This window comes from Halopseudomonas xinjiangensis (assembly GCF_900104945.1).
Lineage (GTDB): Bacteria > Pseudomonadota > Gammaproteobacteria > Pseudomonadales > Pseudomonadaceae > Halopseudomonas > Halopseudomonas xinjiangensis.
On record NZ_LT629736.1, the window covers coordinates 2518094 to 2575764 of the forward strand.

At 61.4% G+C, this 57671-nt stretch carries 54 protein-coding genes (2 of these 54 running past the window's edge); 26 read left to right on the forward strand and 28 right to left on the reverse strand.

Annotation, left to right across the window (positions count from 1 at the left end; translation table 11 throughout):
- The 7 genes from BLT85_RS11655 to bioB all read right to left on the reverse strand — a co-directional run.
- A protein-coding gene (locus BLT85_RS11655) for a phenylacyl-CoA dehydrogenase (protein WP_093394895.1) crosses the window boundary here: on the reverse strand, positions 1-1332 show its 5' portion. 474 nt of this gene lie to the left of the window's left edge; only the first 1332 of its 1806 coding nucleotides appear in the window; its start codon is at positions 1330-1332; its stop codon lies off the left edge, out of view.
- A 293-nt stretch (positions 1333-1625) separates the two neighbouring features.
- Positions 1626-1934 (reverse strand): hypothetical protein, encoded by a 309-nt coding sequence (locus tag BLT85_RS11660; RefSeq protein WP_093394898.1) that lies wholly within the window; start codon positions 1932-1934, stop codon positions 1626-1628.
- Positions 1935-1998: 64 nt separating this feature from the next.
- On the reverse strand, positions 1999-2679 hold the full coding sequence (gene bioD, locus BLT85_RS11665) for a dethiobiotin synthase (RefSeq protein ID WP_093394901.1): 681 nt from the start codon (positions 2677-2679) through the stop codon (positions 1999-2001).
- 19 nt (positions 2680-2698) lie between these two features.
- A complete protein-coding gene (gene bioC, locus BLT85_RS11670) occupies positions 2699-3490 on the reverse strand; it encodes a malonyl-ACP O-methyltransferase BioC (protein WP_093394904.1) in 792 nt (263 codons plus the stop codon).
- Positions 3483-4199 (reverse strand): alpha/beta fold hydrolase, encoded by a 717-nt coding sequence (locus BLT85_RS11675; protein ID WP_093394907.1) that lies wholly within the window; start codon positions 4197-4199, stop codon positions 3483-3485. The genes bioC and BLT85_RS11675 overlap by 8 nt, the downstream gene beginning before the upstream one ends.
- On the reverse strand, positions 4192-5364 hold the full coding sequence (gene bioF, locus BLT85_RS11680) for an 8-amino-7-oxononanoate synthase (RefSeq protein ID WP_093394910.1): 1173 nt from the start codon (positions 5362-5364) through the stop codon (positions 4192-4194). Before bioF ends, BLT85_RS11675 begins: the two co-directional genes overlap by 8 nt.
- Positions 5365-5488: 124 nt before the next feature.
- Positions 5489-6535, reverse strand: coding sequence for a biotin synthase BioB (gene bioB / locus BLT85_RS11685; RefSeq protein ID WP_093394913.1), 1047 nt, complete (start codon positions 6533-6535; stop codon positions 5489-5491).
- A gap of 87 nt (positions 6536-6622) precedes the next feature.
- Here bioB and BLT85_RS11690 point away from each other — a divergent pair, with 87 nt between their 5' ends.
- The 10 genes from BLT85_RS11690 to yaaA all read left to right on the forward strand — a co-directional run bounded on the left by BLT85_RS11690 (position 6623) and on the right by yaaA (position 19928).
- Complete coding sequence (locus BLT85_RS11690; protein WP_093394916.1) at positions 6623-7333, forward strand: ComF family protein; 711 nt, start codon at positions 6623-6625, stop codon at positions 7331-7333.
- A gap of 105 nt (positions 7334-7438) precedes the next feature.
- A complete protein-coding gene (locus BLT85_RS11695) occupies positions 7439-8419 on the forward strand; it encodes a serine/threonine protein kinase (protein ID WP_093394919.1) in 981 nt (326 codons plus the stop codon).
- An 87-nt stretch (positions 8420-8506) separates the two neighbouring features.
- The gene (locus BLT85_RS11700) at positions 8507-10309 is read left to right on the forward strand and encodes an acyl-CoA dehydrogenase (RefSeq protein WP_093394922.1); all 1803 of its coding nucleotides are present in this window, start codon (positions 8507-8509) and stop codon (positions 10307-10309) included.
- Between the two features lie 143 nt (positions 10310-10452).
- The gene (gene mscK / locus BLT85_RS11705) at positions 10453-13788 is read left to right on the forward strand and encodes a mechanosensitive channel MscK (protein WP_093394925.1); all 3336 of its coding nucleotides are present in this window, start codon (positions 10453-10455) and stop codon (positions 13786-13788) included.
- 86 nt (positions 13789-13874) lie between these two features.
- Complete coding sequence (gene efpL / locus BLT85_RS11710) at positions 13875-14441, forward strand: elongation factor P-like protein EfpL (RefSeq protein ID WP_093394928.1); 567 nt, start codon at positions 13875-13877, stop codon at positions 14439-14441.
- Positions 14442-14455: 14 nt separating this feature from the next.
- Positions 14456-15121, forward strand: coding sequence for an alpha/beta hydrolase (locus BLT85_RS11715; protein WP_093394931.1), 666 nt, complete (start codon positions 14456-14458; stop codon positions 15119-15121).
- An 84-nt stretch (positions 15122-15205) separates the two neighbouring features.
- Complete coding sequence (gene rhlB / locus BLT85_RS11720; protein WP_093394934.1) at positions 15206-16744, forward strand: ATP-dependent RNA helicase RhlB; 1539 nt, start codon at positions 15206-15208, stop codon at positions 16742-16744.
- 128 nt (positions 16745-16872) lie between these two features.
- Positions 16873-17223: a hypothetical protein gene (locus BLT85_RS11725; protein ID WP_093394937.1), complete on the forward strand. Its 351-nt coding sequence runs from the start codon at positions 16873-16875 to the stop codon at positions 17221-17223.
- Positions 17224-17508: 285 nt separating this feature from the next.
- Positions 17509-18891: a PhoH family protein gene (locus BLT85_RS11730; protein ID WP_093394940.1), complete on the forward strand. Its 1383-nt coding sequence runs from the start codon at positions 17509-17511 to the stop codon at positions 18889-18891.
- A 260-nt stretch (positions 18892-19151) separates the two neighbouring features.
- Positions 19152-19928: a peroxide stress protein YaaA gene (yaaA, locus tag BLT85_RS11735; RefSeq protein ID WP_093394943.1), complete on the forward strand. Its 777-nt coding sequence runs from the start codon at positions 19152-19154 to the stop codon at positions 19926-19928.
- 65 nt (positions 19929-19993) lie between these two features.
- On the opposite strand, the gene BLT85_RS11740 is transcribed toward yaaA, so the two are convergent.
- On the reverse strand, positions 19994-20767 hold the full coding sequence (locus BLT85_RS11740) for a class II aldolase/adducin family protein (protein WP_093394946.1): 774 nt from the start codon (positions 20765-20767) through the stop codon (positions 19994-19996).
- A 128-nt stretch (positions 20768-20895) separates the two neighbouring features.
- On the opposite strand from BLT85_RS11740, the gene BLT85_RS11745 reads away from it, so the two are divergent.
- A complete protein-coding gene (locus BLT85_RS11745; protein WP_093394949.1) occupies positions 20896-21624 on the forward strand; it encodes a Crp/Fnr family transcriptional regulator in 729 nt (242 codons plus the stop codon).
- Here BLT85_RS11745 and BLT85_RS11750 read toward each other — a convergent pair.
- On the reverse strand, positions 21621-22079 hold the full coding sequence (locus BLT85_RS11750) for a flavodoxin domain-containing protein (RefSeq protein WP_093394952.1): 459 nt from the start codon (positions 22077-22079) through the stop codon (positions 21621-21623). The two genes, BLT85_RS11745 and BLT85_RS11750, sit on opposite strands and share 4 nt — an antisense overlap.
- Positions 22080-22196: 117 nt before the next feature.
- Here BLT85_RS11750 and BLT85_RS11755 point away from each other — a divergent pair, with 117 nt between their 5' ends.
- Positions 22197-22640 (forward strand): PAS domain S-box protein, encoded by a 444-nt coding sequence (locus tag BLT85_RS11755; protein ID WP_093394954.1) that lies wholly within the window; start codon positions 22197-22199, stop codon positions 22638-22640.
- 6 nt (positions 22641-22646) lie between these two features.
- On the opposite strand, the gene BLT85_RS11760 is transcribed toward BLT85_RS11755, so the two are convergent.
- Entirely contained in the window at positions 22647-23915 is a 1269-nt protein-coding gene (locus BLT85_RS11760; RefSeq protein ID WP_093394957.1) for an HD-GYP domain-containing protein, read from the reverse strand.
- A gap of 334 nt (positions 23916-24249) precedes the next feature.
- Positions 24250-25221 carry a MerR family transcriptional regulator gene (locus tag BLT85_RS11765; protein ID WP_157718175.1) on the reverse strand — a complete coding sequence of 324 codons (972 nt, stop codon included), beginning with the start codon at positions 25219-25221 and terminating at the stop codon, positions 24250-24252.
- Between the two features lie 435 nt (positions 25222-25656).
- On the opposite strand from BLT85_RS11765, the gene folM reads away from it, so the two are divergent.
- From folM to BLT85_RS11795, 6 genes are all read left to right on the forward strand, one after another.
- Positions 25657-26358: a dihydromonapterin reductase gene (gene folM / locus BLT85_RS11770; protein ID WP_093394963.1), complete on the forward strand. Its 702-nt coding sequence runs from the start codon at positions 25657-25659 to the stop codon at positions 26356-26358.
- Between the two features lie 16 nt (positions 26359-26374).
- Positions 26375-26932, forward strand: coding sequence for a GTP cyclohydrolase I FolE (folE, locus tag BLT85_RS11775; RefSeq protein WP_093394966.1), 558 nt, complete (start codon positions 26375-26377; stop codon positions 26930-26932).
- Positions 26929-27303: a dihydroneopterin triphosphate 2'-epimerase gene (gene folX / locus BLT85_RS11780; RefSeq protein WP_093394969.1), complete on the forward strand. Its 375-nt coding sequence runs from the start codon at positions 26929-26931 to the stop codon at positions 27301-27303. Before folE ends, folX begins: the two co-directional genes overlap by 4 nt.
- A gap of 102 nt (positions 27304-27405) precedes the next feature.
- Positions 27406-27708 (forward strand): DUF1244 domain-containing protein, encoded by a 303-nt coding sequence (locus tag BLT85_RS11785; RefSeq protein ID WP_093394972.1) that lies wholly within the window; start codon positions 27406-27408, stop codon positions 27706-27708.
- Entirely contained in the window at positions 27705-28040 is a 336-nt protein-coding gene (locus tag BLT85_RS11790; protein ID WP_093394975.1) for a HopJ type III effector protein, read from the forward strand. Before BLT85_RS11785 ends, BLT85_RS11790 begins: the two co-directional genes overlap by 4 nt.
- Before the next feature lie 28 nt (positions 28041-28068).
- The gene (locus BLT85_RS11795) at positions 28069-28566 is read left to right on the forward strand and encodes an RDD family protein (protein WP_093394978.1); all 498 of its coding nucleotides are present in this window, start codon (positions 28069-28071) and stop codon (positions 28564-28566) included.
- Here BLT85_RS11795 and lptG read toward each other — a convergent pair.
- Positions 28563-29624 carry an LPS export ABC transporter permease LptG gene (gene lptG / locus BLT85_RS11800; protein ID WP_093394981.1) on the reverse strand — a complete coding sequence of 354 codons (1062 nt, stop codon included), beginning with the start codon at positions 29622-29624 and terminating at the stop codon, positions 28563-28565. The two genes, BLT85_RS11795 and lptG, sit on opposite strands and share 4 nt — an antisense overlap.
- On the reverse strand, positions 29611-30717 hold the full coding sequence (gene lptF, locus BLT85_RS11805) for an LPS export ABC transporter permease LptF (protein ID WP_093394983.1): 1107 nt from the start codon (positions 30715-30717) through the stop codon (positions 29611-29613). The genes lptG and lptF overlap by 14 nt, the downstream gene beginning before the upstream one ends.
- Positions 30718-30871: 154 nt before the next feature.
- Between lptF and BLT85_RS11810 the strand changes: the two genes are divergently transcribed.
- The 7 genes from BLT85_RS11810 (at position 30872) to BLT85_RS11840 (ending at position 40355) form a co-directional block, all read left to right on the forward strand.
- Positions 30872-32362, forward strand: a complete 1491-nt coding sequence (locus tag BLT85_RS11810; protein ID WP_093394986.1) for a leucyl aminopeptidase — start codon at positions 30872-30874, stop codon at positions 32360-32362.
- Positions 32363-32443: 81 nt separating this feature from the next.
- Positions 32444-32875, forward strand: coding sequence for a DNA polymerase III subunit chi (locus tag BLT85_RS11815; protein WP_093394990.1), 432 nt, complete (start codon positions 32444-32446; stop codon positions 32873-32875).
- Positions 32876-32878: 3 nt separating this feature from the next.
- Complete coding sequence (locus BLT85_RS11820; RefSeq protein ID WP_093394993.1) at positions 32879-33361, forward strand: hypothetical protein; 483 nt, start codon at positions 32879-32881, stop codon at positions 33359-33361.
- Positions 33362-33484: 123 nt separating this feature from the next.
- Positions 33485-36334, forward strand: a complete 2850-nt coding sequence (locus BLT85_RS11825) for a valine--tRNA ligase (protein ID WP_093397700.1) — start codon at positions 33485-33487, stop codon at positions 36332-36334.
- Between the two features lie 76 nt (positions 36335-36410).
- Positions 36411-37418 carry a nucleoid-associated protein YejK gene (gene yejK / locus BLT85_RS11830; protein WP_093394996.1) on the forward strand — a complete coding sequence of 336 codons (1008 nt, stop codon included), beginning with the start codon at positions 36411-36413 and terminating at the stop codon, positions 37416-37418.
- Between the two features lie 124 nt (positions 37419-37542).
- A complete protein-coding gene (locus BLT85_RS11835; RefSeq protein WP_093394999.1) occupies positions 37543-38538 on the forward strand; it encodes an SDR family oxidoreductase in 996 nt (331 codons plus the stop codon).
- A gap of 17 nt (positions 38539-38555) precedes the next feature.
- Positions 38556-40355, forward strand: a complete 1800-nt coding sequence (locus BLT85_RS11840) for a glycoside hydrolase family 15 protein (protein WP_093395002.1) — start codon at positions 38556-38558, stop codon at positions 40353-40355.
- 80 nt (positions 40356-40435) lie between these two features.
- Here BLT85_RS11840 and BLT85_RS11845 read toward each other — a convergent pair whose 3' ends face one another.
- The 7 genes from BLT85_RS11845 to BLT85_RS11875 all read right to left on the reverse strand — a co-directional run bounded on the left by BLT85_RS11845 (position 40436) and on the right by BLT85_RS11875 (position 46486).
- Positions 40436-41797, reverse strand: coding sequence for an erythromycin esterase family protein (locus tag BLT85_RS11845; protein ID WP_093395005.1), 1362 nt, complete (start codon positions 41795-41797; stop codon positions 40436-40438).
- Positions 41794-42444 carry a phosphoribosyltransferase gene (locus BLT85_RS11850; protein ID WP_093395008.1) on the reverse strand — a complete coding sequence of 217 codons (651 nt, stop codon included), beginning with the start codon at positions 42442-42444 and terminating at the stop codon, positions 41794-41796. Before BLT85_RS11850 ends, BLT85_RS11845 begins: the two co-directional genes overlap by 4 nt.
- 96 nt (positions 42445-42540) lie before the next feature.
- A complete protein-coding gene (locus BLT85_RS11855; RefSeq protein WP_093395011.1) occupies positions 42541-43302 on the reverse strand; it encodes an ABC transporter permease in 762 nt (253 codons plus the stop codon).
- Positions 43299-44252, reverse strand: a complete 954-nt coding sequence (locus BLT85_RS11860; RefSeq protein ID WP_093395014.1) for an ABC transporter ATP-binding protein — start codon at positions 44250-44252, stop codon at positions 43299-43301. Before BLT85_RS11860 ends, BLT85_RS11855 begins: the two co-directional genes overlap by 4 nt.
- Before the next feature lie 57 nt (positions 44253-44309).
- A complete protein-coding gene (locus tag BLT85_RS11865; RefSeq protein WP_093395017.1) occupies positions 44310-45059 on the reverse strand; it encodes a TerC family protein in 750 nt (249 codons plus the stop codon).
- 121 nt (positions 45060-45180) lie between these two features.
- The gene (locus BLT85_RS11870; protein ID WP_093395020.1) at positions 45181-46116 is read right to left on the reverse strand and encodes a glutathione S-transferase family protein; all 936 of its coding nucleotides are present in this window, start codon (positions 46114-46116) and stop codon (positions 45181-45183) included.
- Positions 46109-46486 carry a GIY-YIG nuclease family protein gene (locus BLT85_RS11875; protein WP_093395023.1) on the reverse strand — a complete coding sequence of 126 codons (378 nt, stop codon included), beginning with the start codon at positions 46484-46486 and terminating at the stop codon, positions 46109-46111. Before BLT85_RS11875 ends, BLT85_RS11870 begins: the two co-directional genes overlap by 8 nt.
- A gap of 33 nt (positions 46487-46519) precedes the next feature.
- Here BLT85_RS11875 and BLT85_RS11880 point away from each other — a divergent pair, with 33 nt between their 5' ends.
- Positions 46520-47002, forward strand: coding sequence for an asparaginase domain-containing protein (locus BLT85_RS11880; RefSeq protein ID WP_093395026.1), 483 nt, complete (start codon positions 46520-46522; stop codon positions 47000-47002).
- A 74-nt stretch (positions 47003-47076) separates the two neighbouring features.
- Here the strand turns inward: BLT85_RS11880 and tldD are convergent, their stop codons facing one another.
- From tldD to mreB, 8 genes are all read right to left on the reverse strand, one after another.
- Entirely contained in the window at positions 47077-48519 is a 1443-nt protein-coding gene (gene tldD, locus BLT85_RS11885; protein ID WP_093395029.1) for a metalloprotease TldD, read from the reverse strand.
- A gap of 4 nt (positions 48520-48523) precedes the next feature.
- Positions 48524-49372, reverse strand: a complete 849-nt coding sequence (locus tag BLT85_RS11890) for a carbon-nitrogen hydrolase family protein (RefSeq protein ID WP_093395032.1) — start codon at positions 49370-49372, stop codon at positions 48524-48526.
- Complete coding sequence (locus BLT85_RS11895; RefSeq protein ID WP_093395035.1) at positions 49369-53253, reverse strand: YhdP family protein; 3885 nt, start codon at positions 53251-53253, stop codon at positions 49369-49371. Before BLT85_RS11895 ends, BLT85_RS11890 begins: the two co-directional genes overlap by 4 nt.
- 15 nt (positions 53254-53268) lie before the next feature.
- Positions 53269-54726: a ribonuclease G gene (gene rng, locus BLT85_RS11900; protein ID WP_093395038.1), complete on the reverse strand. Its 1458-nt coding sequence runs from the start codon at positions 54724-54726 to the stop codon at positions 53269-53271.
- Complete coding sequence (locus BLT85_RS11905) at positions 54723-55340, reverse strand: Maf family protein (protein WP_093397703.1); 618 nt, start codon at positions 55338-55340, stop codon at positions 54723-54725. Before BLT85_RS11905 ends, rng begins: the two co-directional genes overlap by 4 nt.
- 3 nt (positions 55341-55343) lie before the next feature.
- On the reverse strand, positions 55344-55817 hold the full coding sequence (mreD, locus tag BLT85_RS11910; RefSeq protein ID WP_093395042.1) for a rod shape-determining protein MreD: 474 nt from the start codon (positions 55815-55817) through the stop codon (positions 55344-55346).
- Positions 55807-56733 (reverse strand): rod shape-determining protein MreC, encoded by a 927-nt coding sequence (gene mreC, locus BLT85_RS11915; RefSeq protein ID WP_231701600.1) that lies wholly within the window; start codon positions 56731-56733, stop codon positions 55807-55809. Before mreC ends, mreD begins: the two co-directional genes overlap by 11 nt.
- A gap of 162 nt (positions 56734-56895) precedes the next feature.
- A protein-coding gene (mreB, locus tag BLT85_RS11920) for a rod shape-determining protein MreB (protein WP_093395045.1) crosses the window boundary here: on the reverse strand, positions 56896-57671 show its 3' portion. 262 nt of this gene lie beyond the right edge of the window; only the last 776 of its 1038 coding nucleotides appear in the window; its start codon lies beyond the right edge, outside the window — the gene reads right to left on this strand; the stop codon is at positions 56896-56898.

Below are 57671 nucleotides of genomic sequence, written 5' to 3' on the forward strand. Positions count from 1 at the left end.
GGTGGTGCCTTCGTACAGCATGGCGATACGCGCGTCACGCACGTTCTGCTCCATGCCCCACTCGGAGATAAAGCCATGGCCACCATAGATCTGTACGCCGTGGTTGGCTGCTTCGAAGCCAACTTCGGTCATGAACGCCTTGGCGATCGGAGTGAGGAAAGCCAACAGAGCATCAGCCTGCTTGCGCTGTTCTTCGTCCTGGCTACGGCTGACGATGTCGACCTGCTTGGCCGTGAAGTACACCATCGCCCGGTTACCCTCGGCGAAAGCCTTCATGGTCAGCAGCATACGACGTACGTCAGGATGCACGATGATCGGGTCAGCCGGCTTGTCTGGCGCCTTCGGGCCAGTCAGCGCACGCATCTGCAGACGCTCACGAGCGTACTTGATGCCGCCCTGGAAGCCGATTTCAGCGTGAGCCAGACCCTGCAGAGCAGTACCCAGACGGGCCGTGTTCATGAAGGTAAACATGCAGTTCAGGCCCTTGTTCGGCGGCCCGATCAGGAACCCGGTCGCGCCGTCGAAGTTCATCACGCAGGTAGCGTTGCCGTGGATACCCATCTTGTGTTCGAGCGAACCGCAGTTGACTGTGTTGCGCTCGCCCTTGTTGCCCTCGGCATCGACCAGGAACTTCGGCACGATGAACAGCGAAATGCCCTTGGTACCGGCCGGAGCGTCCGGCAGACGTGCTAGAACGATATGCACGATATTGTCCGACAGGTCATGCTCGCCGGAAGAAATGAAGATCTTGGTGCCGGAGACCTTGTAGCTGCCATCGGCCTGCGGCTCGGCCTTGGTGCGCAGCATGCCCAGGTCAGTACCGCAATGCGGCTCGGTCAGACACATGGTGCCTGTCCACTCGCCGGATACCAGCTTCGGCAGATAGGCGTGCTTCTGCTCGTCGGTACCGTGCGCTTCGATGGTGTTCATGCAACCGTGGGAAAGGCCCGGATACATGCCGAAAGACCAGTTGGCCTGACCGACCATTTCGCTCATGGCCAGGCCCAGCGACTCCGGCAAACCCTGACCGCCATGATCCGGGCTGTGGGTCATGCTCGGCCAGCCACCTTCCACGAACTGCTTGTAGGCTTCCTTGAAGCCGGTCGGCGTCGTTACGCCCTCGGGTGACCAGGTGCAGCCTTCGATATCGCCGACACGGTTCAGCGGGGCAATGACCTGTTCGCAGAACTTGGCACCTTCTTCCAGGATGGCGTTGACCATGTCAGGAGTCGCGTCTTCGCAGCCTGGCAGGCTGTTGTAGTGCTCTTCGTAACCCAGCAATTCGTCGCGTACAAAACGGATGTCACGCAAAGGAGCCTTGTAGTCTGGCATGGTGCTCGACCTCAACTAATCAGGAATTTTCTAGTGCAGCCGGCGGCTACACGATTTGCTGCGGCGCAGCGAATTCAAACAGACGTTTGAAACTTACGTTTGCAGCAGGCGAATGTCAAGCCCTGGTGAATGACTCGTCATAACGAAGACCGTAGCTGCGGACGATTGGCCCGGATGCGAGCGCGCACCGATCCGAGCATGCACGGCACCGTTCAGCATTCGACAGGATAGAGGAAGTACGAAAGGATTAACTCGAGAGGGAATACCACCGCCCCGCCGAAACGGGGCGCTGGTCAGGCATTGACGTCGAGGAGCGTGCCGAGCACTTCGCTTGCGGTATCAATGACCGCGGCACCGGCCTCGACTTCCTGGCGGCTCTGCTGCAGCGCAACGAGATTGTCCACCAGATTGACTGGACGATTACTGTCGACCTGCGTCGACGAGGCAGCCTGGCCAGTAGCCGGCTGGACCGGAACCGATGGTTTCGCCGCCGGATCAGCGGGAACGCCTGCACGGCCTATTTCCGCGGCAGCGGTGTTGGCGCGGTATTGGCCCTGGCGGACCGTGTTCAAGCCGGAGGACATCAGATCAAGGGTAGCCATGGTGCTTGCCTCGGTAGTGATCGCCTTTATCTAAGCATACAAAATGGCGAAGCGCCATCACCCGTCAGATTAGCGGCGTCAAATCAAGATGATCGGCAACCCGCTCAGCAGAAGGTGATTCGAGCCAGGGCACCACGCCCAGACACGGCGCTTTGATCAGACGTTGCAGTGTCGCGAGGTTTTCCTCCGGCCGGCTCATGTCAGGGTCGACCCGATTGGCAACCCAGCCCGCCAGTTGCAAGCCGTCCGCGGCGATCGCTTCGGCGGTGAGCAACGCATGATTGATACAGCCCAGACGCATCCCCACCACCATGATGACCGGCAGGCGCAGGGCTGCGGCCAGATCAGCCAGCGTTTCGCTGTCATTGAGCGGGACGCGCCAGCCTCCGGCGCCTTCGACCAGCGTCAAATCGCGGCCGAGCTCGAACACGCGCTGACAACCCTTCACGAGGGTGTCGCGGGTCAGAACGGTCCCCTCTTCCACCGCTGCGATGTGCGGCGCGATCGCCGCTTCGAGGGTGATGGGGTTGATCAGTCCGTATTCGAGTCGCGGCTCGCACTGTGCCTGCAACGCAAGCGCATCTTCATTGCGCAGGCCTTCGCCGGTACGTTCGCAGCCTGCCGCGACCGGCTTAGCCGCTGCGGTGGTCATACCGCTCAGCCGTGCCTTGTGTAGCAGCCCGGCGGAAATGGTGGTTTTGCCGATTTCGGTATCGGTTCCGGTTACGAAATAGATATTGCTCATGGTACGTATCGTCTTCCCGTCAGCGGGTGGGGCCTTTGCGCAGTATCACCTGCGCTACATCGTATGTGGCAGGCAAACCCTGCCCGGTTCTGAATGCTTCGTAGGCTTCGGTCAGTGCGCGCAGGCGTGAGCGGCCCGTAAGCCCGCCTGGCCGTCCTGCATTGACGTTATGCGCGCCGATTGCCTTGAGCTCTCGCGTCAGGTCGGACAACTGCTCATAGCAGAGCACGTGGCGCTCGACTTCGCAGTGCCAGAAGGTGAAACCCGCCTGGCAGAGGTGGGCTTGCAGTGTTTCGAGCGTCATGAATCGATTCACGTGGACGAACCCGTCGACGGTGGTCCAGGCATCTCTCAGCTCGTGCAACGAAGCATCGAGTAGCGTGTTGAAAGCCAGATAGCCGCCTGGGCGCAGGGCGCGCCATGTCTCGTGCAGAGCCTGCTGGAGATCAGAGCACCACTGCAAAGCGAGGCTGGAGAAGATTAGGTCCTGCGAGGCATCACGCAGCGGCAGACGCTCGGCATCAGCGGCGACCCAGCGGGTATGGTCGCTTTGCCGGCAAGCGTAGCGCAGCATGCCTTCGGCGAGATCCAGCCCGCAAACCGAAGCGCCATAGCGCGTTTCCAAAAGCCGGGTAAAGTGGCCGGTGCCGCATCCCAGATCCACGACATCGGCCGGAACGAACCGGTCGGGCAGTCGATGCATGAGATTGCGACCTACCGTTCGCTGGAAGGCAGCGGCCTGATCGTAGGTCGCGGCAGCGCGGCCGAACGAATCGGCGATCCGCCGCTTGTCCAGAATGGCCTCAGACATCACGCGCCTCGACGAACTCGGCGATCCGCTCGGCAAGCCACATCGGCTGCTCTAGCGGCAAGGCATGACTGGCGTCCGGATGTACGGCCAGCTCGGCTGTGGCATTGCAAGCCTCCAGCCGCGTGGCCGCGGTTACCGGGACCAGGGCGTCGCGCGCACCCAGGCAATGCATGACCGGCCCACTGGCGTCACGCAACAGCACCCGGTTATCCAGAATGCCGAGAACCGCCAGCATATGCAGCCTCTGCTCAGGATCACGATCATCCCAGACCAAGGAGCGTGCCAGCGTGCGTCGCTGCTCGCTACCCTGAGTCACCAACAGACCAAACCGCTTGTGAGCTTTCTCTGACTCGTACCGATATTCGTTGTAGAAGTTTCTGAATGTCTCGCGCGACATCGCTTCCGGCCAGTCCTCGCGGGTCACGAAACACGCGTTGCTGCAGACGGTTATCACCGCGGCAAAGCGATCCGGGAAGCGCCGCATGAGCTGCAGCGCCAACATACCGCCAAGTGACCAGCCGACCAGAATTCCGGGCGGCGTCGACTCGGCCAGCGCGGCCAGATCCTGCTCCAAAGTGCCGAGAGTCATTACCGGCAACTTCTTCGCGCTAACACGCGCCTGCGGCATACGCTCCAACAGTGCCGAACGCAGCGGATCGAGCGAGGCGGCAGCGAGCGACCATCCCGGTAATAACGTCATGTCAGTCATGGGACTCCGGCAGGCTGGCTACGGCCTGTTGCAGGGCTTCGAGCAGCCGGTCGATATCGGCGTGGGAATGTTCAGCACACAAGGTGACACGCAAACGCGAAGTTCCGCGGGGCACTGTCGGCGGACGGATTGCAGTGACCAGGATGCCGCGCTCACGCAGGGCCGCAGACAGCGCCAGCGCTCGCGCGCTGCTGCCGACCACGATCGGCTGGATCGGCGTGGAGCTGTCCATCAGCTGTAGCCCGATGGCTGACACGCCCTGGCGGAAGCGAGCGATGAGGCTGCCCAGGTGCTCCCGGCGCCAGCCTTCTTCGCGCAGTAATTGCAAACTGCGCAGCGTCGCGCAGGCCACCGCTGGCGGCTGGCTGGTGGTGTAGATATAGGGACGGGCAAACTGGATAAGCGACTCGACGAGATCGTCACTACCAGCGACGAATGCGCCAGCGGTGCCGAACGCCTTGCCCAGCGTGCCGATCAGCACCGGCACGTCATTCAGCCCGAGCCCGAAGTGCTCGACGATTCCGCCACCAGTCTTGCCCAGACAGCCGAATCCGTGCGCATCATCGACCATGACCCAGGCGCCGTGCGTACGCGCTGTGTCGCAGATGGCCGGCAACTCGGCGAGGTCGCCATCCATACTGAACACACCATCGGTGACCACCAGCGTATCGCCTTCGGCCTTGGCAAGACGACTTTGCAGACTGGCGACGTCATTGTGCAGGTAGCGGGAAAAACGCGCGCCGCTAAGCAGACCGGCGTCGAGTAGCGAAGCGTGGTTCAAACGATCCTCAAGCACCGTGCCGCCCTGCCCGACGAGCGCCGTGACAGTGCCGAGATTGGCCATGTAACCGCTGGACAGCAACAGCGCACGGGGCCGCCCGGTGAATTCTGCCAGCGCCTCTTCAAGCTCATGGTGCGGAGTGCTGTGGCCGACCACAAGGTGCGATGCGCCACCACCTGCGCCCCAGCGCCGCGCGCCCTCGGCAAACGCCTCGGTGACCTGAGGGTGATTGGCCAGGCCGAGATAATCGTTGCTGCAAAAAGCCAGCAACGGCTCGCCATCGACCATAACGTTCACGCCCTGCGGTGTTTCCAGCAGGGGACGCTGACGGTAAAGGTGAGCGGCGCGGCGTTCAGCCAGGCGGGAGGACAGATCGAAAGACATAGCACTCACACAGCGGCAAGCTCCAAGCGGCAAGCTGGCCGTGCACTATCAGGTTGCTCGGACGGGCAGACTCGACACGGCAGCAGGGCCGCTTGTAGCTTGCCGCTAATGGCTTGCAGCGGCGTTACACCGCCGCGTTCACGAACATCTTGCTGTCACGCTGCTCGACCAGTGCCTGCTCGATGGCAGCCTGATGAATCTCGTCATCATGTTCCTGCCGCTCTTCCGGCTTGATACCCAGGCGATCGAACAGACGCATGTCTTTTTCGGCTTGCGGATTGCTGGTGGTCAGCAGACGGTCACCATAGAAAATCGAGTTGGCGCCAGCGAAAAACGCCAGAGCCTGGGTCTGCTCGTTCATCTGCTCGCGCCCGGCGGAGAGACGCACATGTGATTTGGGCATCAGGATGCGCGCAACGGCCAGGGTGCGGATGAAATCGAAGGGATCGACGTCTTCCTCGTTCTCCAGCGGAGTACCCTTGACCTTGACCAGCATGTTGATCGGCACGCTTTCCGGATGCTCCGGCAGGTTGGCCAACTGGATCAACAGGCCGGCGCGATCTTCCAGGCTTTCGCCCATGCCGAGGATGCCACCAGAGCAGATCTTCATCCCCGCATCGCGCACGTAGGACAACGTCTGCAGCCGGTCGCCATAGGTGCGTGTGGTGATGATGTTGCCGTAGAACTCAGGCGAGGTATCGAGGTTGTGGTTGTAGTAGTCCAGCCCGGCCTCGGCGAGCGCTGAAGTCTGCTCCTTGGTCAGCTTACCGAGCGTCATGCAGGTTTCCAGACCCAGTTTGCGCACTCCACGGACCATCTCCAGCACGTAGGGCATGTCTTTCTCGGACGGGTGCTTCCAGGCAGCGCCCATACAGAAACGAGTCGCGCCGATGGCCTTGGCCGCTGCTGCCTCGTCCAGGACTTTCTGTACTTCGAGCAGCTTTTCCTTGTCCAGCCCGGTGTTGTAGTGCCCCGACTGCGGACAGTACTTGCAGTCTTCCGGACAGGCGCCGGTCTTGATCGACAACAGCGTGGACACCTGTACCCGGTTGGCATCGAAGTGCTGGCGGTGGACGGTCTGTGCTTGAAACATCAGATCGTTGAACGGTTGGCGGAAAAGAGCCAGCACTTCGGCCGGAGTCCAGTCGTGGCGGGTCACGGAAGCGGTCATCGATGAATCCTTGCGGTTTACTTGGGAACCGGTTTCGGTTCAGGCTATGGCCAGAGATAATAACGACGGCACGGAGGCTGTCAACCAATGAAGACGCGCGCGGTTTACAACTGGCTATTAAACATCCAATCGAAGCGCTGCATGCTGTGTCTCGCTAGCGCCGATACCGGACGCGAGCTGTGCCATGCGTGCCATCTGGATCTGCCATGGCTAGGCCCGCACTGCCGGGTCTGCGCGCTGCCGCTGCCTAACGAAGGGCAGCTTTGCGGGCAGTGCCAGACCAGCCCGCCAGGCTTCGCTCGCGTCATCGCTCCGTTTCGCTATGCATTTCCTCTCGATAGCCTTATCCCCGCATTCAAATATCATCAGCAGTTCGCGTTCGGCCGCCTGATGGCCGAGCTTCTGGCCGAAGCAATAGCGGCTGAGTACGACGATGCTGGTCCCGTCGAATGCCTGGTCCCGCTTCCACTGCATCATCGCCGGCAGGCCCGTCGTGGGTTCAACCAGGCAACCGAATTGGCCCGACCAATCGCCGGTGCATTGGGGCTGCCCCTGCTTCCGAAAGCCTTGCAGCGGGTGAAAGCCAGTGAAAGTCAGCTGGGGCTCGCAGCAGCGGATCGTCGCCGTAACCTGCATGACGCATTCCGCTGTCCGGCTGCCCCTCTGATCGAAGGCCGCCATGTCGCGCTACTCGATGACGTGGTCACCACCGGCGCGACAGTGCGAGCGGCCAGTCGCACCCTGCTGGAGGCCGGCGCGCGCGAAGTCAGCGTCTGGTGCGTCGCGCGCACACCCTAGCCGTTGCAGGCGCCGACCATGACGCAGTCCATCCACTGCTCCAACACGGTGTCCGGATGTATGCCACCATATACATAATCAAAACCGGCCAGAGCGGAGCTGAACATGGACACGCAACATCCTTTTGCCCTGCTTACACCCGACGCCGTGCTGGACGCGGTTGAGTCGCTCGGCTATCTCAGCGACGCTCGCATCCTCACGCTCAACAGCTACGAGAACCGCGTATTCCAGGTCGGCATCGAGTCCGCGCAACCGTTGATTGCGAAGTTCTACCGGCCCGGCCGCTGGACGGATGCCTCGATCCTGGAAGAGCATCGCTTCAGCCTGGAACTGGCCGAGCGTGACATCCCGGTAATCCCGCCGATGCAGATCGACGGCCAAACCCTGTTCGAACACGCGGGGTTCCGCTTCAGTCTGTTTCGACGGTTCGGGGGACGCGCGCCCGAGTTCGACGACCCGGACCAGTTCCTGATGCTCGGCCGCTTGCTTGGTCGGCTGCATGCCGTTGGCGCGATGACTCCGTTCGAACATCGCCCTGCGCTGACCCCGCAGACGTTCGGGCGTGACAGTATCGCCACGCTTGAGCGCGTTGACTGCGTGCCCAATAGTCTCAAACCCGCCTATTTTTCGGTTGCCAAAGATCTGATCGATCGGGTCGAGGCAATTTTCAGCGACGTGCCCTTCGAGCCGATCCGCCTGCACGGCGACCTGCACCTGGGCAATCTGCTGCTGCGTGACGACCTGTTGTACATGGTCGATCTGGACGACTGCCGCTCCGGCCCGGCCATGCAGGATCTCTGGATGATGCTGTCCGGCGAGCGCGACCAGCGCCAGGCACAGCTGTCAGAGCTGATCGACGGCTATAACGAATTTCATGATTTCGATCCGCGTCAGTTACCGCTCATCGAGCCGCTGCGCAGTCTGCGTCTGGTGCATTACAGTGCTTGGCTCGCCAGCCGCTGGGACGACCCCGCATTCCCGATGCATTTCCCGTGGTTTGCCAGCGAGCGCTATTGGGCCGATCAGATCCTGACATTACGGGAACAGCGGGCTGCGCTGGATGAGCCTGCGCTTCGGCTGTTCTGATCCGGGTACATAAAAGAGATCAATGGCCGTTCTCAGTCACAGAGCGAACACATACACTGCCGGGCGTTCAATTCAGAGGTTCATGCCATGACCGATATCCTTCCTGATGCCCGCAACCTGGCCTTCGAACTCTACGAAGTCCTGGATGCCGAAGCACTCACCCGTCGCGAGCGCTTCGCCGAGCACAACCGCGAGACCTTCGACGCAGCGATCAATACCGCTCGCAACATTGCGGAGAAGTACTTTCTGCCGCATAACCGCAAGAGCGACGAGCATGAACCTCAGTACGTCGACGGCGCAGCCGAACTGATTCCCGACGTCAAGCCGGCAGTGGATGCGTTCCTCGAAGCCGGCTTTCTGAATGCCACCCGCACCTTCGAACAAGGCGGCATGCAGTTGCCGACGCTGTTGTCACAGGCCTGCTTTACGCAGTTTCAGGCCGCCAATATTGCGACTTCCTCCTACTGCATGCTGACCATGGGCGCGGCGAACCTGATCGAGAACTTCGGCAACGAAGAGCAGAAGCAACGCTTCCTGCAGCCGATGATCGAAGGCCGCTTCTTCGGCACCATGGCACTGACCGAGCCGCATGCCGGCTCGTCCTTGTCGGATATCCGCACCCGTGCCGAACCCGCCGACGACGGCAGCTATCGTCTGAAGGGCAACAAGATCTTCATTTCCGCGGGCGATCATCCGCTGTCGGACAACATCGTGCATATGGTGCTGGCTAAGCTGCCCGATGCACCGCCCGGCGTGAAGGGCATCTCGCTGTTCATCGTGCCGAAGTTCCTGGTCAACGATGACGGCTCGCTGGGCGAGCGCAACGATGTGACCCTGGCCGGCCTGTTCCACAAGATGGGTTGGCGCGGCACCACCTCCACCGCACTGAACTTCGGCGACAATGGCAACTGCGTTGCGTATCTGGTGGGCAAGCCGCACCAGGGGCTGAACTACATGTTCAGGATGATGAACGAGGCGCGCATCGGTGTCGGCATGGGCGCGGTGATGCTCGGCAACGCAGGCTACAAATACTCGCTGGACTATGCGCGCAACCGTCCGCAGGGTCGCCTGCCCGACGGCAAGGACCCAAGCAGCGCACAGGTATCGATCGTCGAGCACACCGACGTCAAGCGCATGCTGTTGACCCAGAAAGCCTATGTCGAAGGTGGATATGACCTGGGTTTGTATGCCGCGCGGCTGTTTGACGACACCGAGACCCTGGAAACCGAAGAGCAACGCAAGACTGCTCTGGAGTTGCTCGACCTGCTCACGCCGATCGTCAAGGCCTGGCCCTCCGACTACTGCCTGAAGGCCAACGAGCTGGCTATCCAGATTCTGGGCGGTCATGGTTACACCCGTGAGTACCCGGTCGAACAGTACTATCGGGACAACCGGCTGAACCCGATCCATGAGGGCACCAACGGCATCCAGTCGCTCGACCTACTCGGTCGCAAGGTGGCGATGAACAACGGCGCCGCGCTCAAGCAGCTGTCCGGCCTGATCCAGAACACCTGCAGCCGTGCCAGCGAATTCGAATCCCTGAATGCACTACGCGAGCCGCTGGAAAAGCTCCACGCACATATCGGCAAGGTGACCCTGGCACTGCTCGGCGAGATGGGCCAGGGCAAGGTCAATCAGGCGCTGGCCAACTCGGCTCTGTATCTCAACGCGTTTGGCCACATGGTGATCGGTTGGCGCTGGCTGGAACAGGCGATCCGTGCAGAAGAAGGCCTTGCTCGCGGCAACGCTGTCGACAGCGATTTCTACCGCGGCAAGTTGCAAGCTGCGCGTTATTTCCTGACCTGGGAAGTGCCAGGTTGTCATCATGCATTGACCGTGCTGGAAAACCGCGACGCCACGTGTCTGGACATGCAGGACAGCTGGTTCTGATCGAAATGTGACCAGGATCACGTTTCGTACATCTCATCAGGCCACCTCCGGGTGGCCTGATACATTTTGACGCTTTTCCCTTGCTTCCCAATCCATTCGGGGGCGAATACCCTTCTGCCCTTTTACCCAGCGGATCTTCCCCGATGCCTCGCGCTTTCACTCGCGTTCTCGCCTTTGTAGTTCTGTCGTTGCAGCTGATGCTCGCCCCCGGCGCACATGCGCAGGAAGCCTCCGCCGAATCCGAACTGGCCCAGGCGATGGAGCAGACCCGAACAGCCATGCAGGCGCTGGCTGACAGCTCACTGTCGGATACTGAGAAGCGGGACCTGCAGGATCTCTACCAGAACACGCTGAATTTCATTCAGCGCACCCAAAGCACCTACACCGATCTGGCTGATTTGGGCAAGCAGATCGAGCAGGCACCGGAACGCATTCGTCTGGCGCGCCAGCAGCTCGAAAGCATCCAGGCGCAAACGGCAGAGGAGCTGCAGGAGCGCTACAAGGATCGGGACCTGGCCGAACTCGAAACACTGATCGGCGACAAGGTCAGTCGGATGTTCAGCTGGCAGAACGAGCTGACAGCAGTCAACAGCGACTTGATTGCAGCGCAGACCCGCCCGGAGCGCACCCAGGCCAGTGTGTCGGCCAATCAAAGCCGGGAACAGCAGCTCAGCGAGCAGATCCGCAGCCTTCAACGTCAGGCAGATACCCCGCTGAACACTGCCCGGCTGGCAATGATGCGCGCCGAGCAACGGGCGCTCCAACGCCATAACGAGCTGCTACGCCAACGCCTGAACGCCAACAGCGTGCTGCAGGATCTGGCGATGCAACAACGCGATCTGCTGTCGCGACAGATCGCCGATCTGGAAGCGGAAATTCAGGTGCTGCAAGACCTGATCGACGCCAAGCGACGGACGCAGTCCGAGCGCACCGTCAGCGAGACGACCGAAGAAGTCCTTCAGGCGGGCAACCAGCAGCTGCTGCGTGAACAGGGCACTCTCAATCGGCGCCTCAGCGAGGAGCTGCTGCGGGCGACCAACCAGCTCGGCGAGCTGACGCGCAAGAACATCCTGACCAAACAGCAAATCGACAGCGTCACCCAGATCGAAAGCGCGCTTGATCAGCAGATCGGCGTGCTGGAAGGCAGCGTGCTGCTATCGCGCATCTTGCACCAGCAGAAAAAAGCGCTGCCTGATACCCGTCCCGACCTGACGTTGACCGACCAGATCGCCGACTTGCGTCTGCGCCAGTTCGAACTCAATCAGCTGCGCGATGAGATGACCAATCCTTCTGCGTATCTTGCGCGTTTGGTCAACCAGTTGCCGGAGGAGCAGCGCGAGTCGCTCCGCGCCGAGTTCGAGCGCGTGGTCAACAGTCGCATATCCCTGGTCGACCAGCTCAGCGCCAATATCAACACCCTGCTGAGCCTGGCGATCACCCTGCAGATCAACCAGCGCCAGCTCGAACAAACCAGTGGCGAGCTGCGTCGCACCATCGACGATCAGTTGTTCTGGGTAGCAAGCAACCGGCCGCTTGATCGGAGCTGGTTTCTCAACTTCCCGTCCCAGGCGCTCGCCCAGCTCGAGGCCATGGAGCCGGTTAAACAGCTGAAAATCATCGGCAATACCCTGCGCGACCATGCACTATGGCTCGCGCTTATCGCGCTGCTGGTCGGCCTGTACGTCTGGCGGCTGCCCCATCTTCGACAGCAGCTGCGCCAGCTGCATGAAGATGTCGGTCATTTCCGGCGTGACAGCGTCCGCCATACGCCCAAGGCGCTGCTCCTGACCGCAGTCATGATCATTCCGGTGCCACTGGTGCTCAGTGGGCTCGGCCTGATCTTCACTCGGGGCGAGGAACCCGCCATGCCGGGCCTTGGGCAGGCGTTGAGCCAGCTGGCGCTGGCCTGGTTCATGCTACACCTGGTGTACCGGGTGTTCGACCCGAGCGGCATTGCCACCCTCCACTTTCGCTGGGATCAGGATCTGGTCGACCGGCTCCACCGGCTCGTGCGCCGCGGGGCATGGATCGTATTGCCAATGGTAGTCGTCGTGGCGCTTGGCGAAACCCGCCCGGAGCAGTTGATCGACGACGTCATCGGCCGGCTTACACTGCTTATCGGCCTGGTCCTGCTGGCTGTCCTGTTGGGACGCATGATGCAGCAGAGCCAGCCGCTGTACAGCTCCAAGGTACTTCACGCCAGCGCCTCGCTGGTGCTGGTTCTGGCTCCACTGGCGGTCGCCGGGCTGCTGGCCTGGGGTTACAACTACACCGCGATAAAACTGACAGACCGTTTCATCGGCACGCTCTATCTGATCATCCTCTGGATGCTGGTGGAGGGTTCGGTGATGCGCAACCTCAACGTGGCCGGGCGCCGCCTTGCCTATCAACGCTCGCTGAACAAGCGCCAGGCGCCACAACCGCGCGAAAGCGTGGACAGCGAGGTATCGGTGGAAATCCCCGAGATGGACATCCAGCAGATCAACCAGCAATCACTGCGCCTGGCGCGCATGGGTCTGGTGATCCTGTTCGGTGTACTGGTGTACTTCACCTGGTCTGACCTGATCAGCGCCGCGTCATACCTGCAGTCGGTGACGCTCTGGGAATACAACGCGGGAACGGCCGAAGCACCGGTCATGGCTCCGATCACCGCTGGGGATATGCTTGGCGCGCTGGTGATCATCGTGCTGATGCTGTCATTGGCCCGCAACCTGCCCGGCCTGCTCGAAATCATGGTGTTGTCACGCATGGACCTGCGCCAGGGCAGCAGTTATGCCATCACCACCCTGCTGAGTTATGTGATCGTCGGCGTCGGCCTGTTTTCGGCCCTGTCGACGCTCGGGGTCAGCTGGAGCAAATTGCAGTGGCTGGTAGCCGCCCTCGGTGTCGGCCTGGGGTTCGGCCTACAGGAGATTTTCGCCAACTTCGTCTCGGGCCTGATCATTCTGTTCGAGCGTCCGGTACGAATCGGCGACGTCGTCACCATCGGCAACCTGTCGGGCACGGTGAACCGGATACGCATCCGCGCGACGACCATCACCGATTTCGACCGTAAGGAAATCATCGTCCCGAACAAGACCTTCGTGACCAACCAGTTGATCAACTGGTCGCTGAACGACACCATCACCCGGGTAACCGTGATTGTCGGTGTCGCCTATGGGTCTGATCTGGAAAAAGTGCGCGAGCTGCTACTGAACATTTCCGACTCGAACCCCCGGGTACTCAAGGACCCGGCGCCAATGGTGCTGTTCCTCAGCTTTGGTGACAGCACTCTCAATCACGAGCTGCGCATCCACGTGAAGGAACTGATCGACCGCAACCTGTCGATCGACGAGATCAACCGGGAAATCGACCGCCAGTTCCGCGAACATGGCATCGAGATCGCCTTCCGCCAGATGGATATCAATCTGCGCAACAGTGAAGGACTCGAGCGGCTGATCGTCAGCAAGCGCATCGAAGGGCAGCAGCCCTCCGCCTGACCCGCGCAAATGCCCCGACGCCGGCTTGCGGCGCCGGGGCAGCCCTCGGCAGAATAGTCGTTTTGCCCACTTCCCGAGTACTGAGCATGCCCAAAGCATCGGAACTGAAAAAAGGCCAGATCGTCCAGATCAACAACCAGCCTTACATCGTCTCGCTGATCGACGTGAAAAGCCCGTCCTCACGCAGCGGTACAACGCTGTACAAGGTGCGCTTCAACCACGCGCAAACCAAACAGAAGCTCGACCAGAGCCTGACCGGTGACGACTTTCTTGCGCCGATCGATTTCCAGAAGCGTGCCATCCAGTTCCTCTATGCCGATGCCGATGGCTACACCTTCATGGATAACGAAGACTTCTCCCAATCTACCCTGTCGGCCGAACAACTCGAGGACGAGCTGCCCTACATGCACGATGGCGTCCAGGGGCTGTACGGTCTGCTGGTCGAAGGTGCGCTGGTCGGCGTGGAACTCCCTGCCGTAGTGGAGATGCCGATCGAGGAAACCCCGCCGGCGATCAAGGGCTCCTCGGCCAGCGCACGAACCAAGACAGCACGCTTCGCTACCGGGTTGGAAATTCAGATTCCGGAATATCTGGAGACTGGCGAGGTCGTACGCATCAACACCGAGTCCGGAAAATTCATGTCCCGCGCTTGATCGAGGAGTAAACAATGAGCCAAAACCCGCTGATTATCGACCCACCCGCCACTACCGATGCGTGCGTCGTCGTGCTCCACGGGCTGGGCGCCGACCGCTTCGACTTCGTACCCGTCGTCGAAGCGTTGAACCTGCCAGCGGGGCATGGCATCCGCTTCGTCTTCCCGCAGGCGCCTACTCGCCGGGTAACCATCAATAACGGCTTTCCCATGCCGTGCTGGTACGACATTCTCGGCATGTCGCCGGCTCGTGTGATCAACGATGATCACATGAACGAATCGGCGGCAATGGTTCGCCAATTAGTCGATGCTCAGGTCGCCCAGGGCATCGCCGAGGAGCGAATCATTCTTGCCGGTTTCTCGCAAGGTGGCGCCGTCGTTCTGCACGCCATGCTCGAAGGTGAACTGCGCATCGGTGGCCTGGCGGCCTTGTCGACCTATGGTCCGACGGTGCCGGAACTGATCGGCCGTCAGGGGCCGGATGCGCCCGAGCTTGACGTGTTCTTCGCCCATGGTCGCAATGATGATGTATTGCCGATCAGCATGGGCCGGGAAGCACATGATCAACTTCAGGCCGCAGGCCACCGCACCGAATGGCACGAATATCCGATGGGTCATGAGGTCTGCCCAGCGGAGGTGTCAGACATCCGCGAGTGGTTGACAAAACGGCTTTCACACTAGCCAAAATTGCCGACGGGCTTCGCTAAGAGACGGGCTTGCTTTACACTGGCGAGTTAATGCCACTTGCCTGATCGAGAGAGACCCGTGCTCAAAGCACTGAAGAAACTGTTCAAACCCGGCGAAACGCCGGCTGTGCCGCAGCAGCCCGCTGCTGCTGAAGCTACGCAATCCGCGCCGGCAGTCCGGTCGCAAGAGCCTGCCGAACAGCCTTCCAGCACCGGGCGGGAGGCGCCGCCGAGTCGCCCGAAAAAACCGCGTCAGCCGGCCAAGCCGCGCGCAGCGAAGCCTGTTCCGCCTGCGCCATGGTCGCTCGAAGACTTCGTCGTCGAGCCGGCTGAGGGCAAGACCCGCTTCCACGATTTTCCGTTGCCCGACAGTCTGATGCGGGCGATTCAGGATCAGGGCTTCAGCTACTGCACACCGATTCAGGCCAAGGTGCTCGGCTCGACGCTGCAGGGCCAGGATGCTATCGGCCGGGCGCAAACCGGTACCGGCAAGACCGCTGCATTCCTTATCTCCACCATTACCCAACTGCTGGAAACGCCGCCCCCGGATGAGCGATACATGGGTGAGCCGCGCGCGCTGATCATCGCACCGACCCGTGAGCTGGTCATGCAGATAGCCAACGATGCCGAGGGGTTGACCAAGCATTGCGGGCTTAACGTCATGGCCTTCGTCGGCGGGATGGATTCGGACAAGCAGCTCAAGCAACTGGAAAAGCGCTACGTCGACATTCTCGTCGCCACACCCGGCCGCCTGCTGGACTTCTGCAACCGCGGGGAAGTCCACCTGGACCTGGTGGAGATGATGGTGCTGGATGAAGCTGACCGCATGCTCGATATGGGATTCATTCCCCAGGTACGCCAGATCATTCGTCAAACGCCGCGCAAGGGCGACCGGCAGACCCTGCTGTTCTCCGCCACATTCAGCGATGACGTCATGAATCTCGCCCGGCAGTGGACAGTAGACCCGGCCGTGGTCGAAATCGAGCCCGAGCGCCCCGCATCGGAAAACATCACACAGAAGGTCTATGCGGTAAGCGGCGCCGACAAGTACAAGGTGCTCTATAACCTGATTACCCAGCTCGACCTGGAGCGGGTGATGGTCTTTGCCAACCGCAAGGACGAGGTTCGCCGGGTGCAGGAACGCCTGGTTCGCGACGGAATCAACGCTGCGCAACTGTCCGGCGATGTACCCCAGCACAAGCGGGTCCGCACGCTGGACAACTTCCGTGAGGGCAAGCTGCGCGTTCTGGTCGCGACGGACGTGGCTGGCCGCGGGATTCACATCGATGGCATCAGCCATGTGGTCAACTACACGTTGCCGGAAGATCCCGAAGATTACGTGCACCGTATCGGCCGGACCGGTCGCGCCGGCGCCAAGGGGACCTCGATCAGCCTCGCTGGCGAGGACGATGCGTTTCAGATTCCGCCGATCGAGACACTACTCGGCGGCAAGCTTGACTGCATTCCCCCTGAGGAAATCTATCTCAAGCCCATTCCCCGCCGGCAGCAAAGCGCTGAGGAAAAGGCGTCCAGCGACGCCAACGAAGCCGAGCAAAAGGCTGCTGCGGATGCCAACCGCAGACGCTCTTCCTCGACCAACCGCCCACGGCGCCGCTGAGCCGACCGTTATCAGTCGTACCCGGCAGCCAGCCTGCCGGGCCTGACCACGCAGGCGTCGCCTGCTTCACTTCGCCTTGTTCGTCCTTGCGAGCTTAAGCGCGCCCCGATGTTGCAAGGAGTACCATCATGAACAAGCCATCTCTCGCCCTCACCGGCATTCTCGCGCTGGCGCTGAGCGGATGTGCCAACAAGCAACCTTCCACTGCAGACCTGATGCGTCAGCATGGCGCCCAGGACAGCTCGCGCGCCGCACTGCAAAAGGACCTGGCGAAACAGTGGGATCGCGGTAACGAACTGATCGCATCGGGAACCAAGCAGATCAAGGTAGCCGAGAAACAGATCAGTCAGGCAGAGAAACAGCTCCGCGAAGCCCAGCGAGATCTGAAGCAGGCCAAGCGTGACGTATCAAAAGGGGAACGACTCAAGCAGCGGGCAGAGAAGCGGTTTTCCGAAGAGTTTCCGCAAAGCAGCCTTTGAGGAAATGAAGCGCCGGACCTGGCTGCAAGCGCAGCCCGGCCCACCAATATAACGCTCCTGTACCTCGGCGAATATCGCCGCCTGTCTGTTTTGCCCTAACCACGAAAAATACCCAGGACGCGCTTGTGAGCGTCGTCAACGATAGGCTATACATCGAATAACCGACCGAGGCGTAGCGGTGATCCTCTGATACCACGCGCCAGGCGAGTCGGCCAAGCGGACTGCCATGCGCAGCGTTGCGCTTGATACAGTCTGGTATTACCGGCCCTTGCGAGGTAATAGCATATGGAAGCGTGCGGACCAACCCGTCATTCCTTCTACGTACTCGATACCAACGTTCTGATTCACGACCCCAATGCCCTGCTCAATTTCGAAGAGCATCATGTCATCATCCCGATGACCGTCCTTGAAGAACTCGACAAGCTCAAATCCGGAAAAACCAGTATTGCCGCCGATTGCCGCCAGGCGATCAGACTCATCGACAAGACCCTCGCCGACGCGCCACCCGATCAGGTCGAACAAGGCGTGCCCATATCCCGAGGCAAGCTAGGCCATCACGGAACCCTGGCGATTCTGATGGACAAGGCCCCGATCCCCTCGCACTGCCTACCGAACGACCTCAACGATAACAAGATCATCAACCAGCTCTGCCAGCTTCAGCACCGCCACCCCAACGACCGAATCGTCCTCGTTTCCAAAGATATCAATATGCGGCTCAAGGCTCGCGCCTGCGGCATCGATGCGGAGGACTACCACACCGACCAGCTCATCGACGACATTGCCCTGCTCGCGCGCGGTTATCACGAGGTTGAGGGCTCGTTCTGGGAGCGCGTCGGCAAGGTGGAGACCCACCAGCGGCTGGGCCAGACGCTGCATGAGGTGCAGTTGGCCGAGAATCTTCCGGCGTTGCATATCAACGATTTCATCATCGACGAGCAGGGTTTTGTCGGCTGGGTCAAGCACATCGACGGGCTCAATCTCACCTTGCGCGACCTGCACAAGGAGCCGTTGCTGCATCAGGAAGCCTGGGGACTGCGACCGCGCGACATCTTCCAGTCGCTGGCGATGTATGCGCTGCTCGACCCGGACATCCATCTGGTCAACCTCACCGGTGCGGCGGGCTCCGGCAAGACGATCCTGGCCCTGGCTGCGGCGATCGAGCAGACCATGGTCAGCAAGACCTATCGCCGAATCATTGCCACCCGCAGCACCCAGGGGCTGGACGAGGATATCGGTTTCCTGCCGGGCACCGAAGCGGAGAAGATGGAGCCATGGCTCGGCGCGATAACCGACAACCTGGAAGCCCTGCATATGGACGACGAGTGCACCCACGGCAGCGTCGACTACATCCTCGACAGGGTGCCTCTGCAGTTCAAGTCGCTCAACTACATCCGTGGCCGCAGTTTCCAGCAGAGCTTCATTCTGATCGACGAAAGTCAGAACCTGACGCCACATCAGATCAAGACCATCATCACCCGAGCCGGCGCCGGCTCAAAAGTCGTCTGCCTTGGCAACCTGGCGCAAATCGACACGCCTTACCTGAACGCCACCAGTTCAGGGCTTACTTATCTGACCGAATGTTTCAAAGACTTCCCCCATGGTGTGCACATCCATCTGCAGGGCGTTCCACGCTCGGCGCTGGCTGAATACGCCGAGACCCATCTCTGAAAACAGGCGCCCTCCGGGCGCCTCGTCGGTTCCTCTGGTAGCCACTCCACGACGCGCGCCACAGCGGTTGAGCGTGGCTGGGCCGTCAATGCCCTGGATGAGCATTGCCAAGCGTCCAGGGACGGATTCACAGCGTGTCCAACCGCGGACAACCGCTGGGGCCTCTACGGAATCATCGGCGGATTCTATCGACTCGATTTTAAGTGCCTTGGGCAGGCTTGGGGCATAATGACAGTCGATTCCCAAACGGAGCCGCACCGATGTTGATGGTCATCTCGCCCGCCAAGACGCTGGACTACGACAGCACCCCGATCACCGACCGATTCACCCAGCCGCGCTACCTCGATGACAGCCAGGAGCTGATTGACGTACTGAAGGAAAAGTCGCCGCAGGACATCGCCGAGCTGATGTCGCTCTCCGACAAACTGGCGAGCCTCAACGTGGCGCGTTACGGCAGCTGGGAGAAGAAGGCTACCGAGAGCAATGCCCGTCAGGCGCTGCTTGCCTTCAAAGGCGACGTCTATACCGGTCTGCATGTTGAGGACTTCAGCGAGGACGACCTGGCTTTCGCCCAGGACCATCTGCGCATGCTGTCGGGGCTCTACGGAGTGCTGCGTCCGCTGGACCTGATGCAGCCGTATCGGTTGGAGATGGGCACCAAGCTGGCGAACCCGCGCGGGCGTGACCTGTACAGCTTCTGGGGAGACCGGATCAGCGAATCATTGAACGAGGATCTGGCCAGTCAGGGCGACGACATCCTGGTCAATCTCGCCTCGCAGGAATACTTCAACGCCGTGAAACCGAAGGCGCTCAAGGCTCGAGTCATCGACACGGTGTTCAAGGATCGCAAAAACGGTGATTACAAGATCATCAGCTTCTACGCCAAGAAGGCGCGCGGGCTGATGGCGCGCTACGTGATCAAGGAACGCGTGACCGATCCAAAAGGCCTTAAGGATTTCGACCTGGACGGGTATCGCTTCGACAAGACCAGCTCATCGGCAGACAAGCTGGTCTTTCTGCGCGATCAACAAAGCTGATCGCAGCGACAAGCTGCAAGCGAAGCCCCGAACAGGCTACGCGTCACTTGCAGCTTGCAGCTGGGTTACTGATCGAAGCCCGGGCTGACCCGCTGCAGTTTGCGGATCAGTGCTGGCCACGCCACACCGCTACCGGCGCCGCGGGTGACCTTGCGCATGCTTTCCTTGGCGCCATCGAGAACGGCCTGCGGAATCGGGATCAGCTCGCTGCCACCGGACTGCGCAGCAATCTGGATCTCGCAGCAGCGCTGGAAGGTGTACATGGTCAGGAAGGCATCGGATACCGATTTCCCACAGGTCATCAGACCGTGGTTGCGCAGCATCATGTTGTTGGTATTGCCCAGATCGGCCTGCAGACGCGCCTTTTCCTCGTCATTGAGCGCGACCCCTTCGTAATCGTGATACGACAGGCTGCTCAGCACGAAGATCGACTGCTGTGAAATCGGCAGGATGCCATTCTTCTGCGCGGACACGCCTACGCCAGCGTTGGTATGCGTGTGCATGACGCAGCCGGCATCATGGCGAACCTCGTGTACTGCACTGTGAATGGTGAAGCCGGCCGGGTTGATGTCGTAGGGCGAGTCCATCAGCTTGTTGCCCTGCAGGTCGATCTTCACCAGGCTCGAGGCGGTAATTTCCTCGAACATCATGCCGTACGGGTTGATCAGGAAATGTTCGGTACCGGGAATCTTGGCCGAGACGTGAGTGAAGACCACGTCATCCCAGCCGTACATGGCGATCAAACGGTAGCAGGCCGCCAGGTCCACCCGGGTCTGCCATTCCTCTGCGCTGACCTGAGATTTGACGTCCAACTGCTCGATAGGCTGAACTGCGTTCATGGGGAGATCCTCTTATTGGCGTAATCGACGGCCTGATACATCCCGGCCGACTTGCGGCATACTGTGAATGTTCAGATTAGCAGGGAGTCTAGAGGGTGACGGCGAGAAGGACTGTCAAGCACTTTACAGTGTCCGGAAAGGCAGACAGCAGCCAGCTGGTCGGGCTGCTGCAGCGTAACCGCTGGTTCCGCGATCTGCCACAGGACTGTATCGACGAGATGGTCTCCCTGGCTCGACTGCGCCTGCTGGACGATGGCGAGCGATTGCACGCCAAGGATGATCCGCCGGACGGCTTGTACGGCGTTATAAGTGGCGCGGTGAAGATAAGCAGCAGCGGGCAGGACGGCCGCGAAGCGGTGCTGACGGTGCTCAGCCCGGGCAACTGGTTCGGCGAAATCTCATTGTTCGACGGGCTGCCGCGCACCCATGACGCCCACGGCGTCGGTTCTACCGAGCTGCTGATGATCCCCCGCCAGGGCTTTCAGCAACTACTCGAGCGCCGCCCGGAGCTTTATCCGCATTTCATGCGGCTGCTCTGCCGGCGCATCCGGCTGTCCTTTGCCATGCTCGAGGACAGCGCCTTGCTCCCTCTCCCGTCGCGGCTCGCCAAGCGCCTGCTCATGCATTCGCACAATTACGGCCAGACCGATGAGAGTGGCGGTCAGGCGGCGATCCAGCTGTCGCAGGAGTCACTGGGGCTGATGCTCAACAGCTCGCGCCAGAGCATCAATAAATTGCTCAAACGTCTCGAGCAGGCTGGGTGGCTAAAGATCAACTACGGTCAGATCGTCATACTCAACGAAGAAGCCCTGACGCGGCTGGCCACCGGCGACCTTATCGCGGATCTCGCGGATTAGACTTCTGCCCGCAAGGCTGCAAAGAAATCCGCCAGCCAGGGCTCTGCATCCGTTTCGGGCGTAACGGTTTCGCTGGCATCCAGACGCAGCATTGACCGCGCCTCGCGCGCCTGCAATTCCTCAAATGTGTCACGGAACTGTTCGCCTGCAAGACAGAAAGTGTCCCCGTAGGCCGTATCGCCCAGGGCAATCACGCCGAACGGCACGTCCGTGAACAGCGGGAAGCGATCCCGAAGCTCGATATGAAAACTCATCAGGTTGTCAGGAATTTCGCCCATACCCGTGGTGGCGCAGCAGACCAGCAGCGCGTCGGCGTGCTCGGCCAGTAACGTATCGACGCTGGGCGTTTTCATCCTTGTCGCCTGAAGACCGGCTGCATTCGCCAGGCAGGCGGCCTCGTCTGCAACGAGGTCGGCTGTGCCATAAACCGATCCGCTAATGATAACGAGCTTCATCGCGTTCTCCTGTGTCTTTGAAGGGGGCATTATGCCTGAACCGTCCCGCCCGGTGCTTCCGGTAGACAGTGCACAGGGTTGCGATAGAATGAGCCGCAAACAACTGGAGCCTTTCGAATGATCAACGCCAAACTCTTGCAGCTGGTCGTCAACGCATCGAATGATGGCGTGGTCGTCGCGGAACAGGAAGGCGAGGACAATATCCTCATCTACGTGAACGAGGCGTTCGAGCGGCTCACCGGCTACACCGCGGAAGAGATCCTTTATCAGGACTGCCGGTTTCTGCAGATGGGTGATCGCGACCAGAGCGGTCTGCACTTGGTCAAACAGGCCATCGAAGAGCGCAGGCCAACGCGTCAGGTGGTGCGCAACTATCGCAAGGATGGCTCAATGTTCTGGAATGAGTTATCCATCACGCCCGTATTCAACGAGGCTGACCAACTGACGTATTTCATCGGGATCCAGAAGGACGTCACAGCACAGGTCAAGGCCAACCAGCGCGCCGAAGAACTGGAGGCAGAAGTCGCCGCACTAAGGCAGCAGCTGGCGACCAATTCCTGACAAACGTCAGATCACTTCTTCGGTGTCGGTGAGGCGAATGTTGGCTGCGGTGAAGGTCCCGAGATCGATGCCGTACGAGCCATCCACCAGGACCTTGCTCACCCAGTAGCGCGCCATGTCCAGATCGCTGACCGAGGCCGCCAGATCGACGATGACCTGCTCGATTGGCTGCTTGTTCTCGTCACGTACCAGAGCAATCTTCGGCTGCAAACGGTGCATGGGGTCGACTGACAGCACCACGCCCACTTCACCGGTGTTCATTTCGACCAGCGAGCCTGGCGGATAAATGCCGATGCATTCGATAAAGCTCACCACCAGCTTTTCGTCGAACTGAGTGCCGCGATTGTTGTACAGAATCTTCAATGCTTCAGCGGAAGTGTGGCTGCTGCTGTAACACCGACTGCTGGTGATCGCATCGTATGCATCAACGATCGTAATCGCGCGAATATAGAAATCCAGCGAGCTGGCCGGCAGCTGACAAGGGTAGCCCTTTCCATCGAGCCGCTCGTGGTGACTGTAAGCGACGCGAATCACCTCCTCCGGCATGTTCGGATCCTTAGCCAGCTCGTCGCGACCGTAGACCGGGTGCAGCTTGATGTGCGCGAACTCTTCTGCAGTCAGGCGTCCTGGCTTGTTCAAGATGGCCTGATCCAGGTCCATCTTGCCTACGTCATGCATCATGCCGCATAGACCCAGCAGCTCTATATGCTTGATGCCCAGCCCCATATGCCGTCCAAGCGCCATGGCTTGAATACCGACGTTAAGGCAGTGCTCGGCCGTGTACTGGTCGACATGCTTGATGCGGGTTAGCCAGAGCAAAGCGGAGGGATTTCGAACAATGGAATCGAGACATGGACGAACGGCTGCAATCATCCGGCGGGCATCCAGGGTCTCGCCACGGCACACACGATCGAGCATGGTGCGTATTTCGCGGAACGACTCCCGGTAGCTGTGGTTGGCATTGGCGATTTCGGTCTCGATCGAAGAGGAAATCTTGTAACTCGCCTGCGGTTTGCGGGGCTCGGTGACCGATGGGGTAAGCAGCAGGTCGCGCGTCATCGTGCGGGTTTTCACCACATCGACATGCACGTAGTCGCACAGGTTTTTCAGCGCAAACAAATCGTCAGGGTCGTCCAGCATGAACCCCTGGAACAGAAAGGGCGTTGCCAACCAATCGCAATCCAGTTCGGAGACGTACATCCCTAACTGAAGTTGCGAGCTCGGCACCTTCAATGTTTGTAGCTGCTGAATCGACTGGGACATCATGAACACCATCGGGCCATCCGTGAACGCTAGCGGTACCAAGGTATTTGGACTGTCAAAATCGACATAGTTCCCTTGAACTGCTGAACGCAATGCTCAACGGCTGGGCAGCTTATCTAGGACATGGCAAGAACGCGAACGCCATTGATGGCGCTATGATGTCATTTAACGCGAGCGAGTGGTTCGACGAAAAGGGCAAAGGCGAAAAAAGGCAGGTAACGGAATAAAAAAACTCCGATAGCCTGAAGTGGGGAAAGCGGCTATCGGAGTGCGCAGCGGTTTATGTGTACAGAGACTATACGAATACGTTTTTTTGTACAAGACATAACCAGCTTTTTTTTGGTCCTCACCGCACGTCAAGTCTCCCCGCCAGAAGCGAACGTATCTTACCGAGCAGCGCCTGCCCCGGATCCCCCAGGCAAGCGATGCCGCTGCGCTCCATTTCCTGATGATGAAGCTGGCAGACAGCGCCAGCGATGGCTAGCGGGCAATCGAGCGCACGCTCGAGTCTCGGCAACCTCTTTTTAAGTATCTCGGCATCCAGCGACCGACTCCCGATCAGCACCACTGCGGCCACGGAAGAACGCTGCGCGGCGAGATGAATGTCCGGAAAGGAGGCAGTGATCGGCAATATGCTCACATTGCAACCAGCCTCGGCGACACAGGCAGCCACCAGGAGCACGTCGAGTTCTCGTAGCGGACCGGGCAGGCAGGTCACCAGAACTGTCGGGACGCCTTCCGCTACATACCCCACGCGCTGCGACAGCCGCATGCGCACAAAGCTGTCAAAGAAAGCCCACTGCGGTGACGTGCCAGGAGCGGGCTGGCCGTGGAGGCGGCGCCACACCGGCAGGAGGACGCTATTGATAACCACCGGTAGCGGGTAACTTGCAAAAACCTGACCGTAAATGCGATCCAGCGCCCCAACGCTGAACTGAGCGACCGCATCGATGAGACGCTCCTGCCAGGGCTGCATGTCGTCCGGCAAGGGCGTGTCGACCAGCTGCACGGGGCGCGGCGAGCGCCGGGCTTCCGGAGGCGGAGCCTGACGATCGATGATCGACCCGACCTTGCTCACCGCGACGCCCCGCTCGATCCACGCCGTGACCGCTCGCACCCTTTCTATGTCAGCCATCGAATAGAGACGATGTCCGCTTTCCGTCCGATGCGGCACGAGCAGACCGTAACGCCGCTCCCAGGCACGTAGCGTGACCGGGTTGACGCCGGTTAGCCTGGATACCTCGCGAATCGGGTACAGCTCTTCGGAATCCAGGTCCATCCGCACCAGCGAAGCGCTGCTCAAGGTGTCATCATTCATAGGGTCGCTCGTCCGCATGGCGCAGCTGCGCCTAAATGCGGTCAGCTTACTCCCTTCACCGGACGATTTGTACGGCTGTTGTATAGCTTGTTGCGCCACTGACGGGATCGCCCGCCTGCGCCCCCGCCTTACTTAGCCAGGGTCGGGCGGCCTATACCAGAGCCCACCCTGTCCGTCCGAGCACTGCCGGCTGGCCGCACGTGGTACTATTCCCGGGCGAAGCCGGACGATTCTGGGACGACCTGATTGGCGACAACAGCGGTCAGACTTCTCAGCCCCATACGTAGGCGGGACGCAAAAGATTGTACAGATCTGCGTCGATGCCTAAGTTTTTCTTGTACGTTACAGCTGGAAAATATAAGTTTTGCTATTCTTCAGATCGGATTGCTTGGGTCGCCAAGTCCGTAGCCCCATCTGGTTCGTACGAGTGCACCCATGAAAGCAAATGGCACCATTCTCATTACCGGAGCGGCCCAGCGCATCGGCCTGCACTGCGCGAAACGCCTGGTCGAAGATGGCTATCGCGTGCTGATAACCTGCCGTCACCAGCGTGAAGACTGGGCGCGCGACCCTCTCGACGGCATAGAAGTCATTCAGGCGGATTTCTCTACCACTGCAGGAATCGAGGCGCTTATCGCCGGACTGATCAATCGTGGCGTCCAGCTCAGGACAATGATTCACAACGCCTCGTTGTGGCTGGGGGATGAAGCAGGAGCCGAGGGCTTCCAGCAAATGTTCATGGTGCACATGCAGGCGCCGTATTTGCTCAACCTTGCCAGCGAGCAACTTTTCGACCCGGGCGTGACGGGCGATATCATCCATGTTTCCGATCATGTTGCCCGGCGAGGCAGCCGTCGGCACGCCGCATATTGCGCCAGCAAGGCCGGACTGGAAGCGCTGTCGCTGTCGTTTGCGGCGCGGCTCGCGCCAGGCATCAAGGTAAACACCATCGCCCCGGCGTTGATCATGTTCAACCCGGACGATACGGACGAATACCGTGAGCGCACCTTGGCCAAGTCGGCGCTCGGCATCGAGCCAGGGCCGGAAGTGGTCTATCAATCCATCTGCTATCTGATGGACAATCCCTATGTAACCGGAACCTGCCTGGACCTGAACGGCGGCCGGAACCTCAAATGAAGAGACGGAACAGACGATGAGCCTCGAAAACCTCACCCGCCATTACCACGAGATTCTTTCCGACCTCGGCGAGAACCCGGAACGCGAGGGCCTGCAAGGCACGCCGCTCCGCGCGGCAAAGGCCATGCAGTTTCTCTGCCGAGGCTACAACGAATCGCTGGAGGACATCGTCAACGGTGCCCTGTTCGAATCTGAAAATGACGAGATGGTGATCGTCAAGGACATCGAGCTGTATTCGATGTGCGAGCACCATATGCTGCCTTTCATCGGCAAGGCGCACGTCGCTTACATTCCTACCGGCAGGGTGATTGGCTTGTCCAAGGTAGCTCGGATCGTCGACATGTATGCCCGTCGCCTGCAGATTCAGGAAAACCTGACCCGGCAAATCGCCGAGGCGCTGCAGTCGGTCACGCATGCCAAGGGGGTCGCGGTAGTGATCGAAGCCAAGCACATGTGCATGATGATGCGCGGTGTTGAAAAGCAGAACTCGTCCATGCACACCTCGGTAATGCTCGGCGCCTTCCGTAACTCCGGCACCACGCGCCAGGAGTTCCTGCAGCTGATTACCCGATGAACAATCTCACTCCCGGCCTGGCGCGCATCCGGATAAAGAATCTGCGAGCGCGCACCTACATCGGCATCAAGGAAGACGAGATTCGCAACCGCCAGGACGTGGTAGTCAACGTAACCATTCTCTACCCTGCCGGAGACGCCGTGCAGGTGAACGACATCGATCATGCTCTGAACTACCGCACCATCACCAAGGCCTTGCTACAGCACATCGAAGACAATCGCTTCGCCCTGCTTGAACGCCTGACCCAGGAGTTGCTGGACATCGTCATGCAGCACGCACCGGTGCGCTACGCTGAAGTAGAGGTCGACAAGCCGCACGCGTTGCGTTTCGCCGACTCGGTATCGATCACCCTGAGTCAGTCGCGCGACTGAACCATCCGCTCATATGGCAATCGGCCTGCAGCAACGATTGCCGCTGACATATTCGGCCAGTATTATCCGAGCCATCGAGTCCTGCCTTTTCTGGAGCTGATCATGACCAAGCAAGAGCGCATCGAGCTGGAAGCGGCTGCCTTTCGCAGCCTGGTGAGTCATCTGCGCAGCCGCAAGGATGTGCAGAATATCGACCTGATGACGCTTGCCGGCTTCTGCCGCAACTGCCTTGCCAAGTGGTACAAGGCGTCCGCCGAAGACATGGACATCGCCCTGACGCTCGACGAAGCGCGCGAAGCGGTCTATGGCATGCCCTATTCCGAGTGGAAAGCCAAATACCAGAAGGATGCCAGTCCCGAACAGCAGGCCGCCTTCGACCAGGCGCAGAAGCAGGGCAAGGCATGACCCCGGAAGGCTTCACTCAGCGTCTCGTCGCACCAGAGCACCGCTTCGCCGAGACGCTGGCGTTTATCGACGAACAGTACGTTTACCGGCCGAGCGCCTTCGACAATGGCTCGCTGCACAACTCCGAAACGGAAAATCAGGGCTCCTGCAAGGTACTGGCGATGGCCATCGACCTCGGCCTGACCGACGAGCAGACACTGCAGTGCTTCGCCGAGCATTATCAAGCGGTTCTCGCCGACCCGGACGGAGTCGCCCACGGCAACATACGCGCCCTCATGCGCACCGGTCTCGCTGGAGTCCGTTTCCAGACTTTCCCTCTGTCGCGCCGCTAGAGCCGCGGCAGAACCAGGCGGACAGCCCATGGCTATCAAGCAACTGCAACCTGCGGGCGAATTCCCGGCGACCGGCCTGCTCCGTCGTCTGGCTGGCGCCGCGTACGATCTGTTCCTGCTGATCGCCTTGTGGATGATCACCACCTTCGCCTATCTGGGCATGCACATAGCTGCCGCCGGCGAGGAACTGACGCAGCAGCAGGCAGAAGCCGGCGCGTTTGTTGGCGACGTCTGGCTGTCCCTGATATTGCTGGTGGTGACCTGGGGATTTTACGTCGTGTTCTGGACCAAGAAAGGGCAGACGCTCGGGATGCAGGTATGGCGGGTACGCGTCGAGCAGCTCGATGGCCGTTCGATCACTGTCCGGCAGGCCACGATTCGCTTCCTTGTCGCCCAGGCTGCCTGGTTGTGCGGCGGACTGGGGTTCTTCTGGCAATTATGGGACAACCAGTCGCGCACCTGGCAGGACATCGCTTCCGGCACCCGGCTGGTCACCCTTCCGAAAAACGCCTACCGCAAGGATTAGCCTGCGCGGCGCATCAGCACGATACCCATCAGCAACAGGATCACGATCGGCGCCAGCACGGCAATCAACGGTGGGAAGCCGAATACCAGACTCGACGGGCCCAGCAGATCCTGCACGATGCGGAAACTGAAGCCGACCAGTACACCGGTGAAAATGCGCTGGCCGAGCGTGACCGAGCGCAGCGGGCCGAAGATGAAGGATATCGCCACGAAGACCAGCGTGGCCGTGGTCAGCGGTTGCAACAGCTTCTTCCAGAAGGACAGCCAGTAGGCGCTGTTGTCCAGTTCCTGCTCGGCAAGATAACCCTGATAACGCCACAACCCCGTAAGTGGCAATACGTCCGGATCGAGCAGCAGAATCCTCAGCAGCTGTGGTGACAGGCCGACATTCCAGCGTGAACTGGGGATCACCTCGACTTCGCTGTGCCCATTGTCGAGAAACCGGGTGAGCTGAATGTTCTCAAGCAGCCAGTCGTCCTGCTGGACGGTCGCTCGCTCGGCGAAGCTTGCCTCTGCCAGCCGACGCTGGTCATCGAAGCGGTAGCGTGTCACGCCACGTAATACGCCGTCGGGCTGCACGGCATTGATATGGATGAACTCGTTACCCTCGCGGTGCCAGAGCCCGCGGGATGTCATCGCCTCTTCGCTGCCCAGCGCCACAGCGCGGCGGCTTTCAGCCAGGTTTTCGGCATAGGGCGCCGCGTACTCACCCAACAGCACCCCGGCGACCATCAGCACCACCAGCGGCTTCATCACCGCGCCGATGATGCGCGCCACCGACACGCCGGCTGCACGCATGATGGTCAGTTCGGAGTTGCTCGCCAGCGTACCCAGACCGACCAGGCAGCCCACCAGCACCGCCACCGGTAACAGATCATACAGCCGCCGCGGCGAAGTAAGCACCACATAGACCAGCGCCTGTATCGCGTCGTATCCGCCGGCCAGATCTTCGAGTTCGCCTATATAGGCGAACAACATGTCCAGCCCGAGCACGATCATCGAAACGATCAGGACGCTCGACAAAACGGACTTGCCGATATACCGATCAAGCTGGCGCATGGGCACCTCCCCGCGGTGCGGACGGTGCAGTCAACGTGCGCAGATTCAGTGCCACACCCACCGCGAGAAACAACACGTGCACCCACCACAGGCCAAGCCAGGCCGGCGTGCGCCCTGCTTCCATCCAGCCTCGTGCGCTGATCAGCAGAGCAAGATAGGCCATGTACAGCAATACTGCCGGCAGCAACTTGAGGAAACGTCCCTGCCGCGGATTGACGCGGGCCAGAGGCACCGCGAAGAAGGCCACGATGGGTACCAGCAGGGGCAGCGCCATGCGCCAGTGCAGCTCTGCTTGCAGGCGCAGGTTGTCCTGGCCGAGCAATTCCCGGGTGGGCATTGCCTCCCGATCGGTTATCTCGGTCACGACCTCCGGCTTGGGCAGGAGCACGCCATAGACGTCGTACTCGATGGTGCGAAAGTCCGCTGCGCCCGGATTGCCGTCATACCGGTAGCCGTTCTCCAGCACCAGATAGCGGCTTCCGTCAGGATTCATCTGCTGACGCCCACTCTCGGCGATCAGCACGCTCAGGCTGGCCGGATCGCCCGGGTCGCTACGCTCGGCGATGAAGACCTCCTGCAACTCTGTGCGGTCTTGCGACAAGGCTCCGGCGTAGGTGACGCGCTGGGCCTGGCGCCCGAGGGATTGGAAGCGTCCGGCGCTCAGAGTGTCGAACTCGGTCATCGCATCCTGCTCGTTGAACAGCTGCTGCGTCTTGACCACGCCGGCGGGCGCCACCCACAGGCTCAGCCAGCCGACCAGCAACGCCACCAGCAATGCCGGGCCCTGAGTATAGCCAAGAATGCGCCGATCGCTCATGCCGGTCGCCGAGAGCACGGTCATCTCGCTGTCCAGGTGCATGCGCCCGTACGCCAGCAGAATGCCGAGAAACAGACCCAGCGGCACGATCAGCACCATGAAGCTCGGCAGCCGGTAACCCATGATGATGAACAGCACGCCCGGGTCCAATTGCCCGGCAGCAGCTTGCGCAAGGTACTTGATGAAGCGGCCGCTCATGATGATCAGCAAGAGGACGCCGCTCACCGCGGTGAGGGCCATCAGCACTTCGCGACTCAGATAACGAAAGACAATCACTAGTCGGTTCCTTTGGCTCCAGGGCTTTATGGGCACCCGGGAATAGGCCAGAATGCAGACAAGCACACCTGGTTGCAACGCTGCCGGATTGGGCGCACGTCGTTCAAAGGGCAGCATTATCAGTCAATCCACATGATTTGTCTTGGGGAGCACCATGGAGTTCAGCGTCAAGCACGGTACCTTGGAAACCATCAAAACCGGCTGCCTGGTGGTAGCGGTCAACGAAGGCAAAACCCTGAGCGGCCCCGCCGCAGAACTGGACAGAGCCTGCGGCGGCCAGATAGCCGCTGCGCTCAAGCATGGCGACATCAGCTCCAGGGCCGGCCACACGCTGATGCTCTTCGGCTTGCCGGGCATCACCGCGCAGCGCCTGCTGCTGGTCGGCGCAGGCAAGGACGAGGAGCGCGGCGACAGGGCTTATCGCAAACTGGTGCAGAAGGTTGTTACCACGCTGAAGGATGGTGGCGCGACGGATGCTCTGATCACCCTCCCCGCCCTCACGGTCAAGGGTCGTGATGCCTATGCCCGCACCCGTTTGCTGGTCGAGACTGCGCGCGACGCTCTGTACGCCTTCGATCAGTTCAAAAGCAAGAAGGCTACCGCTCCGCGCCTGAAGAAGTGCCAGCTGTGGATTGATGACAAGGCCGAAGCCGAGGCGGTTGAACTGGGCGCCCGCCACGGGCAGGCCATCAGCGACGGCGCGGAGCTGACCCGTAACCTGGGCAACCTGCCGGGTAACGTCTGTACGCCGACCTATCTGGCCAAGGAAGCCAAGGCGCTCGCCAAGCAGCACAAGGACATCGAGATTGAAGTGCTCGATGAGAAAGACATGAAGGCACTGGGCATGGGGTCACTGTTGTCGGTCAGCGCCGGCAGCGCGGAACCGGCCAAGCTGATCCGCTTCACCTACAACGGCGGTAAGTCCAAGGACAAGCCGCACGTGCTGGTCGGAAAAGGCATCACCTTCGACACGGGCGGGATCAGCCTCAAGCCGGGCGCCGGCATGGATGAGATGAAGTACGACATGTGTGGCGCGGCCACTGTATTCGGCGTGCTCAAGGCCGTTGTCGGCATGCAGCTTCCGGTGAACCTGGTGTGCCTGGTCGCCGCTGCCGAGAACATGCCCAGCGGCACCGCGACCAAACCTGGCGACATCGTCACCAGCATGTCCGGCATGACCATCGAAGTGCTCAATACCGACGCTGAGGGTCGCCTCGTGCTGTGTGATGCGCTGACCTACGCCGAGCGCTTCAACCCCGCCAGTGTGGTAGACATCGCCACGCTGACCGGCGCCTGCGTGGTCGCGCTCGGTGCGCACACCACCGGCTTGCTGGGCAACAACGACGAACTCTTGCAGCAGTTGCTCACCGCCGGCCAGCAGGCCGATGACCGCGCCTGGCAGTTGCCCCTGTTCGACGAGTATCAGGAGCAGCTCGACAGCCCCTTCGCCGACATCGCCAACATCGGCGGACCCAAGGCGGGGACGATCACTGCTGCCTGCTTCCTGTCGCGCTTCACCAAGGCGTACCCCTGGGCACACCTGGATATCGCCGGCACCGCCTGGACCAGCGGCGGCAAGGACAAGGGCGCAACAGGGCGGCCGGTGCCGCTACTCACCCAGTATCTGATCAACCAGGCGCGATGAAAGAAACGGCCGCAGGCCGGAAGTCGCTGGCGACATGATGTCGCCAGCGCGGCGAGCGGCCTGCCGCATGGAGCTATAGGCATGACCCGGATCGATTTCTATCTGTTGACCAGTGACCAGCCGCAAACACGGCTGGCCTATGCCTGCCGACTCGCACACAAGGCCTGGGCGCAGGGTCACCGGGTCTACCTGCATTGCGCGGACCCAGCGCAGGCGGAGGAGCTGGACCAATTGTTATGGTCGTTCAAGCCCGACGCCTTCCTGCCGCACGCCTTGCACAGTGAGCACCCGGATGAAGCGGTAGTCTGTGGTACCGGCGACGACCCGACGCCGCATAACGACCTCCTGATCAATCTGGCCCAGACCACTCCGGGCTTTTTCAGCCGCTTCACACGGTTGGCCGAGATCGTCGTCGAGCACGATGATATACGGGTTCCCGCGCGTGAACGCTTCCGCTTCTATCGCGATCGGGGCTATCCTCTGAAATCTCACCAGATTCGCACGGCAGGATGAGCCATGACGCATCGCGATCCCTCGGAGCCTTCACGGTTACTGGAAGACCTGGAGTCCATACGCACTCTGCTCGACGAGCATGATCCTGACAATCTGCTCGACGAACAGAGCCAGATGGACATTCCGTTGCTGCAGGACATCATTACCGAGCCAATCGACACCAAGCTCGCAGAGTCCCGCCCTGCCCGCCCGGAAGCCTCGCCGGCGGCAACCCGATCGTCCAATCCATTTCTCCCCTATGACTCGCTTGCCCGCCTGGCCAGGGAACGGGTGCAGCTCGACCGTCTGCTGGGCACGTCGGTGACCGAGGAGCGTCACAAGGTCCACACCGGCGCCCGTGAGGTGCGCATGGAGGCTCGTCTGCAGGCCGAGGCGCAGCTGATCCTGCAGGACGTGATCGACGAAATGATCCCGACCATCGAAGCCGAGCTGCGTAACCGCCTCAAGGCCAAGCTCGAGCAGATCGTTCGCGAGCAGCTCAAATAACCCGAACGGGCTGGGACGCTCGCCGCCAGCATCGCTATAATGGCCGTTTTCCGTGACACCGCCGCGCGCTTGCCGTGCGCCGCGTGCATTGCCACCGCCACCTTCCGGATATTCCTGAACCGCATGGACAAGACCTACCAGCCGCACGCCATCGAAACTTCCTGGTACCAGACCTGGGAGCAGAACAATTACTTCGCTCCGCAGGGCTCAGGCGAGTCCTACACCATTGCCCTGCCACCGCCGAACGTCACCGGCAGCCTGCACATGGGCCACGGCTTCAACAATTCGATCATGGACGCGCTGATCCGTTTCCGCCGCATGCAAGGCCGCAACACCCTGTGGCAGCCGGGCACCGACCACGCGGGTATCGCCACGCAGATGGTCGTTGAGCGCCAGCTCGCTGCGCAGGGTCAGTCCCGTCATGATCTGGGCCGCGACAAGTTTCTGGAAAAGGTCTGGGAGTGGAAGGAAGAGTCCGGTGGCAACATTACCCGGCAGATCCGTCGCCTCGGCAGCTCGGTGGACTGGAGCCGTGAACGTTTCACCATGGACGAGGGCCTGTCCAACGCGGTGCGTGAAGCCTTCGTACGTCTGCATGAAGATGGCCTGATCTATCGCGGCAAGCGCCTGGTCAACTGGGATCCGAAGCTGCACACGGCGATCTCCGATCTGGAAGTGGAGAACCACGACGAAACCGGCTCGCTATGGAATCTGCGCTATCCGTTGGCCGATGGCGCTACCACTGCCGAAGGTCGGACGTATCTGGTGGTGGCCACCACGCGTCCGGAAACCATGCTTGGCGACACCGCCGTGGCGGTGAACCCGAACGACGAGCGCTACCAGGCATTGATCGGCAAGTTCGTCGAGCTGCCGCTGGTCGGCCGCCGTATTCCGATCATCGCCGATGACTACTGCGACCCGGAGTTCGGCACCGGCTGCGTGAAGATGACCCCGGCGCATGACTTCAACGACTACGAAGTCGGCAAGCGGCACAACCTGCCGCTGATCAACGTGCTGGACCAGAACGCGGCGGTCCTTGCCCGAGCTCAGGTATTTAATATCGACGGCAGCGTGAACAACGAAGTTGACGCTACGCTGCCAGCGGCTTACGCCGGCCTGGATCGTTTCGAAGCCCGCAAGAAGATTGTCGAAGACTTCGAGGCCTCCGGCCTGCTCGAGAAGATCGAGCCGCATGCTTTGAAGGTCCCCAAGGGCGATCGCTCGGGCGTCGTCATCGAGCCCTGGTTGACCGATCAGTGGTACGTCTCGACCAAGCCGCTGGCCGAGCCGGCGATTGCCGCAGTGGAAGACGGCCGCATTCAGTTCGTGCCCAAGCAGTACGAGAACATGTATTTCTCCTGGATGCGCGACATCCAGGACTGGTGCATCTCGCGCCAGCTGTGGTGGGGGCATCGCATCCCGGCGTGGTATGACGAAGCGGGCAATGTTTATGTCGGCCGCGACGAAGCCGAAGTACGCAGCAAGCATAACCTAGGCGACATCGCCCTGCGTCAGGACGAAGACGTGCTCGACACCTGGTTCAGCTCGGGCCTGTGGACCTTTTCCACGCTCGGCTGGCCGGAGCAGACCGACGCACTGAAGACCTTCCACCCGACCGACGTGCTGGTCACCGGCTTCGACATCATCTTCTTCTGGGTCGCGCGCATGATCATGCTGACCATGCACCTGATGAAGCATGACGACGGCACCGCCCAGGTCCCGTTCAAGACTGTCTATGTGCACGGTCTGGTGCGCGATGGCCAAGGGCAGAAGATGTCCAAGTCCAAGGGCAACGTGCTCGACCCGCTGGACATCATCGACGGCATCGATCTGGAATCACTGGTGACCAAGCGCACCAGCGGCATGATGCAGCCCAAGCTGGCGGCGAAGATCGAGAAGCAGACCCGCGCCGAGTTCCCCGAGGGCATCGCCGCCTACGGCACCGACGCCCTGCGCTTCACCAACTGCTCGCTGGCTTCGACCGGTCGCGACATCAAGTTCGATATGGGCCGCGTCGAGGGCTATCGCAACTTCTGCAACAAGATCTGGAACGCTGCGCGCTACGTGATGATGCAGTGCGAGGAGAACGACACGGGCGTGAACGGCGAACCAGTCGAACTGACGCTGGCTGACCGCTGGATCATATCGCGCCTGCAGCGCACCGAGGCCGAAGTGACCCGCCAGCTCGACCAGTTCCGTTTCGACCTGGCCGCCCAGGCGCTCTACGAGTTCATCTGGAACGAGTACTGCGACTGGTATCTGGAGCTGTCCAAGCCGGTACTCTGGGACCAGAATGCCCCAGCCGAGCGCCAGCGCGGCACGCGCCGTACGCTGGTGCGTGTACTGGAAGCCGCGCTACGTCTGGCCCACCCCTTCATGCCGTTCATCACCGAGGAAATCTGGCAGAAGATCGCCCCGCTGGCCGGCAAGTCCGGCGACACCATCATGCTGCAGCCCTGGCCGCAGGCTGACGACAGCCGCATCGATGAAGCAGCCGAAGGCGATGCCGAGTGGCTCAAGGGCCTGATCGTCGGCGTGCGCAACATCCGCGCTGAGGTCAACATCGGCCCAGGCAAGGAACTCGATCTGCTGTTGCGCAAGGCCAGTGCCGAGGACAGTCGCCGGCTGGAACAGAACGACACGGTTCTGCGCAAGCTCGCCAAGCTGGCATCGATTCGCCTGCTGGCCGACAACGAAGAGGCGCCCATGTCCGCCACCGCGCTGGTCGGCGAAATGGAAGTGCTGGTGCCCATGGCCGGGCTGATCGACAAGACCGCAGAACTGGCGCGCCTGGACAAGGAAATCACCAAGCTCGACGGTGAGGTCAAGCGCATTGGCGGCAAGCTCTCCAATCCCGGCTTCGTCGACAAGGCGCCGCCAGCGGTGATCGACAAGGAACGCGCCAAGCTGGCCGAGGCCGAGCAGGCCCTGACCCAGCTCAGCGATCAGCGCGCCCAGATCGCCAGCCTGTAAGCTGCACGCCTCGTGTGGTGCGCCTTAACCGGCCCCACGCGAGGCGACCTCGAATACGGTTTCCCAAGAGTCTGCCATGCCCATCGATAACAGCATCGTTCATCAGATCCACAAGAAGCCCGACGGCCAACCGGCCAGCCTGACCCTGCGCGACGCCGAGCTAGCCAGCTCCGAGGCGCTCGAACAGCTGCTCGCGGGGCTGATCGAGGCTTATAACAGCAAGCCGAACAAGGCCTGGGGTTACTTCCATGAAGAGAGCGGTGCCTACCCATTCAGCGGCTGGCTGCAGCAACTGCTTGATGAAGACATCGACTTCGTGCGCTTCTCGACCCAGGCCACCGAGCACCTGAAGACCTTGATGGAAGGCTCGAACCTTGCGCTCGGCGGCCATGTATTGTTCATCCGCTATCGCCAGGGCATGACGCCCTTTCTGGTTATCGCCCTACTCCACCATACCGAAGGCGTCACTGTCACCGACGATCTGAACGTGGCTGCCGCGCGTCATCTGGATCTTTCCAGTCTGAACATGGCGGCACGCATCAACCTGGCCGAGTGGAAACAGAACGCAACGTCGAAGCAGTACATCTCGTTCATCCGCGGGCGCAGCGGCAAGCGGGTGTCTGACTACTTCCGCGATTTCATCGGCTGCGTCGAAGGCGCCAATCCGGAAGAGGAAACCACTACTCTGCTGCAAGCATTCCAGGACTATGTTGGTGAGGCGGACATGGAGCCGGCCAGCATCAAGGACAAGACCAAAGCCATGAGCGGCTACGTCAGCAGCCAGGCACGCCAGGGCGAGCAAGTTGCGCTGGAAGAGCTCTCTGGCGTGATCGACGAAGAACAACCGCGCGCCTTCTACGAGTACATCCGCAACAAGGATTACGGTCTGTCACCGGAGATTCCGCCGGACAAGCGCACCCTGAACAACTTCATGCGCTTCTATGGTAAGGCTGATGGCCTGTCGATCAGCTTCGAGGCGCACCTGCTGGGCGAGCGCGTCGAGTATGACGAAGGAGAGGACTCGCTGGTCATTCGCCACCCCCCCAAGGGTCTCATCCAGCAATTGCAGAAGAAGCGCCGCTAGGAACCATCCGCCAGCTACCGAGGTCCTCCGGGGAGCCGTATCGTTCGATTCGCTCCCGGAGGATCTGCATGAGACACGCCCCATCGCTAAAGCCTGCTTCGCACTCCACCACCGGAGGTGACGCATGAGCAGTCTCGAGCACGCGGGAAAAGTGGTTGTGGTAACCGGCGCTTCAGCGGGGGTCGGCCGGGCAACGGCAGTGGAATTCGCTCGCCAGGGTGCCACGGTAGCGATCCTCGCACGTGGCCAAGCAGGCCTCGAAGGAGCACGCCAGGAAATCGAGATGGCTGGCGGGCGGGCCTGGGTGAGGACGCTGGATGTAGCCGATGCCCAGGCGGTCCAGGCGGCTGCTGACGCCATTGAGGCTGAAGTCGGCCCAATCGATGTGTGGGTCAACAACGCTATGGTCACGGTGCTTTCTCCGGTCGCGGAGATGACCGCCGATGAGTATCGGCGGGTTACTGAAGTGACGTATCTCGGGCAGGTGCATGGCACGCTGGCCGCACTGAAACACATGCGACCACGCAACCGGGGCACCATCGTCCAGGTGGGCTCGGCGCTGGCTTATCGCGCCATCCCCCTGCAATCGGCTTATTGCGCTGCCAAATTCGCCTGCCGAGGTTTCACTGATTCGCTGCGTGTCGAACTCATGCATGAGAACAGCGATATTCACGTCACCACCGTGCACCTGTCTGCGTTCAATACGCCCCAGTTCGATTGGGCCAGAACCCGTCTGCCCAACCGCGCCCAACCGGTTCCACCAATCTTTCAGCCCGAAGTGGCCGCAAAAGGTATCGCCTGGGCCAGTAACCAGCGGCGCCGTGAGGTGTGCGTCGGCTTCCCCGCGGTCAAGACGATCTGGGGGAACAAGTTCGTGCCGTGGGTGGCAGACAAGGTGCTGGAAACCGACGGTTACGACGGCCAGCAGACTGACACACCGCGACCGGACCGTCAGGATAATCTGTTTCAGCCGGTCAACCGGGACATGGGCAGCCATGGTCGGTTCGATCAGCAGGCCAAACCCAGCAGCACCCAGCTCTGGGCGACCATGCATCGCCGCACCCTGGCCGCCGCAGCCCTGTTCCCTGTGTTGCTGATCTGGGCCTTGAACAGCCGTTGAGCGAACTGGAGAAGGCAATGCCCCAGGCGATCCGCGATCATGCCCTGATAGGCGATCTTCGCTGTGCCGCGCTGGTTGCGAAAGACGGCTGCATCGACTGGTTCTGCGCGCCGCGCTTCGACTCCCCTGCCTGTTTCACCGCTTTGCTGGGAGAGCCGAAGCACGGATGCTGGCAGCTGGGCCCGGTCGACGAGGTCGTCGAAGTCGATCGTCGTTACATTGCCGACACCCTCGTGCTGCAAACGGAAATGGGCACGGCCGCAGGTCGCATACGGATCACCGATCTCATGCCCCTGGGGGGCGACATAGGGATCCTGCGCCTGGTCGACGGGCTCGCCGGTGAAGTGGACGTGCGCAGTGTATGTACTCCCTCCTTTCACTTCGGATCATGCACTACGGAGCCGACCGTCATCGAGGACGGGGTCATGGTCGCGAATGAAGATCAGCGGCTTATTCTACGAAGCGATTGCAGCCTGGAGATCGACGGCCCCAGCATCGTTTCGCAGTTTCGCCTCAAAGAAGGCGAGAGACGGCAATTCTTTCTGTGCCACGCGAGCGCCCATGACGAGCCGGCGCTGAATCCGGAGGCACAGCCGGCGCTGGATGGGTGTGTCGACTGGTGGCGCGACTGGGTAAGCCAGTGCTCATACCAAGGCCGCTGGCGCGACGCCGTGGTGCGTTCGCTGATTACGCTCAAGGCGCTGACTCACGCTCCATCCGGCGGGATTGTTGCTGCGCCGACGACCTCGCTTCCGGAGGCGCCGGGCGGCACCGCAAACTGGGATTACCGCTTCTGCTGGATCCGCGATACGGTTCTCGCGCTGGACGTATTTTTGGACTCGAACTATCTCGGCGAGGCGCAGGCCTGGAGGGACTGGTTGTTGCAGCTGATGGAGCGTACCCGCGGCGAGATCAGGGTTCTATATGACGTAGCCGGGCAAGACACCCCCGCCGAGTCCGAGCTGGACTGGCTTCCTGGCTACGGTGGCGCCCGGCCTGTACGCGCCGGGAACGCTGCCAGCGAACAGCACCAGCTGGATGTATTCGGGCAACTCATGGACCTTCTGCACAGCGGTCGGCGCAGCGGCATGCAGACGCGAGCCGACACCTGGGCCCGCCAGTGTGAACTGATCGACCGGGTGCTACGCAGCTGGCGGGAGCCCGACGAAGGAATCTGGGAATTACGCGGTGAGCCAAGACACTATACCCATTCGCGGGTCTACGCCTGGGTCGCGCTGGACCGCTCTATCCGCGACGCCGAAGCCTTCGGCCTGCCTGCTCCGCTGGAGGACTGGTATGCAGCGCGCGATGCGATTCATCACGACGTCTGCACGCGCGGCATCGATCCCACACGCGGCGCATTCAAGCAGTCCTATGAAGAGGCGATCCCCGACGCAAGCCTGGTGATGATCCCGTTGTTGGGCTTTCTCCCGGTAGATGACGAGCGCGTCCAGGCTACGCTGAAGTGGGTGCGAGAGGAGCTGTGCAACGGTGCTCTGGTTTACCGATTTCCGGCCCGCCAGGGCTACGACGGGCCGGAAGGCGCTTTCCTCGCCTGTTCCTTTTGGCTGATCGATACCATGTTGCTGGAGAAGCGCGACGCGGAAGCTGAAGCGTTGTTCGAGCGCGTGCTGCAGCTGCGCAATGACGTCGGCCTGCTAGCCGAGGAATATCATCCGGAACATGGCATGCTCGGCAATTTCCCGCAGGCCTTGTCGCATCTCGCGCTGGTGAAAACGGCGTACTTCATCGACGCCTGCACCCAGGCCCACCGGGGCGGCAGGCCGGAGCGGTTCAGCTACAAGCCGATGCTGTAGCCATCCGGAAACAGGATTCGCCCGTTAAATGAAGTGCGCCGGGCGCGATCGCAGTCTCGCCGCCCGGACGCTTGGGCCTGTCACAGACCGCTGGGGTAGGTTTCGGCTGGTTCCTGATCGAGTTCGCCGGACGGGTCCGTCAATGATTGGAGCGCGACCGTCCAATCGAAATGCACCATGAAGTCGTACTGGCGGGGCAACGAACTTCTGAAGTAGTGACTCTGGCGTTCCGTCTCGGGCCGGTAGATAACGCCTATTGCCCGCTGCAGGCGCGGCTCGGCGAGCAGCTCAGTCATCTCGTTCTGCTGCCGGAGGTCAAGCAGGAAGCTGTCGGCGTCCACTTGTTGGAAGATTCGCTCGTAGCTGTCTGCCAGCGGCGTTCGCACACGCTTGAGCTCGGCCGGAGAGTCCCAGTCCGAGGCGGCTGTCACCTCGCCTTCCGCAGTAGAAAAACCGACCAGCAAGGCCTTGTCGCCATAATGTTCACGAGCAAGTTGGCCTATATTGAGCTCACCACGCCGCCCCATATCGGTCGCGGAGGCATCACCGATATGCGAGTTGTGCGCCCACACCACTACCGGCGCATCCCGTCCCAACTGATGCGAAAGGTGCGAACGCAGCGCCTGCAATGTCTCGAACATGTGCCCGTCGCGCAGGTTCCAGGTGTTCTGCCCACCGCTGAAGGCTGCGCGATAATATTCTTCGGCGTTGCGCACCAGTCTTGCGTTCTGCTCCGCAGCGAACTGTTCTTCACCCGCGACCATGCCCAGCCTGAGCAATCGGCGCTGCGACTGGTTCTGCAGTTCCATGACCTGCTCGGTAATATCTTTCTCGCAGGATTCACTCAAACCGAATGCGACGGACTGGCCGTAGAAATGCGGCTCGCCAAAAAACTCGTGCAAGCAGGCGTAACGTTCACGGGCACGCTTCGCTGCCGCCGGGTCCGCCTTGTCCAGATACTTGATCACTGCGTTCGCAGAACTGCCCATGCTGTAAAGATCGAGCCCGTAAAAACCAACAGGACGTTCTTCCTTCTGTTGCCGGGTTTGCGATGCGTTGTACTCGCCCAGCCACTCAAGGAAATCTCGTACTTCGGTATTGGCCCACATCCAGCGTGGGAAGCGCTTGAACACATCCAGGACCTGGCTTGCACCCCGCCCCTCTTCGCGTCCCCATACGTACCGATTCAGAGCGTAGGCTTCCGGCCAGTCAGCTTCGACCGCGACTCCGGCAAAGCCAAGCTCCTCGATCAAACGCCGGGTAATCTGCGCTCGGTGACGATAGAAATCCTGGGTCCCATGCGACGCCTCACCGATCAGAACCACCTGCTTGCCCCGCGCAGCCTCGATGATGGCGTCGAAGTCGCTCGGCTCATCACGCAGGGTCGTTGCCTGCTTATCAATCGCAGCGATCAGTCGGGCATCGGTGTTCTGTGCACTCATGCCGTCACTCCGTGCTGGTGGGTAGCAAGCAGCTCAATGACCTCGGCATCCGACGTCTGGCTGAAGTCGTCATACCACAGCCCCACGCCACGCAGCGGCGACATGCGATGCGGGCATACAACCTGATCGACACGCGTATCGAAGCGCTCGCAACTTTCTGCTGCGCCCACCGGAACCGCGACCACGATACGCGCCGCTCCATTCTGTTCAAGGGCACACACAGCAACGCGCATGGTTGCGCCGGTGGCGAGACCGTCATCGACCAGGATCACGGTTTTGCCCGTAACCACCGGCTGGCCCCTGTCGCCGCGATAAAGCCGCTCCCGCCGCGCCAGCTCCGCCGTCTCGCGTTCGATGACCATGTCGATTTCTTCGGAGGTCAGGCGCAGCTCGTCGATCACGTCGTGATTGAAGAAGCAGTGGCCGCCCTGCGCCAGGGCGCCCATCGCATACTCTTCCTGGCCCGGTACGCCGAGCTTGCGGACCAACAGCAGATCGAGCGGCAGATCGAGCGCCTCGGCAACCTCGGCGGCAACCGGGACACCCCCGCGTGGCAACGCGAGGATCAAGGTATTGTCTTGGCCGGCGTAATCGTTCAACGCCGCGGCGAGGACCTCGCCTGCATGGGTTCGATTATTGAACAGCATGGTGGCACCCTAGAAAGTGGTTATCTCAACCACAGACAGGCGCCGCGGCCAGCTGTTCAATGCCAGCAGAAAATTGTCGTCGGGTAGCGCTTACCCCTACGGCTTGAGCTTGTAGCCGGTGCGGAATATCCACCAGACGCCAGCCAGGCAAACCGCCAGAAACATTGCGGTCATCCCGACGCTCACCGCTACGTGAACATCAGCCATGCCATAGAAACTCCAGCGGAATCCGTTGATCAGGTACACCACCGGATTGAACAGCGTTACGGTCTGCCAGACCGGCGGAAGCATGCTGATCGAATAGAAGCTGCCGCCGAGAAAGGCCAAGGGCGTAACGATCATCAGCGGGATGATCTGCAGCTTCTCGAAGCCGTCTGCCCATACCCCAATGATGAAACCGAACAGACTGAAGGTCACTGCAGTCAGGACCAGGAAGGAGAACATCCATATCGGATGCTCGATATGGTAGTCGACGAACAACCGGGCGGTCAGCAGTATGAGCAGCCCGAGGATGACCGACTTGGTGGCTGCGGCGCCGACGTAGCCGACGACGATTTCAATCGGCGACACGGGCGCCGAAAGCACCTCATAGATGGTGCCGGTGAACTTGGGCATGTAGATGCCGAACGAGGCGTTGGATATGCTCTCGTTGAGCAGCATGAGCATGATCAGGCCAGGGATGATGAAAGCCCCGTAGCTGACCCCGCCGATTTCCTCCATGCGTCCGCCGATCGCGGCGCCGAAGACGATGAAATACAGGGACGTGGAAATGACCGGGGAGGCGACGCTCTGGAACAGGGTGCGCCACATCCGCGATAGCTCCGAGAGATAGATCGCGCGGACTCCGTACAGGTTCATTGCGGCGCCTCCGCCGAGTCGGCTCCGCGCCCACGCCCATGCACCAGGCTGACGAAGATGTCCTCCAGCGAGCTCTGACTGGAATGCAGATCCTTGAATTCGATGCCGTGCTGGTCCAGCCGCCGCAGCAGCTCGGCAACACCGTTCTGCTCCTGCTCACCGAAGGAGTACACCAGCGCATGGCCATTCTCGCTCAGCTGCACCGGCAGGCCTCCAAGCCATTCCGGCAGGGCTGCGAGTGGCTGCTGCAGATGCACCGTCAGTTGTCGGGTCCCCAGTTTGCGCATCAGCGTCGCCTTCTCTTCCACCAGCACCAGCTCGCCACCGGTGATCACCCCAATGCGATCAGCCATTTCTTCGGCCTCCTCGATATAGTGCGTGGTAAGGATGATGGTCACGCCACTGTCGCGCAGCTTTCTGACCATTTCCCACATGTCGCGACGCAGCGCGACGTCCACGCCTGCCGTCGGCTCGTCGAGAAAGAGCACCGCCGGCTCGTGTGAAAGCGCCTTGGCGATCAGTACTCGTCGCTTCATGCCGCCGGAGAGGTTCATGATCCGCTCGTCGCGCTTGTCCCACAGCGAGAGGTCACGCAGGGTCTGTTCGACGAGCGGCTTGTTCGGCGGCTTGCCGAACAGTCCACGGCTGAGATTCACCGTCGCCCATACCGTGTCGAACATGTTGTTGGTCAGCTCCTGCGGAACCAGTCCGATCAACGACCGCGCTCGTCGGTAGTCGCGCTGAATGTCGTGCCCATCCACCCGCACCTCGCCGCCGGTGGGATTGACGATACCGCAGACGATACTGATCAGCGTCGTTTTCCCTGCGCCGTTTGGGCCAAGCAGGGCGAAGATTTCGCCCCGATTGATGGTCAGATCCACACCCTTGAGGGCGGAAAATCCCGATTGATAGGTTTTTGTCAGCCCGCGGATGCGGATGATGGGTTCCACAGACTCTCCTTGACGACTAGCTCGAGCCCCTCCCGGAGCCAGAGCTAGTCCGTTCTATTACTTCTCTGCAATATCCCGGTTGAGCCGGATGGGCTCGGCCTTGCGGCCACGCCGCACGCGAATGTTGAGCAACTCGACAGCCACCGAGAATGCCATGGCAAAGTAAACGTAGCCCTTGGGTACGTGCACGTCGAAGCCTTCCGCAACCAGCGTGAAGCCGATCAGGATCAGGAACGATAGCGCCAGCATCTTGATGGTCGGGTGCCGGTCGACGAAATCACCGATGGGCTTGGCCGCAAACAGCATGACGATGACAGCACCGACGATCGCAATGACCATGACCGAGATGTGCTCGACCAGGCCCACGGCGGTGATGACCGAGTCCAGCGAGAAAACGATGTCGAGCAGACCGATCTGAATGACTGTGGAATAGAAGCCGTAGCCGGCTACTGAGCCGTTTTCGGAATGTTCAGCCTCCAGGCTGCCGTGGATTTCGTGCGTCGACTTGGCCAGCAGGAACAATCCGCCGACTATCAGAACCACGTCGCGGCCGGATATTTCCTCGCCGAATATGGTGAACCAGGGCTCCACCAGCCCGATGATCCAGGCCAGACTGAACAGCAGCGCCAGGCGCGAAACCAGTGCGAAGCCGATACCCAGGCGGCGCGCCGTGTCCCGCTGCGATTCCGGCAAGCGACCGACGAGGATGGATATGAAAATGATGTTGTCGATGCCCAGTACGATTTCCAGCGCCAGTAACGTCGCCAGCGCGACCCAGGCTTCCGGAAGAAAGATCCACTCAAACATGTCATGTCACTCGGAATAAAAGGTAGGCTGACCCGGCGATCGCTTCGCCGGGTGCCGCAGTACACTACTCCAGCGGTCGCAGTTGCGACAGCCGCCTCGTGCAAATGTTCGAGTGGCCTACTCAGGCGGCGTCGATACGGAAGCCGTAGCGTGGGAAATGCACGTGCACCCGGCCGGCTCGCTCGTCGTCGCGGGCAATGATGATTTCCTCCTGATCCTCGTACACCCATTCGCCCTTCACAGGATCGGTGCCGTAGTCGACAGCGCTGACGGTGACCGCGCTGCCCTTGCTGAAACCACCGGGGCTGACGAAAGAGGTCTCGCGCAGAGGCTCCGGCGTGGCTGCGCGGGCAACTTCGATCGCCTCGGCAGCATCCATCTTGGTCGATACGCCATGGCCGATGTCGCCGATCCGCTTCATCCAGCCGCGTATCGCCTCATAGCCATCCAGAGCCGCGCTGACTGCCTGGTTGTTGGCGACGAACCATAGCGGGTGGTAATGCGCGAAGTCCGCCACGCTGGGCGAGCCGCCGAGCAGAAACTCCCCGTTACGCTGCAGCTGGGTTTCCAGACGGCCCATCAGAGCGGGCCATTGAGACAGGGCCACGGCGGTATCCAGGCGGCTGGCGGTCCCACCGGCGAACAATTGCTGGCGGTCGGCAACGAAGCCCTTGATCACGTCTTCCGGCATGCCGGCAAAACGCGCGGCCAGACCTTTGGGCTGAAAGTTGAGCGCCACGCCGTGCTGAAACAACACCTGATCGGCGAACTGCGCCAGTTCCGACGCGACGGCCTCGCAACCCTCCGGAAACAGTGCGGGCGTCACCTTGGCCTGTTCCAGACGCCGCGCCATCAACGCCGTGTCGCAGAAGATGTCCGCTCCGATCTGCATCACTGGCGTGCGCCGGTAGCCGCCGGTCAATGCAGTGAGATCGGGCTTGGGCATCACTGGCGGGATCATCACCGAGTGCCAGTTCAGACCCTTGAAACCAAGCATCAGGCGGGCTTTTTCAGCAAACGGGGATTGCGGATAGTGGTGCAGGATGAAATCAGCCATCGTGGTTCTCCTTGGACGATGCAAGCAGCTTAGCCTCTGCCGCCGGCGGAGCAACCCCGTTCGCAGCGATTGATGACTGTCCATCGAGCCGGGTGATCAGCTTTTCCTTTGCCGCCCTCGACAATGCCTTGATCTCGCGTTCGCGGCGCAGCGCATGGGAGTGATCATCGCAGCGGTCGTGCCATACCAGCGCCGCGGCCGGGCTGCGATTGAAAAAGCGCGCGCCGCGACCGCGTCGATGTTGCTCGAAGCGTCGCTGGGGATCGGTACTGATGCCGGTGTACAGGTGACCGTTTTCTGCACGCACCATGTAAACCCACCAGAGTCGGTCCGACGATTCGGGGCTGCGCTGCGGAGAGGGTGCGGGCATAATCGGGCAATTCCCTGCCTGGCGGAGGTGGCAATGTTTATACAGATTTTCAGCGTCGGCGGCACCATCGACAAGGTCTACTTCGATGCCCTGAGCGAGTTCCAGATCGGCGAACCGATGGCAGACGAGCTGCTCCGGCAAGGCCGTGTCGGCTTCAAGTACCACGTCGAGTCGCTGCTGAGGAAGGATAGCCTGGAGCTGACCGATGACGACCGCGACCTAATCCGCGACCGGGTAGCCGCCTGCACCGCTGATCACATTCTGATCACCCACGGGACCGATACCATGACGGTCACCGCAGCGGCACTGGCCGACGTCCAGGAAAAGGTCATCGTGCTCACTGGCGCCATGCAACCAGCCCGATTTCGCGATACCGATGCCCTGTTCAACCTTGGGCTGGCGATCGGCGCCCTGAACTGCTGCCAACCGGGTGTATGGATTGCCATGAGCGGGCGTGTCTTCGCCGCGGATGGCGTACGCAAGAATCGCCTCGCGGGCCGGTTCGAGGCGCACTAGCTCCAGCTACAAGCTGATCGCGGCCTCAAACAGGCTACTGCTCTGCGCGGCGCTTGAAGCTGCGGGACGGGCCTTCAGCCCGTTCCGCCTACGGTCAGTTGATCGATCTTCAGCGTCGGCTGACCCACGCCCACCGGGACCGACTGACCGTCCTTACCGCACGTGCCGACGCCGCTATCCAGCGCCAGATCGTTACCCACCATCGACACGCGGTTCATCGCCTCCGGACCGTTGCCGATGAGGGTCGCGCCTTTTACCGGAGCGGTGATCCTGCCGTCTTCGATCAGGTAGGCCTCGCTGGTGGAAAACACGAACTTGCCGCTGGTGATGTCCACCTGCCCGCCACCGAGGTTGGCGCAGTAGATCCCCTTCTTCACCGAGGCAATGATCTCCTGCGGATCGCTTTCGCCGGCAAGCATGTAGGTGTTGGTCATGCGCGGCATCGGCAAGTGTGCATAGGACTCGCGACGGCCGTTGCCGGTGGCGGGAACGCCCATAAGCCTAGCGTTCAGCTTGTCCTGAATGTAGCCCTTGAGAATTCCGTTTTCGATCAGCGTCGTGCAGTTGGTCGGCGTACCTTCGTCGTCCACGGTAAGCGAACCGCGGCGCTGCGGCAGCGTGCCGTCATCGACGATGGTACACAGACTGGAGGCGACCTTTTCGCCCACCCGACCGCTATAGGCCGAACTGCCCTTGCGGTTGAAGTCACCTTCCAGGCCATGCCCGACGGCTTCGTGCAGCAGCACGCCGGACCAGCCCGACCCCATCACTACCGGCATGCTGCCGGCCGGTGCGGCGATGGCATCGAGATTGACCGTAGCCTGGCGTACCGCCTCGCGCGCATAGCCCATGGCGCGATCTTCGGCCTCGAAGAAGCGATAGTCGGTGCGTCCACCGCCGCCGGCACTGCCGCGTTCGCGACGGCCGTTGTGCTCGATGATGACGCTGATATTGAGCCGCACCAGCGGACGAATATCGCCCGCCCAGGTGCCATCGCTGGCAGCCACCAGCATGCTGTCGTGAACCCCGCCGAGGCTGATGGTGACCTGGCTGATACGCGGGTCGAGGCTGCGCGTGTAGCCGTCCAGCCGCTGCAGAAACGCAACCTTCTCCGACTGCGCCATGACCGCCAGAGGATTCTCCGCAGCATAGAGGGCGGTGCTTTGCGGTCGATGCCAGGCCTGCAGGCGGCCGGTCTGGCCGGCCCGGGCGATCGAGCGCGCCGCGTCGACTGCCTGGGTCAGCGCCGGAAGGCGAATCTCGTTACTGTACGCGAACCCGGTCTTTTCACCGGAGTGCGCGCGTACCCCAACGCCCTGATCGACATTGAAACTGCCATCCTTGACGATGCCATCCTCGAGCACCCAGGACTCGCTGATCTGGTGCTGGAAATACAGATCGGCTGCATCGACGCCGGGCGCAGCGACCAGTTGGCCGAGTACGCCAGCCACAGTGTCCTGGCTCAGCTCGGCGGGCATCAATAGACGTGTTTCGACTTGCGCTAGCATATTGCTCATATGTTCAAGACTCCTTTGCAGCCGGTACGACTTGATCGGCGACTGCGAAACGGCGATGCCGGGCAACCGGCATCCGCTCGCGAATGTTCTGGATGTGCTGAGGATCGATGGCGCCACAAACGATCCCTTCGCCTTCGGCGAGGAGGTCGACTATCTCTCCCCATGGGTCGATCAGGCAGCTATGGCCAAAGGTTTCGCGGCCGCCCGGGTGTTGCCCGGACTGGTTGGCGGCGAGCACGTAACACTGATTTTCGATCGCCCGCGCTCGTAGCAGCACCTCCCAGTGCGCCGCCCCGGTTACCCGGGTGAAGGCCGAGGGCACCACGATCAGCCCAGCGCCATCCCGGCATAGCTGCTGATACAGCTCCGGAAAGCGAACATCGTAACAGATGCTCAGCCCCACTCGTCCGACAGGTGTATCGACACACACCGGTTGATCACCATGCTGGTAATCCTTCGATTCGCGATAGCTTCGATGACCATCGGCGACCTCGACATCGAACAGGTGCAGCTTGTCGTAGCGCGCCACTTCCTCGCCGGCCGGATCGACAACCAGGCAACTGGCGCGTGCCTTGCCGTCGGCTTGCCGGGGCAGCGGAATGCTGCCACCTAACAGCCATATGCCATGCAGGCGCGCCTGCTCGGCTAGGAATCGACGAATCGGACCCCGGCCGTCGTACTCCGCCGCGGCAACCGACGCCAGCGCCTTTGCGCCCAAGGCTGCGAAGCATTCAGGTAACAGCACCAGACCCGCGCCAGCCGTGGTGGCGTCGGCAATCAACTCCGCGGCTCGCTCCAGGTTGGCTTCGACATCGGGCCCGCTGGTCATCTGAATCGCTGCGACGTGGTTCATGGTGATTCCTCCAGGGCCGGCTTGTCATCAAAGGCCCGATCGAATTCGACCGTGGGTTGCTGCCAATCGCCACTGATGCGGTATTTCACCGACGCGAAGCGAGCTACCTTGTCGCCAAGGATCTTGTCGGCGAGAAACAGTACCCCACCAATGTGCGGTGCGCCGGCGATGATGGCTGCCAGGGGCAGGTTGTTGGTCAACGGCAGGGTAACCAGCATGCCCATGTCGATCTGGTTTTGCGGCAAGTCGATGTGGCCGTCCAGCTGCACCTTGGCGCTCGGCCCTTCCATCAACAGCGGCGTGCGGGTCTGCATCACGCCATTGGTCAAAGCAAGATCTGCGTCCAGTGTGTCATAGGCTGTGCCCCGTCCGAACAGATCGGAAAAGTCCAGACGCAATCTACGGGTCAACGCATTGAAATTGAGCAGGCCGAAGACTCTCAATGCGTCGGCGCTGCCCTCGCCGCTTTTGAGCATGCCGTCGCGGGCGCGCATTGTCAGCAGCCCTGTGCTGCGCTTGAAGGCGAACAAGGCCGGCGAGCCCGGCCAGTCGAGATCGACATCGGCTTCGAATTCCTTGCTGGTCAGTGTAGGAGCGTATTCCCAGGTGCGCAGCACCTCGCCCAGATCTGCCGCCTGCAGTTGCCCGGTGAACCGCGTCCGGGTGACGGTTTCACCCCAGAACAGATCGCCATCGAGGCGCAGACCACCACGTAGATCCAGGGACACATCATTGAGGTGGGCGCCGTCGATGGAAGGTCTGAGAACGAAGGCGAGCGAGCCGACTTCATCATCGCCCCACGAAAGCCGGCTGACACCGAAGTCGAATGGCCTCAGCTGGCTTGGGCGAATATCGGCGAGCACGTCCCGCGGTGCGAGCGGCTCGACCAGCACGGTGCCATCGTCCGGGACGGTGTCGGCACGCGGCAATCGCAGGCGATCCAGAGCGATTACCATCGGCTGCACCGGCGAAGCAGGTAGCATGATGTGACCTTCGACCTCGGCCTGCTCGACCTTCAATTGCCAATCACCCTGCGAGGAGCGCTCGCCGAGCAGGGCCAGATCGTCCAGTTCAAGACCGAAACCGGCGAAGCGCGCCGTGGCGATGTCGAGACGGTTGAGCGGCGGCGCGACCGAGGGCGGTGCGGTAGATGAGCTGTCGTCGCCATCCGCATCCGAGCCCTGGCCAACGGACGCCAGCCACTGCCGCCAGGCTTGGAGATCGAGTTCCTCCAGTCTCGCGCTTATGCCGAGCCCCGGACCGGCAATCTGCGCCGGCTCACCCAGCCCGTGGGACAGTTCGCCAGCGACCGTCTCCCCGTCGGTCTCGAACAGCGCGTATGTGTCCTCTCCTGCCCGAGCGAGCCATCGTTGGCCTGTCGCCGAGCGGGTGATCAGCAGTCGGCTCGGCAACGCCGAATCGGCTGGCTTGGTGAATGGCGGCGGCAGGTCCAGGTCGACACCGACCAGGTCGGAGCTGATGTCTATTACCTGCTCGCCGGGCGACAGGCTTGCCTGAGCCTCCCATTCCAAGCGCCCTTCCCCCACGTCCGCAGGCCAGGCCGAAAGCAGTGGCCACTCTCGCAGTGCATCGAGCCCGTGAGATCCCGCAGCGCTCAGACTGTGCACCATTGATTCACTCGCGACAGACGCCTCGACCGGTTCACCCAGCATACGCAGCGAGACATCCGAAGCCGTCAGCCCGCGCCCATGGACGTAACTGAAATCGCCGGCGATGCTACCCAGCTCAGTTTGCAGCGCCGGCACGCTCAGCTGCGCTGCCGACGTCGAAAAATCCACTGCCAGCCTCGGCTGAGCACCCTGCTTGAGATCGAGCCCCAGCTGGATCCGGCCATATGCGTCGCCAGCACCGCTCCAACCTTCAAACATATCACCCGCTCTTTCGCCCAGCGGCGCCTGCTGGAGAAAGCGCAGCGCATCCTCCATACGTCCGCTGAGATTGCCCTGGATTCCTAGGTGCAAAGACTGTTCTGGCGCAGCACGGCCGACCACCGCTTCGACGTCCTCGATGCGCGTATTCCAAAGCTTGGCGCTGCCCTGCTCAACCACGACGTTCTGATTGTGCAGGCGTAGCGTGCCGTTGACCGATTCGAAGACAGGCCAGCCGGGCTGGGCGATCAGATGGCCTTCGCGCAATTCGGCGTAGAGCTTGATATCCCGCTCCGGAGCAGGCGCGCCGGCACGCAGCGAGCCGTGATAACCGAACACCGCCAGCGGCACCTCGCCGTCGAGCTCGGTACCCGACAGCCATTCACCCAGGCGGGGATTGAAGGCGGGCGCTCGTGTCGGCAGATACTCGGCGTAGTGCGCCGCGCGGATGTCTCGAAGGGCTACGTCCAGATCCATGCTGGCATCCTCGCGTTGCGGCGGGAGCTTCAATTGCAGCTTGACGGCCGCACGGCCAGCCGGCCCGATCGCGCCGAGCCCGGGCGCATCCAGCGTCAGGCCCTCCTCACGCCCCCAGCGCCAGTTCAGCGCACCGGTCAGTGACTGGTAATGCCACGGCCGCTCGAAGAGTCGCGGCAGGTGCATGGACCAATCTGTGGCAGCGAGGCGCAGCTCGCCGGCAGCAGGGCTGCCCAGCATGTAACCGCTGATGCCGCTGAAGCCGGGAATACCTTCCCACGGCTGGGCCCCCACATCCTTCAGTCGAGCCTCGACCTGTAACGACTCGCCTTCCAGCCGATCAGCGCTACCCTGCACGCGCAGCTGCCTGATCTCCCCGACGGGATCGAGACTACGCACAATCTCGGCATAACGTTCAGGCAGATAGGGGAGCATCAGCTCTGCCAGTCTGGCCAGCACCAGCCGATCGGCGCGCAGCTCCCATTGATCCGTCTCGCGCGAGCGGGACGCCTGGAGCCGCATCGCCGGCCAGCGATGCTCACCCATCCGAAAACGAAAACGCTCAACATCCAGGCGTTGCACGTCACCGCTGAGCTGAGCTGCGAATCGCGCATACAGGTTTTCGATCGTCGCGGTGCCATCGGCTGCCGGACGCGCCTCGATCGCCGGTGCGACCATTTCACCCTGTAAGCGTTGCAGTCGGCCCTCGCCCCAGCTCCCCCAAAAGCGACCCCCGGCGGCGAAGTTGCTGATACGTGCCTGGTCTAGCCAGGCCTGCGGAAGCCATTGACTCCAGTCGCCGACCGGAATGTCCAGGAAAAAGCCGAGGGTCAGCTGGTCGAGTTCAGAACCCGATCCGCGACTGGCACCGTTGACCTGCCAGCGCACCTGCTCGCCGTCCGGCAAGCTCAGCCGGCCGTCGAGCCGATGCCAGTCCGGCCCATTGAGCAAGGTCAACGCTCCCTGGTCGAACGACCAGGCGGGAAGCGCCTGCGGCTGGATACGAATGTGCGAATCGAGCAGTGTTATTCGCCGCTGGCGAAACAAAGTGTCAGCCACGTCCTGCAGCACCAGCGGTTCGGCCTCTCGCCTGCCCAGGCCCTTGAGCGTCCAGCGGCCGTCCTCGGCCTGGGCGATCTCAAGCGAGAGGCCTTCCAACTGCAACGCATCCATCACCGGCTGGCGGCGCCAGAGGCTGGCGAACAGGTCGAGCCGCGCCACGACATGATCGAGCGCAAGCAGCACTGGACTCTCCGAGTCGAGCGTTTCGTGAACCGTCAGGCCGCGCAGTGTGAACACCGGTTGCGCGCCCTGCATTTCTCCCGACAGCTTTTCGAGCGTAATGGCCCGGCCGGTGGATTGCTCGACACGCGCTACCAACTGCTCCCGGTAATCCGCGACGATCGGGACGAGCAGCCGTCCGAAGCTGACATACAAGGCAGTCAGCAGCAGCCAGGCTGCCAGCGCCAAGATGACAACATTCAGCGTTCGGCGCAGCGCACCTTGCCAGCTCATCGGCTCAGCGATTCATCACATGGGCACCACATCGTATTGTTCCTGGGTGTACATGGTTTCCACCTGGAACCTGATGGGGCGTTCGATGAACACTTCCAGATCAGCCACGTTGCCGGACTCCTCGTCCAGCAGGCGGTCGACAACGGCCTGGGACGCCAGCACCATGTAGGCCTCGGCCTGGTAGGCGCGCGCCTCACGGAGGATTTCGCGGAAGATTTCGTAGCAGACGCTTTCGGCGGTTTTCTGGATTCCGCGGCCGGAACAGCAGGGACAAGGCTCGCAGAGAATCTGCTCGAGACTCTCGCGGGTGCGCTTGCGGGTCATCTGCACCAGGCCCAGCTCGGTGATGCCGATGATGTTGGTCTTGGCATGGTCACGCTCGAGCTGCTTTTCCAGCGTGCGCAGCACCTGCCGCTGGTGCTCGGCATCCTCCATGTCGATGAAATCAATGATGATGATCCCGCCCAGGTTGCGCAGCCGTAACTGACGGGCGATCGCTGTGGCCGCCTCGAGATTGGTCTTGAAAATGGTCTCGCCAAGATTGCGATGCCCGACAAAGGCGCCGGTGTTCACATCGATGGTGGTCATCGCCTCGGTCTGGTCTATCACCAGGTGACCGCCGGACTTGAGGATGACCTTGCGCTCCATGGCCTTCTGGATTTCATCCTCTACCCCGTAGAGGTCGAAAATCGGTCGCTCGCCCGGATAATGCTCCAGCCGGTCTTCGCAGCCCGGCATCAACTCGTGAACGAACTGCTCGACCTTCTGGAAGGTCTCGCGGGAATCCACGCGTACCTTTTCGATGCGCGCGCTGGTCAGGTCACGCAGGGTTCGCAGCGCCAGCGGCAGATCCTCGTAGATGACCGAGGGTGACGGAGCAGAGTTGAGTTGTTGGGAAATCTGCTGCCATAGACGACGGACATAGCGGATATCGACCAGGATATCCTCCTCGCGCGCAGCTTCGGCCGCGGTGCGCAGGATGAAGCCACCGGGCTCGGCAATGGCTTCCTGTTCGACGCAATGGGCGACGATCTGCTTGAGCCGCTCGCGCTCGGCCTCCTCTTCGATCTTCAGCGAGATGCCGACATGGGGCGTTTTCGGCATGTACACCAGAAAGCGCGACGGGACAGACAGATGCGTGGTCAGACGGGCACCCTTGGTACCGATCGGATCCTTGGTCACCTGCACCACCAGCGCCTGGCCTTCATGAACCAGCGCGCTGATCGGTTCTACCGCAGGGCCTTCCCGGTTGGAGATTTCCGAAGCATGAATGAAGGCCGCACGTTCAAGGCCAATGTCGACGAAGGCGGCCTGCATGCCCGGCAGTACCCTCACCACCTTGCCCTTGTAGATATTGCCAACGATGCCGCGGCGCAGGGTGCGCTCTATATGGACTTCCTGCAGCACGCCGTTTTCAACCAGCGCCACCCGGGTTTCCATCGGCGTGACGTTGACTAGAATCTCTTCGCTCATCGGCTTGTCCCGTTCCTGTGATCACCGCTAGCCAGGTTTTGCGCGACCGACTGCCAGCACGATACGCCGAATCCGGCGAGCACGGCGGCGGTTTCCATCAACGGCAACCCGACCACAGCGCTGTAGCTGCCATCGATACGCTCGACAAATACCGCGCCGCGCCCTTGTATTGCATAGCTGCCAGCCTTGTCGGCCGGTTCGCCGGTATCCCAGTAAGCGGACATTTCGGCTTCGCCGAGCGTGCGAAAGTGTACCCGCGTGTCGACCCGGATCAAGCGATGACGCTGCCCCAGACGAACCGCCACGGCCGTCATCACCCTGTGCTGATTGCCGGAAAGCAGTCTCAGGGTAGCCAGCGCCTGCTCACGATCGGCTGGCTTGCCGAGAACGCGATCACCGCATACCACGACGGTGTCGGCTGCAACAACGACCTGATCGGAGACACGGCTGCATGCCGCCTCGGCCTTCTCACGAGCCATGCGTTCGACGTAGACGCTGGCCTCTTCGCCGGCCTGGACTGTTTCGTCTATGTCACACGGCATGACCGTAACCGGAACACCGATCTGTTCGAGAAGCGCCTTGCGACGCGGGGACGCAGAAGCCAGGCAGATCATCATTCACACCACATGAAAACGTCGACGCAGCGCACCCAGCACGGACGACACCCACGGCCAGAGCACCGCACTGATAGGAGCCGGAAGGAGGAAGAGCAATGTCGGCGGACGGCTGCCGGCAAGACTGTTGAGCCACAGCAGCAGCAATTGCGCCAGACCCAGCACAGGGATCATCACCAGACTCTGCTGCCATAGCGGAAAGCGGCGGATGCGCTGATACAACATGAGCATCAGCCAGGCAACCAGGACCATGACCAGCGCGTGCTGGCCGAACAGTTCTCCATACAGCACGTCGGTAGCCAGACCGGCCAGCCAGGCGGCGACCAGACCGACACGGTGCGGAAGTGCCATCACCCAATAGGCAACCACCATGGCCAGCCACATCGGTCGGCCGATATCGACCGGCTCGGGCATCGGCATCACGCTGAGCAGCAACGCGACCACGAAACTGAGGAAAATCACCAGGCTACTGCGCATCGGGTTGTACTCCCTGAACGGGTGCCGCAGCATCGACCGGGGCGGTCGTCGGTGCCTCGCCGGCCTCCGCATCGGCCTCCTGTTCCTGCTTCTGTTCCAGGCTCAGCCCGGGAAGCACATTGCCATACCCACTTTCAGGGCTGAACACCAGCAGCAGATAGCGGCTGCGGTTGAGTTGTGCGGTTGGCGCAACGCGCACGTCGGCAAACGGCTGGGAAGGGTCACGTTCGACCGACACCACACGCCCCACCGGGTAACCGGCGGGAAAACGCTGACCCAGGCCTGAACTGACTAGAATATCGTCGACACGAATATCGGCAGTATCCCCGACATGCCGCAGCTCCAGCCACTCGTTGCTGCCCATTCCCGCGGCAATGGCGCGCAAGCCGTTGCGATTGACCTGCACCGGCAGGCTGTGTGCCACGTCAGTAATCAGCAGCACACGTGCCGTGTGTGGCAGTACCTCGACAACCTGCCCCATCAGGCCGGTAGCATCCAGGACCGGTTGACCGAGAAATACCCCGTCCTGCTCGCCCTTGTTGATGACGATGCGCTGCGTGAACGGATTGGGATCGACGCCGATGAGCTCGGCAACCAGGACGCGCTCGTCGAGCAGCGAAGAGGAGTTGAGCAGCTCGCGCAGGCGCACGTTCTGCTCGGTGAGCGCAGCCAACTTCTGCAACTTGCGCTGGGTCAGCAACGATTCGGCACGCAGTCGCTCGTTCTCCGCCATCAGGTTGGCGCGACTGGATAGTTGTTGCTCGATGGCGTCCCAGCTGCGCACTGGCAGCTCGGCGACATAATAGAAAGGCATGAGCACCAGGCCCATTTGCGAACGCAGCGGCTGCAGCACCGAAAGACGGGCATCAACCACCATCAGCGCCACGGATAGCACCGTCAGCACCAACAGGCGCACACCCAGCGAGGGGCCTTTGATGAATAGCGGCTTGATGACGTGCTCCTCACAAACCCTTTGCTGCCATGCCCACAGCAGGCGCCGCGTCACCGGGACGGCGTGCCTGCTGCCGGCCCGGCGCCCGTCCTCATGGCGCGGGCGCTTGGAACCGAATCCCCGTGATTACTCGGTGGACAGCAGATCCATGCTGTGACGGTCCATCATTTCCAGAGCCTTGCCGCCGCCGCGGGCCACACAGGTGAGGGGCTCTTCGGCAACGATCACCGGAAGCCCGGTTTCCTGTGCCAGTAGTTTGTCCAGATCGCGCAGCAGTGCACCACCACCGGTGAGAATCAGGCCGCGTTCGGCGATATCCGAGGCGAGTTCGGGAGGAGACTGCTCAAGCGCGCTCTTCACCGCCTGGGTGATGGTCGAGAGCGACTCTTGCAGCGCTTCGAGCACTTCATTGGAATTGAGCGTAAAGCTACGTGGCACGCCTTCGGCCAGGTTACGGCCACGCACGTCGACCTCCAGCACTTCTCCGCCGGGGAAAGCCACACCGATTTCCTGCTTGATACGTTCGGCGGTGGATTCACCGATGAGACTGCCGTAGTTACGACGCACATAGGTCACGATGGCTTCATCGAAGCGGTCGCCGCCGACACGGACGGATTCGGCGTATACCACGCCGTTCAGCGAGATCAACGCGATCTCGGTGGTACCGCCACCGATGTCCACGACCATCGAACCGCGCGCCTCGTCGACCGGAAGGCCAGCACCGATCGCAGCTGCCATGGGCTCTTCGATCAGGAACACTTCACGGGCGCCAGCGCCCAGAGCGGATTCACGGATGGCGCGACGCTCCACCTGAGTGGACTTGCACGGCACGCAGATCAGCACCCGCGGACTCGGCTGGATGAAGCTGTTTTCGTGGACCTTGTTGATAAAGTACTGCAGCA

What these genes read in the sequence shown, in the direction of transcription:
- BLT85_RS11725 (WP_093394937.1), top strand. Translation starts at nt 16,873, where the DNA reads ATGAACAAGCCATCTCTCGCCCTCACCGGCATTCTCGCGCTGGCGCTG.
- BLT85_RS11855 (WP_093395011.1), bottom strand. Translation starts at nt 43,302, where the DNA reads ATGAACCTGTACGGAGTCCGCGCGATCTATCTCTCGGAGCTATCGCGG.
- folE (WP_093394966.1), top strand. Translation starts at nt 26,375, where the DNA reads ATGAGCCTCGAAAACCTCACCCGCCATTACCACGAGATTCTTTCCGAC.
- BLT85_RS11730 (WP_093394940.1), top strand. Translation starts at nt 17,509, where the DNA reads ATGGAAGCGTGCGGACCAACCCGTCATTCCTTCTACGTACTCGATACC.
- lptG (WP_093394981.1), bottom strand. Translation starts at nt 29,624, where the DNA reads ATGCGCCAGCTTGATCGGTATATCGGCAAGTCCGTTTTGTCGAGCGTC.
- BLT85_RS11875 (WP_093395023.1), bottom strand. Translation starts at nt 46,486, where the DNA reads ATGCCCGCACCCTCTCCGCAGCGCAGCCCCGAATCGTCGGACCGACTC.
- BLT85_RS11840 (WP_093395002.1), top strand. Translation starts at nt 38,556, where the DNA reads ATGCCCCAGGCGATCCGCGATCATGCCCTGATAGGCGATCTTCGCTGT.
- folM (WP_093394963.1), top strand. Translation starts at nt 25,657, where the DNA reads ATGAAAGCAAATGGCACCATTCTCATTACCGGAGCGGCCCAGCGCATC.
- bioF (WP_093394910.1), bottom strand. Translation starts at nt 5,364, where the DNA reads ATGTCTTTCGATCTGTCCTCCCGCCTGGCTGAACGCCGCGCCGCTCAC.
- rng (WP_093395038.1), bottom strand. Translation starts at nt 54,726, where the DNA reads ATGAGCGAAGAGATTCTAGTCAACGTCACGCCGATGGAAACCCGGGTG.
- BLT85_RS11895 (WP_093395035.1), bottom strand. Translation starts at nt 53,253, where the DNA reads ATGAGCTGGCAAGGTGCGCTGCGCCGAACGCTGAATGTTGTCATCTTG.
- BLT85_RS11755 (WP_093394954.1), top strand. Translation starts at nt 22,197, where the DNA reads ATGATCAACGCCAAACTCTTGCAGCTGGTCGTCAACGCATCGAATGAT.
- tldD (WP_093395029.1), bottom strand. Translation starts at nt 48,519, where the DNA reads ATGAGCAATATGCTAGCGCAAGTCGAAACACGTCTATTGATGCCCGCC.
- BLT85_RS11825 (WP_093397700.1), top strand. Translation starts at nt 33,485, where the DNA reads ATGGACAAGACCTACCAGCCGCACGCCATCGAAACTTCCTGGTACCAG.
- BLT85_RS11890 (WP_093395032.1), bottom strand. Translation starts at nt 49,372, where the DNA reads ATGAACCACGTCGCAGCGATTCAGATGACCAGCGGGCCCGATGTCGAA.
- BLT85_RS11810 (WP_093394986.1), top strand. Translation starts at nt 30,872, where the DNA reads ATGGAGTTCAGCGTCAAGCACGGTACCTTGGAAACCATCAAAACCGGC.
- BLT85_RS11790 (WP_093394975.1), top strand. Translation starts at nt 27,705, where the DNA reads ATGACCCCGGAAGGCTTCACTCAGCGTCTCGTCGCACCAGAGCACCGC.
- BLT85_RS11795 (WP_093394978.1), top strand. Translation starts at nt 28,069, where the DNA reads ATGGCTATCAAGCAACTGCAACCTGCGGGCGAATTCCCGGCGACCGGC.
- yejK (WP_093394996.1), top strand. Translation starts at nt 36,411, where the DNA reads ATGCCCATCGATAACAGCATCGTTCATCAGATCCACAAGAAGCCCGAC.
- BLT85_RS11865 (WP_093395017.1), bottom strand. Translation starts at nt 45,059, where the DNA reads ATGTTTGAGTGGATCTTTCTTCCGGAAGCCTGGGTCGCGCTGGCGACG.
- bioD (WP_093394901.1), bottom strand. Translation starts at nt 2,679, where the DNA reads ATGAGCAATATCTATTTCGTAACCGGAACCGATACCGAAATCGGCAAA.
- BLT85_RS11700 (WP_093394922.1), top strand. Translation starts at nt 8,507, where the DNA reads ATGACCGATATCCTTCCTGATGCCCGCAACCTGGCCTTCGAACTCTAC.
- BLT85_RS11905 (WP_093397703.1), bottom strand. Translation starts at nt 55,340, where the DNA reads ATGATCTGCCTGGCTTCTGCGTCCCCGCGTCGCAAGGCGCTTCTCGAA.
- bioC (WP_093394904.1), bottom strand. Translation starts at nt 3,490, where the DNA reads ATGTCTGAGGCCATTCTGGACAAGCGGCGGATCGCCGATTCGTTCGGC.
- mscK (WP_093394925.1), top strand. Translation starts at nt 10,453, where the DNA reads ATGCCTCGCGCTTTCACTCGCGTTCTCGCCTTTGTAGTTCTGTCGTTG.
- yaaA (WP_093394943.1), top strand. Translation starts at nt 19,152, where the DNA reads ATGTTGATGGTCATCTCGCCCGCCAAGACGCTGGACTACGACAGCACC.
- BLT85_RS11815 (WP_093394990.1), top strand. Translation starts at nt 32,444, where the DNA reads ATGACCCGGATCGATTTCTATCTGTTGACCAGTGACCAGCCGCAAACA.
- BLT85_RS11835 (WP_093394999.1), top strand. Translation starts at nt 37,543, where the DNA reads ATGAGCAGTCTCGAGCACGCGGGAAAAGTGGTTGTGGTAACCGGCGCT.
- BLT85_RS11820 (WP_093394993.1), top strand. Translation starts at nt 32,879, where the DNA reads ATGACGCATCGCGATCCCTCGGAGCCTTCACGGTTACTGGAAGACCTG.
- folX (WP_093394969.1), top strand. Translation starts at nt 26,929, where the DNA reads ATGAACAATCTCACTCCCGGCCTGGCGCGCATCCGGATAAAGAATCTG.
- BLT85_RS11695 (WP_093394919.1), top strand. Translation starts at nt 7,439, where the DNA reads ATGGACACGCAACATCCTTTTGCCCTGCTTACACCCGACGCCGTGCTG.
- BLT85_RS11760 (WP_093394957.1), bottom strand. Translation starts at nt 23,915, where the DNA reads ATGGTGTTCATGATGTCCCAGTCGATTCAGCAGCTACAAACATTGAAG.
- BLT85_RS11765 (WP_157718175.1), bottom strand. Translation starts at nt 25,221, where the DNA reads ATGAATGATGACACCTTGAGCAGCGCTTCGCTGGTGCGGATGGACCTG.
- BLT85_RS11850 (WP_093395008.1), bottom strand. Translation starts at nt 42,444, where the DNA reads ATGCTGTTCAATAATCGAACCCATGCAGGCGAGGTCCTCGCCGCGGCG.
- BLT85_RS11675 (WP_093394907.1), bottom strand. Translation starts at nt 4,199, where the DNA reads ATGACTGACATGACGTTATTACCGGGATGGTCGCTCGCTGCCGCCTCG.
- BLT85_RS11870 (WP_093395020.1), bottom strand. Translation starts at nt 46,116, where the DNA reads ATGGCTGATTTCATCCTGCACCACTATCCGCAATCCCCGTTTGCTGAA.
- mreD (WP_093395042.1), bottom strand. Translation starts at nt 55,817, where the DNA reads ATGCGCAGTAGCCTGGTGATTTTCCTCAGTTTCGTGGTCGCGTTGCTG.
- BLT85_RS11715 (WP_093394931.1), top strand. Translation starts at nt 14,456, where the DNA reads ATGAGCCAAAACCCGCTGATTATCGACCCACCCGCCACTACCGATGCG.
- BLT85_RS11740 (WP_093394946.1), bottom strand. Translation starts at nt 20,767, where the DNA reads ATGAACGCAGTTCAGCCTATCGAGCAGTTGGACGTCAAATCTCAGGTC.
- BLT85_RS11785 (WP_093394972.1), top strand. Translation starts at nt 27,406, where the DNA reads ATGACCAAGCAAGAGCGCATCGAGCTGGAAGCGGCTGCCTTTCGCAGC.
- bioB (WP_093394913.1), bottom strand. Translation starts at nt 6,535, where the DNA reads ATGACCGCTTCCGTGACCCGCCACGACTGGACTCCGGCCGAAGTGCTG.
- BLT85_RS11750 (WP_093394952.1), bottom strand. Translation starts at nt 22,079, where the DNA reads ATGAAGCTCGTTATCATTAGCGGATCGGTTTATGGCACAGCCGACCTC.
- efpL (WP_093394928.1), top strand. Translation starts at nt 13,875, where the DNA reads ATGCCCAAAGCATCGGAACTGAAAAAAGGCCAGATCGTCCAGATCAAC.
- BLT85_RS11880 (WP_093395026.1), top strand. Translation starts at nt 46,520, where the DNA reads ATGTTTATACAGATTTTCAGCGTCGGCGGCACCATCGACAAGGTCTAC.
- BLT85_RS11845 (WP_093395005.1), bottom strand. Translation starts at nt 41,797, where the DNA reads ATGAGTGCACAGAACACCGATGCCCGACTGATCGCTGCGATTGATAAG.
- BLT85_RS11690 (WP_093394916.1), top strand. Translation starts at nt 6,623, where the DNA reads ATGAAGACGCGCGCGGTTTACAACTGGCTATTAAACATCCAATCGAAG.
- BLT85_RS11660 (WP_093394898.1), bottom strand. Translation starts at nt 1,934, where the DNA reads ATGGCTACCCTTGATCTGATGTCCTCCGGCTTGAACACGGTCCGCCAG.